Annotated in this window: 53 protein-coding genes and 1 riboswitch (2 of these 54 running past the window's edge); of the genes, 23 read left to right on the top strand and 30 right to left on the bottom strand. The window is 65.1% G+C overall.

Annotated features, from left to right (window positions below; all coding sequences use genetic code 11):
• The 3 genes in view from J2X54_RS21845 to J2X54_RS21835 are tightly spaced (each overlapping or abutting the next) and all read left to right on the top strand, a layout consistent with a single transcriptional unit that may run on beyond the window.
• Positions 1-204, top strand: the 3' end of a protein-coding gene (locus tag J2X54_RS21845; RefSeq protein ID WP_404990950.1) for an NAD(P)/FAD-dependent oxidoreductase. It extends 906 nt beyond the left edge of the window; only the last 204 of its 1,110 coding nucleotides appear in the window; the start codon falls outside the window, past its left edge; the stop codon is at positions 202-204.
• A complete protein-coding gene (locus J2X54_RS21840) occupies positions 201-473 on the top strand; it encodes a (2Fe-2S)-binding protein (protein ID WP_310183619.1) in 273 nt (90 codons plus the stop codon). Before J2X54_RS21845 ends, J2X54_RS21840 begins: the two co-directional genes overlap by 4 nt.
• A complete protein-coding gene (locus tag J2X54_RS21835; protein WP_310183616.1) occupies positions 470-1,738 on the top strand; it encodes an FAD/NAD(P)-binding oxidoreductase in 1,269 nt (422 codons plus the stop codon). Before J2X54_RS21840 ends, J2X54_RS21835 begins: the two co-directional genes overlap by 4 nt.
• Here the strand turns inward: J2X54_RS21835 and J2X54_RS21830 are convergent.
• A complete protein-coding gene (locus J2X54_RS21830) occupies positions 1,722-2,009 on the bottom strand; it encodes a hypothetical protein (RefSeq protein WP_070249354.1) in 288 nt (95 codons plus the stop codon). The genes J2X54_RS21835 and J2X54_RS21830 overlap by 17 nt on opposite strands.
• On the bottom strand, positions 2,006-2,491 hold the full coding sequence (rfaE2, locus tag J2X54_RS21825; protein WP_070249367.1) for a D-glycero-beta-D-manno-heptose 1-phosphate adenylyltransferase: 486 nt from the start codon (positions 2,489-2,491) through the stop codon (positions 2,006-2,008). Before rfaE2 ends, J2X54_RS21830 begins: the two co-directional genes overlap by 4 nt.
• Before the next feature lie 79 nt (positions 2,492-2,570).
• On the opposite strand from rfaE2, the gene J2X54_RS21820 reads away from it, so the two are divergent.
• The 3 genes from J2X54_RS21820 to J2X54_RS21810 all read left to right on the top strand — a co-directional run bounded on the left by J2X54_RS21820 (position 2,571) and on the right by J2X54_RS21810 (position 4,844).
• Positions 2,571-3,506 (top strand): LysR substrate-binding domain-containing protein, encoded by a 936-nt coding sequence (locus tag J2X54_RS21820; RefSeq protein WP_310183613.1) that lies wholly within the window; start codon positions 2,571-2,573, stop codon positions 3,504-3,506.
• A 59-nt stretch (positions 3,507-3,565) separates the two neighbouring features.
• Positions 3,566-4,420, top strand: a complete 855-nt coding sequence (gene ubiA / locus J2X54_RS21815; protein WP_070249352.1) for a 4-hydroxybenzoate octaprenyltransferase — start codon at positions 3,566-3,568, stop codon at positions 4,418-4,420.
• 73 nt (positions 4,421-4,493) lie between these two features.
• Positions 4,494-4,844 carry a YqjD family protein gene (locus tag J2X54_RS21810; RefSeq protein ID WP_070249351.1) on the top strand — a complete coding sequence of 117 codons (351 nt, stop codon included), beginning with the start codon at positions 4,494-4,496 and terminating at the stop codon, positions 4,842-4,844.
• A gap of 134 nt (positions 4,845-4,978) precedes the next feature.
• Here J2X54_RS21810 and J2X54_RS21805 read toward each other — a convergent pair whose 3' ends face one another.
• The 5 genes from J2X54_RS21805 to J2X54_RS21785 form a co-directional block, all read right to left on the bottom strand.
• Positions 4,979-5,170, bottom strand: coding sequence for a hypothetical protein (locus J2X54_RS21805; protein ID WP_404990949.1), 192 nt, complete (start codon positions 5,168-5,170; stop codon positions 4,979-4,981).
• A gap of 2 nt (positions 5,171-5,172) precedes the next feature.
• Complete coding sequence (locus tag J2X54_RS21800; RefSeq protein ID WP_310183608.1) at positions 5,173-5,601, bottom strand: hypothetical protein; 429 nt, start codon at positions 5,599-5,601, stop codon at positions 5,173-5,175.
• Positions 5,601-6,794: an RNA ligase RtcB family protein gene (locus J2X54_RS21795; protein ID WP_310183605.1), complete on the bottom strand. Its 1,194-nt coding sequence runs from the start codon at positions 6,792-6,794 to the stop codon at positions 5,601-5,603. Before J2X54_RS21795 ends, J2X54_RS21800 begins: the two co-directional genes overlap by 1 nt.
• A 223-nt stretch (positions 6,795-7,017) precedes the next feature.
• Positions 7,018-7,842 carry a pyrroline-5-carboxylate reductase gene (proC, locus tag J2X54_RS21790; RefSeq protein WP_310183602.1) on the bottom strand — a complete coding sequence of 275 codons (825 nt, stop codon included), beginning with the start codon at positions 7,840-7,842 and terminating at the stop codon, positions 7,018-7,020.
• Position 7,843: 1 nt separating this feature from the next.
• Positions 7,844-8,548, bottom strand: a complete 705-nt coding sequence (locus J2X54_RS21785; protein WP_310183599.1) for a YggS family pyridoxal phosphate-dependent enzyme — start codon at positions 8,546-8,548, stop codon at positions 7,844-7,846.
• 51 nt (positions 8,549-8,599) lie between these two features.
• On the opposite strand from J2X54_RS21785, the gene J2X54_RS21780 reads away from it, so the two are divergent.
• The 4 genes from J2X54_RS21780 to J2X54_RS21765 all read left to right on the top strand — a co-directional run bounded on the left by J2X54_RS21780 (position 8,600) and on the right by J2X54_RS21765 (position 13,960).
• Positions 8,600-9,643 carry a type IV pilus twitching motility protein PilT gene (locus J2X54_RS21780; protein ID WP_070249348.1) on the top strand — a complete coding sequence of 348 codons (1,044 nt, stop codon included), beginning with the start codon at positions 8,600-8,602 and terminating at the stop codon, positions 9,641-9,643.
• Between the two features lie 2 nt (positions 9,644-9,645).
• Positions 9,646-10,782 (top strand): PilT/PilU family type 4a pilus ATPase, encoded by a 1,137-nt coding sequence (locus J2X54_RS21775; protein ID WP_310183594.1) that lies wholly within the window; start codon positions 9,646-9,648, stop codon positions 10,780-10,782.
• 10 nt (positions 10,783-10,792) lie between these two features.
• Positions 10,793-11,278, top strand: a complete 486-nt coding sequence (locus tag J2X54_RS21770) for a glutathione peroxidase (protein WP_070249346.1) — start codon at positions 10,793-10,795, stop codon at positions 11,276-11,278.
• A gap of 198 nt (positions 11,279-11,476) precedes the next feature.
• Positions 11,477-13,960, top strand: a complete 2,484-nt coding sequence (locus tag J2X54_RS21765; protein ID WP_310183590.1) for an EAL domain-containing protein — start codon at positions 11,477-11,479, stop codon at positions 13,958-13,960.
• A gap of 123 nt (positions 13,961-14,083) precedes the next feature.
• Here the strand turns inward: J2X54_RS21765 and glcF are convergent, their stop codons facing one another.
• Genes glcF through J2X54_RS21750 form a run of 3 tightly spaced genes read right to left on the bottom strand, consistent with a single transcriptional unit; the run spans position 14,084 to position 17,920 of the window.
• Positions 14,084-15,319 carry a glycolate oxidase subunit GlcF gene (gene glcF, locus J2X54_RS21760; protein WP_310183588.1) on the bottom strand — a complete coding sequence of 412 codons (1,236 nt, stop codon included), beginning with the start codon at positions 15,317-15,319 and terminating at the stop codon, positions 14,084-14,086.
• Positions 15,320-15,321: 2 nt separating this feature from the next.
• The gene (gene glcE, locus J2X54_RS21755) at positions 15,322-16,407 is read right to left on the bottom strand and encodes a glycolate oxidase subunit GlcE (RefSeq protein ID WP_404990948.1); all 1,086 of its coding nucleotides are present in this window, start codon (positions 16,405-16,407) and stop codon (positions 15,322-15,324) included.
• A gap of 10 nt (positions 16,408-16,417) precedes the next feature.
• Entirely contained in the window at positions 16,418-17,920 is a 1,503-nt protein-coding gene (locus J2X54_RS21750; protein WP_310183584.1) for an FAD-linked oxidase C-terminal domain-containing protein, read from the bottom strand.
• A gap of 94 nt (positions 17,921-18,014) precedes the next feature.
• On the opposite strand from J2X54_RS21750, the gene J2X54_RS21745 reads away from it, so the two are divergent.
• Positions 18,015-18,569, top strand: a complete 555-nt coding sequence (locus tag J2X54_RS21745; protein WP_152881952.1) for a cob(I)yrinic acid a,c-diamide adenosyltransferase — start codon at positions 18,015-18,017, stop codon at positions 18,567-18,569.
• Here the strand turns inward: J2X54_RS21745 and J2X54_RS21740 are convergent.
• Positions 18,566-19,480, bottom strand: a complete 915-nt coding sequence (locus tag J2X54_RS21740) for a LysR family transcriptional regulator (protein WP_310183581.1) — start codon at positions 19,478-19,480, stop codon at positions 18,566-18,568. The genes J2X54_RS21745 and J2X54_RS21740 overlap by 4 nt on opposite strands.
• A 106-nt stretch (positions 19,481-19,586) precedes the next feature.
• Between J2X54_RS21740 and J2X54_RS21735 the strand changes: the two genes are divergently transcribed.
• Entirely contained in the window at positions 19,587-20,837 is a 1,251-nt protein-coding gene (locus J2X54_RS21735) for an SGNH/GDSL hydrolase family protein (protein WP_310183579.1), read from the top strand.
• 87 nt (positions 20,838-20,924) lie between these two features.
• Here J2X54_RS21735 and dxs read toward each other — a convergent pair whose 3' ends face one another.
• Genes dxs through J2X54_RS21720 form a run of 3 tightly spaced genes read right to left on the bottom strand, consistent with a single transcriptional unit; the run spans position 20,925 to position 23,974 of the window.
• Complete coding sequence (dxs, locus tag J2X54_RS21730; RefSeq protein ID WP_070249338.1) at positions 20,925-22,814, bottom strand: 1-deoxy-D-xylulose-5-phosphate synthase; 1,890 nt, start codon at positions 22,812-22,814, stop codon at positions 20,925-20,927.
• The gene (locus J2X54_RS21725) at positions 22,815-23,711 is read right to left on the bottom strand and encodes a farnesyl diphosphate synthase (RefSeq protein ID WP_310183576.1); all 897 of its coding nucleotides are present in this window, start codon (positions 23,709-23,711) and stop codon (positions 22,815-22,817) included. It abuts the gene before it with no gap.
• On the bottom strand, positions 23,708-23,974 hold the full coding sequence (locus tag J2X54_RS21720; protein WP_070249336.1) for an exodeoxyribonuclease VII small subunit: 267 nt from the start codon (positions 23,972-23,974) through the stop codon (positions 23,708-23,710). Before J2X54_RS21720 ends, J2X54_RS21725 begins: the two co-directional genes overlap by 4 nt.
• 334 nt (positions 23,975-24,308) lie before the next feature.
• Here J2X54_RS21720 and J2X54_RS21715 point away from each other — a divergent pair, with 334 nt between their 5' ends.
• Genes J2X54_RS21715 through J2X54_RS21705 form a run of 3 tightly spaced genes read left to right on the top strand, consistent with a single transcriptional unit; the run spans position 24,309 to position 27,220 of the window.
• Entirely contained in the window at positions 24,309-25,409 is a 1,101-nt protein-coding gene (locus tag J2X54_RS21715; protein ID WP_070249335.1) for an aromatic ring-hydroxylating dioxygenase subunit alpha, read from the top strand.
• 16 nt (positions 25,410-25,425) lie between these two features.
• A complete protein-coding gene (locus tag J2X54_RS21710; RefSeq protein WP_070249334.1) occupies positions 25,426-26,349 on the top strand; it encodes a DMT family transporter in 924 nt (307 codons plus the stop codon).
• Positions 26,350-26,365: 16 nt separating this feature from the next.
• Positions 26,366-27,220 carry a sulfurtransferase gene (locus J2X54_RS21705; RefSeq protein WP_310183572.1) on the top strand — a complete coding sequence of 285 codons (855 nt, stop codon included), beginning with the start codon at positions 26,366-26,368 and terminating at the stop codon, positions 27,218-27,220.
• Here J2X54_RS21705 and J2X54_RS25775 read toward each other — a convergent pair.
• From J2X54_RS25775 to polA, 5 genes are all read right to left on the bottom strand, one after another.
• On the bottom strand, positions 27,217-27,525 hold the full coding sequence (locus J2X54_RS25775) for a type II toxin-antitoxin system RelE/ParE family toxin (RefSeq protein ID WP_404990945.1): 309 nt from the start codon (positions 27,523-27,525) through the stop codon (positions 27,217-27,219). The genes J2X54_RS21705 and J2X54_RS25775 overlap by 4 nt on opposite strands.
• A complete protein-coding gene (locus J2X54_RS21700) occupies positions 27,497-27,817 on the bottom strand; it encodes a hypothetical protein (protein WP_229255388.1) in 321 nt (106 codons plus the stop codon). Before J2X54_RS21700 ends, J2X54_RS25775 begins: the two co-directional genes overlap by 29 nt.
• 52 nt (positions 27,818-27,869) lie before the next feature.
• Positions 27,870-28,571 (bottom strand): ZIP family metal transporter, encoded by a 702-nt coding sequence (locus tag J2X54_RS21695; protein ID WP_371851796.1) that lies wholly within the window; start codon positions 28,569-28,571, stop codon positions 27,870-27,872.
• 202 nt (positions 28,572-28,773) lie between these two features.
• The gene (locus J2X54_RS21690) at positions 28,774-29,658 is read right to left on the bottom strand and encodes a dienelactone hydrolase family protein (RefSeq protein WP_310183569.1); all 885 of its coding nucleotides are present in this window, start codon (positions 29,656-29,658) and stop codon (positions 28,774-28,776) included.
• Between the two features lie 109 nt (positions 29,659-29,767).
• On the bottom strand, positions 29,768-32,527 hold the full coding sequence (gene polA / locus J2X54_RS21685) for a DNA polymerase I (RefSeq protein ID WP_310183567.1): 2,760 nt from the start codon (positions 32,525-32,527) through the stop codon (positions 29,768-29,770).
• 271 nt (positions 32,528-32,798) lie between these two features.
• Between polA and J2X54_RS21680 the strand changes: the two genes are divergently transcribed.
• The 3 genes from J2X54_RS21680 to J2X54_RS21670 all read left to right on the top strand — a co-directional run bounded on the left by J2X54_RS21680 (position 32,799) and on the right by J2X54_RS21670 (position 35,072).
• Positions 32,799-33,212: a hypothetical protein gene (locus J2X54_RS21680; RefSeq protein WP_070249330.1), complete on the top strand. Its 414-nt coding sequence runs from the start codon at positions 32,799-32,801 to the stop codon at positions 33,210-33,212.
• Positions 33,213-33,315: 103 nt separating this feature from the next.
• Positions 33,316-34,284 (top strand): homoserine kinase, encoded by a 969-nt coding sequence (locus J2X54_RS21675; protein ID WP_310183564.1) that lies wholly within the window; start codon positions 33,316-33,318, stop codon positions 34,282-34,284.
• Positions 34,284-35,072: a BPSS1780 family membrane protein gene (locus tag J2X54_RS21670; RefSeq protein ID WP_310183562.1), complete on the top strand. Its 789-nt coding sequence runs from the start codon at positions 34,284-34,286 to the stop codon at positions 35,070-35,072. Before J2X54_RS21675 ends, J2X54_RS21670 begins: the two co-directional genes overlap by 1 nt.
• Positions 35,073-35,105: 33 nt before the next feature.
• Here J2X54_RS21670 and J2X54_RS21665 read toward each other — a convergent pair whose 3' ends face one another.
• The 10 genes from J2X54_RS21665 to thiC form a co-directional block, all read right to left on the bottom strand.
• Positions 35,106-37,400, bottom strand: a complete 2,295-nt coding sequence (locus tag J2X54_RS21665) for a UvrD-helicase domain-containing protein (protein ID WP_310183560.1) — start codon at positions 37,398-37,400, stop codon at positions 35,106-35,108.
• A gap of 123 nt (positions 37,401-37,523) precedes the next feature.
• Positions 37,524-39,599: a M56 family metallopeptidase gene (locus tag J2X54_RS21660; RefSeq protein WP_310183559.1), complete on the bottom strand. Its 2,076-nt coding sequence runs from the start codon at positions 39,597-39,599 to the stop codon at positions 37,524-37,526.
• 90 nt (positions 39,600-39,689) lie between these two features.
• The gene (locus tag J2X54_RS21655; protein WP_310183557.1) at positions 39,690-40,796 is read right to left on the bottom strand and encodes an S-(hydroxymethyl)glutathione dehydrogenase/class III alcohol dehydrogenase; all 1,107 of its coding nucleotides are present in this window, start codon (positions 40,794-40,796) and stop codon (positions 39,690-39,692) included.
• A gap of 77 nt (positions 40,797-40,873) precedes the next feature.
• The gene (locus J2X54_RS21650; protein ID WP_310183555.1) at positions 40,874-41,329 is read right to left on the bottom strand and encodes a response regulator; all 456 of its coding nucleotides are present in this window, start codon (positions 41,327-41,329) and stop codon (positions 40,874-40,876) included.
• Positions 41,330-41,563: 234 nt separating this feature from the next.
• The gene (locus tag J2X54_RS21645) at positions 41,564-42,193 is read right to left on the bottom strand and encodes an ANTAR domain-containing response regulator (RefSeq protein ID WP_208600054.1); all 630 of its coding nucleotides are present in this window, start codon (positions 42,191-42,193) and stop codon (positions 41,564-41,566) included.
• Positions 42,194-42,275: 82 nt separating this feature from the next.
• Positions 42,276-42,908 (bottom strand): thiamine phosphate synthase, encoded by a 633-nt coding sequence (thiE, locus tag J2X54_RS21640; protein ID WP_310183552.1) that lies wholly within the window; start codon positions 42,906-42,908, stop codon positions 42,276-42,278.
• A 21-nt stretch (positions 42,909-42,929) separates the two neighbouring features.
• Positions 42,930-43,739, bottom strand: a complete 810-nt coding sequence (locus tag J2X54_RS21635) for a hydroxymethylpyrimidine/phosphomethylpyrimidine kinase (RefSeq protein ID WP_310183549.1) — start codon at positions 43,737-43,739, stop codon at positions 42,930-42,932.
• Positions 43,736-44,521 (bottom strand): thiazole synthase, encoded by a 786-nt coding sequence (locus J2X54_RS21630; protein WP_310183869.1) that lies wholly within the window; start codon positions 44,519-44,521, stop codon positions 43,736-43,738. Before J2X54_RS21630 ends, J2X54_RS21635 begins: the two co-directional genes overlap by 4 nt.
• Positions 44,522-44,633: 112 nt before the next feature.
• Positions 44,634-44,837 carry a sulfur carrier protein ThiS gene (gene thiS / locus J2X54_RS21625; protein WP_070249322.1) on the bottom strand — a complete coding sequence of 68 codons (204 nt, stop codon included), beginning with the start codon at positions 44,835-44,837 and terminating at the stop codon, positions 44,634-44,636.
• Between the two features lie 10 nt (positions 44,838-44,847).
• Complete coding sequence (thiC, locus tag J2X54_RS21620) at positions 44,848-46,764, bottom strand: phosphomethylpyrimidine synthase ThiC (protein ID WP_310183546.1); 1,917 nt, start codon at positions 46,762-46,764, stop codon at positions 44,848-44,850.
• A gap of 69 nt (positions 46,765-46,833) precedes the next feature.
• Positions 46,834-46,942, bottom strand: a riboswitch (TPP riboswitch).
• Positions 46,943-47,074: 132 nt separating this feature from the next.
• On the opposite strand from thiC, the gene J2X54_RS21615 reads away from it, so the two are divergent.
• From J2X54_RS21615 to J2X54_RS21595, 5 genes are all read left to right on the top strand, one after another.
• Positions 47,075-50,098 (top strand): diguanylate cyclase domain-containing protein, encoded by a 3,024-nt coding sequence (locus J2X54_RS21615; protein ID WP_310183544.1) that lies wholly within the window; start codon positions 47,075-47,077, stop codon positions 50,096-50,098.
• A gap of 74 nt (positions 50,099-50,172) precedes the next feature.
• Positions 50,173-51,093, top strand: coding sequence for a hypothetical protein (locus tag J2X54_RS21610; protein ID WP_310183541.1), 921 nt, complete (start codon positions 50,173-50,175; stop codon positions 51,091-51,093).
• Positions 51,094-51,173: 80 nt separating this feature from the next.
• On the top strand, positions 51,174-53,966 hold the full coding sequence (locus J2X54_RS21605) for a valine--tRNA ligase (protein WP_310183539.1): 2,793 nt from the start codon (positions 51,174-51,176) through the stop codon (positions 53,964-53,966).
• Between the two features lie 108 nt (positions 53,967-54,074).
• Entirely contained in the window at positions 54,075-55,631 is a 1,557-nt protein-coding gene (locus tag J2X54_RS21600) for a class I SAM-dependent methyltransferase (RefSeq protein WP_310183537.1), read from the top strand.
• Complete coding sequence (locus J2X54_RS21595; protein ID WP_167359074.1) at positions 55,628-55,786, top strand: hypothetical protein; 159 nt, start codon at positions 55,628-55,630, stop codon at positions 55,784-55,786. The genes J2X54_RS21600 and J2X54_RS21595 overlap by 4 nt, the downstream gene beginning before the upstream one ends.
• 50 nt (positions 55,787-55,836) lie before the next feature.
• On the opposite strand, the gene J2X54_RS21590 is transcribed toward J2X54_RS21595, so the two are convergent.
• Positions 55,837-55,844, bottom strand: the end of a protein-coding gene (locus tag J2X54_RS21590; RefSeq protein WP_310183533.1) for a threo-3-hydroxy-L-aspartate ammonia-lyase. It continues 961 nt past the right edge of the window; the window shows 8 of its 969 coding nt (coding positions 962-969); its start codon lies off the right edge, out of view — the gene reads right to left on this strand; it ends in the stop codon at positions 55,837-55,839.

The raw sequence follows: 55,844 nt of genomic DNA, 5'->3' as shown, positions 1-55,844 counted from the left end.
TGGACCGGTCTGCGCGCCGCCACCCCGGACGGCCTGCCGCTGATCGGCCCCTCCAGTGCGCGGCGCGGCCTGTGGCTGGCCACCGGCCACGAAGGTCTGGGCATCACCACCGCGCTGGCCACGGCGCAGCTGCTGGCCGCGCAAATGCAGGGCGAAAGTTCGCGCATTCCTTATCATCCCTATTTACCGCACCGCTTCCAATGACCGCCGCCAGCTCCAGTTTTGCCTTGACGATCAACGCGCGCACCATCGACGTGCCGGCCGGCGTGACCGTGGCCGCCGCCATTGCGCTGGCGTGCGACGGCGTGGCCCTGACCCGGTGCGCGGTGGGCGGCGCCGCGCGCGCGCCCCTGTGCGGCATGGGCGTGTGCCACGAATGCCGCGTGACCATCGACGGCCGCGCCCATCAACTGTCGTGCCAGACGCTATGCGCGCCCGGCATGCGGGTGCAAACCCTGGGGGGTGCGGCATGAAGCATTTCGATGTGCTGGTGGTGGGCGCGGGACCGGCGGGCCTGGCGGCCGCGCAAGCGGCAGCAGCCGGCGGTGGCGCGGTCGCCATCGTCGACGACAACCCGCTGGCCGGCGGCCAGATCTGGCGCGGCGGACCGCAGCACCAGCGCGACAGCCGGGCCCCAACCCTGTGGGCCGCCTTGCAGGCGGCGACCAATGTCAGCTTCCTGGCGCAAACGCGGGTATTGTATTCACCGGCGCCGGGCCAGTTGCAGGTGCAGACGGCTGATACTGCGGACACCCTGCACTTCAACCACCTGGTCATCGCCACCGGCGCGCGCGAGCGGCTGCTGCCATTCCCCGGCTGGACCCTGCCCGGCGTGACCGGCGCCGGCGGTCTGCAGGCGCTGGTCAAGGGCGGCTACCCGGTCGCGGGCAAACGGGTGGTGGTGGCCGGCAGCGGCCCGCTGCTGCTGGCGGTGGCGGCCACGCTCAGGGAACGCGGCGCCGAGATCGTCGCCATCGTCGAGCAGGCGCCCTTGCCGGCACTGGCGCGGTTTGCCGTCGGCCTGGTGGCCACACCATCGAAGACCATGCAGGCGCTGCGCCTGTTTGCGCAGTTGCGCGGCATTGCGTACCTGCGCAACAGCCACGTGGTGGCGGCCCATGGCAATGGCGTGCTCGACTCCGTGAAGGTACAGCGCGGTGGCCGGCAGCAGACGTTTGACTGCGACTACCTGGCCTGCGGCTACGGCCTGCTGCCCAACCTGGAACTGGCGCAGGCGCTCGGCTGCGCCACCGGGGCGGCAAACGGCCAGACCGTGGTGCAGACCGGCAGCTGGCAACAAACCAGTATTCCCGGCGTGTACTGCGCCGGCGAGGGCACGGGGATTGGCGGCGTGGACCTCGCGCTGGTGGAAGGCCGCATCGCAGGCCTGGCTGCCAGTGGCCAGGCCCAGCACATGCAGGCGGCGCTCGACGAGCGCGCACGCTGGAAAAAATTCGCCGCCCGCCTGGCGCGCGCCTTTGCGCTGCGCCCGGAACTGGCCACGCTTGCCGCCGACGACACCATCGTCTGCCGCTGCGAGGACGTGGTGCACGCGGAGTTGCGCGGGCACGCCAGCTGGCGCAGCGCCAAGCTGCAGACCCGCTGCGGCATGGGGCCATGCCAGGGCCGCATCTGCGGCGGCGCCACCGAGGTGCTGTATGGCTGGCGACCGGACGCGGTGCGCATGCCGATCGCGCCGGCGCGCATCGATACCCTGATCGCTACTGCCGACGTTTGAACTGGTAGTACAGCGCCAGCGCGCCGGCGCCGGCCGCGCTGACCACGATGGCAGCGCCGGCGAACAGCGCCGCCGGGTTGCGCATGCCCAGCAGGTCGGCCGCGAATGCCAGCGACACGGTGGCCAGCAACTGCGCCGGCATGATGAAGCGCAGCTGGCGGAACGAATAAGGGTCGCCGCGCAGCCACTGCCGGCGCGCCACGTACAGCACCGGTCCCCACTGGACGATGATGAACACCAGCGTGGCCAGGATGATCAGCAGCAGTCTCATTTGGGGTGGAAGGCGCGCACCTTGGTAAGCAGGCGCGTGGTCGAGCGGTCGTGTTCGAAGTCGATCGCCACGGCCTGGCCGCCGTAGGCCAGCACCGCCTGTCCTTCGGGGATCGCATCCATCTGGTAGTCGCCGCCCTTGGCGTAGATGTCGGGGCGCGCCTGCTGCACCACTTCGAGCGCCGTGTCTTCGTCGAAGTCCACGACCAGGCTCACCGATTCGAGCGCGGCCAGCAGCGCCATGCGGTCGGCGCAGCTGTTGAGCGGACGGTCGTCGCCCTTGCCCAGCCGCTTGACCGAAGCGTCGGTATTGGCCGCCACCACCAGCGAGGCGCCCAGCGCGCGCGCCTGCGCCAGGTACGTGACGTGGCCGCGGTGGAGAATGTCGAAAACGCCGTTGGTCAGCACCACCGGCTTGGGCAGCGCCGCCACGCGGGCCGCCAGTTGGTCGCGGGTGCAGATTTTTTGTTCGAAGTCGGGCATGGCAATCATCTCGGCTAGAATGGGAGTTCTTGGGCCGCTATTATTGCATCCCCCTATCGCCTGTGTTCAAATACCTCACATGACACTGACCGAACTGAAATATATCGTCGCCGTTGCAAGAGCGAAACACTTCGGCCACGCAGCGGAAGCCTGCTACGTTGCACAGCCCACGCTGTCGGTCGCCATCAAGAAGCTCGAGGATGAACTGGGCGTGGTGTTGTTCGAACGGGGCGGCGCCGAAATCTCGGTCACGCCGCTGGGCGCGCAAATCATCGCCCAGGCCGAACTGGTGCTCGAACAGACCGCCGCCATCAAGGAGCTGGCCAAGCAGAACAAGGACCCGCTGGCCGGGCCGCTGCGCCTGGGCGTGATCTACACCATCGGCCCCTACCTGCTGCCGCCATTAGTAAAAGGCATGATCGACAAGGTGCCGCAAATGCCCTTGATCCTGCAGGAGAATTTCACCGTGCGCCTGCTCGAGATGCTGCGCCAGGGCGAGCTCGATGCGGCCATCATGGCGCTGCCGCTGCCCGACCACGGCATGACCATGCAGGCGCTGTACGATGAACCGTTCGTGGTCGCCATGCCGGCCCTGCACCCGTGGACCAGGCGCAAGACCATTCCCGCCAACGACCTCAAATCCGAGAACATGCTCTTGCTCGGCAACGGCCACTGCTTCCGCGACCAGGTGCTGGAAGTGTGCCCGGAAATGGCGCGCTTTTCCACGCCGGGCAACGGCATGCAGCGCACGTTCGAGGGCTCGTCGCTGGAGACCATCCGCCACATGGTATCCAGTGGCATCGGCCTGACCGTGCTGCCGCGCGCCTCGGTGCCGGACATGGATGCCAACGACGGCATGCTGCAATACCGGCCCTTCGAGGCGCCGGCGCCGTCGCGCCGCGTGGTCATCGTCTGGCGCAAGAGTTTTACCCGCAAGGCGGCGATTGACGCCGTGTGCGAAGTGGTCGCCGCGTGCAACCTGCCCGGCATCACCACCCTGTGCACGGAAGACTGAGGCGATATTTGCGATAATGGCGGTCTTACCGTTATGTCCCTTCGCCGAGACGCCCTTCGATGAACAAGCTTGCCCTGTATTTCCGCCTGGTCCGCCTGGACAAACCGATCGGCACCCTGCTGCTGCTGTGGCCCACGTTATGCGCGCTGTGGCTCGCCTCGAACGGCCGGCCCAACCTGCTGCTGGTGCTGATCTTCTCGCTCGGCACCCTGCTCATGCGCTCGGCCGGCTGCGCCATGAACGACTATGCCGACCAGGATTTCGATCGTCACGTCAAGCGCACCGTCAATCGTCCCATCACCAGCGGCCGCGTGAGCGGCAAGGAAGCGCTGGCGATTGCCGCTCTGCTGTCACTGGTTTCCTTCTGCCTGATCCTGCCCCTCAATGCGCTGACCAAGCAGCTGTCGGTGGCAGCGCTGATCATCGCCGGCACCTACCCGTACTTCAAGCGCTTCTTCGCCATCCCGCAGGCGTATCTCGGCATCGCCTTCGGCTTCGGCATCCCGATGGCGTTTGCCGCGATCCTGGGCACGGTGCCGACGGTGGCGTGGGTGCTGTTGATCGGTAACGTGTTCTGGGCCGTGGCGTACGACACCGAGTACGCGATGGTGGACCGCGACGACGATTTAAAGATCGGCATCAAGACCTCGGCGATCACGTTCGGCCGCTACGACGTCGCCGCCATCATGGTCTGCTACGCGGTGCACCTGCTGCTGCTGTTGTGGGTGGGCTTGCAGATGGGCATGGGATATTGGTACCTGGGCGGGCTGGTGATTGCTGCCGGCATTGCCGTCTATCACTACACGTTGATACGCCACCGCGAACGTGATTCCTGCTTTTATGCCTTCCGCCACAACAATTGGTTGGGTGCGGCGGTATTTGGCGGTATCGCGTTAGACTACGTCATGCGCTAAGCGTTCGTCGCGGTCAGGCGGGCGCAAGGCACGTATACTTTTTTTCGACCGCAGCGATAACGACGAGGTGAATATGAACCAACCACAAAACGGCAACGGTACGCTCAACGACATCAAGGATGCCAGCAGCGCAGCACGCGACAAGGTCGTCACCGGCGTAAAAACCGCCGCCCACGACGCGCAAGACTATCTGAGCGAAGCTGGCGACAAGGCCAACGAAGCGATTTCGGAAGCGCGCACGCGTTTCGAAGACTCGCTGCGCAACGCCCGCATCGACCTGCGCAAGCTGGAAGACACGGTACTGGCCCACAGCCGCGACGCCGCCCGCCAGGCCGACGTCTACGTCCACGACAATCCGTGGAAAGCCGTCGGCATCGGCGCGGCAATCGGGCTGCTGGCTGGCCTGTTGGTCTCGCGTCGCTAAGCTAAAGGGGACCTCAAAAAACCGTAGCGAGCGGTTCGTTATCGTCGCGAGTAGCGGAAGCGTACGGCTGTACGCTGAGCAACGGAGCGGCGATAGCGGATCGCGCAGTAGGTTTTTCAAGGTTCCCTACAGTACTAACGCTCAATAAAGCCGGTCCCCTCGAAGCTGCGCACCGCATTGCCCCTTTCGGCACTGTGGTGCTGCAAGTGACGGGCGGACTGGCTTGTTGCATTGGCGTCCTCCATCAGCCCCGCCAGCTTGCTGGCCAATAGCTGCGCCGCCAGCTTCCTGTTGGCGTGCTGGCTGCGCTGCGATTGCACCTTCACCGTCAAACCGCTGGCCACGTGCGTGGGCGGATGGCGCTGTCGGTCTTGTTGACGTGCTGGCCGCCCGGCCCCGAAGCACGGGTGGCTTCGTAGCGGATTTCGCCCCCATCCTCAGGCTGGTCCAGCGGCGCCCACGCCCCGCCGTGCAGGAACCAGTTCTTGCGTCGGCATTGCGGCCGGTAAGGGCTCGGCTGCACCCACAGCAGGCTGCCGCGCCAGCGCCGCGCCAGCAGCAGTTCCCGCCCGTCGTCGCCGTCGAGCTGCAGCAGGATCGAGCGCAGCGTGCCCGGCACCGGGCCGTCCGCCTGCTCGATCACGCCGGCCGTCACGCCCATTTTCGCTGCCTCGGCCAGCACCCGGTGCAGGGCCTTGGCCACGCCCAGGCAGCACTCGGCCGGTCCGGTATTCGCACTCAGTTGAAGCCAGATCATCAGCAGCACTCCCCACGAGTTTTATAGGTGAGCAGCGGCTTGCTGCGATAGACCTCGCGCACCAGCCCCGCGCCGAGCAGGCTGCCGAGCACCGACTCGACATTCTTGTATGCCTGCGGCGCCTCTTCGTAGATCAGCGCCTTGTCGTTGCAGATCACGCGGCCGCCCAGCGCCGTGCGACTGAGCTGGGCGGGCGTGGCCAGCCTGACTAGGCGCCCCTTGCATTCGCCGCGCTGCCACTTGCGTCCCGCCCCGTGCGCCAGCGAGTGCAAACTGAGCGCGCCGTTCTCTGTCACCGGCGCCAGCAGGTAGCTGTAGTCGTCGCGCGAGCCTGGCAGCATCACCAGGCCCTGGTCGGACGGCGTGGCGCCCTTGCGGTGCAGCCAGCCGTCACAGCCGTCGATGTGCGCCGACGTGACGGTGTTGTGGTTCACGTCCAGCACCGGCGCCGCATCGCAGCGCAACCGATGCACGATGCGGGCGGCGATCACCGCGCGGTTCAGTTCCGCGTAGCGCACGGCGGCGTCGTGCCGGCGCAGGTAATCGAGCGCTGCCACGCTGCCGGCAGGCAGGCCGTCGTGCGAGCACGCGTCGATGTGCGCGGCCAGGATGGCCTGTCCCAGTCCGCGCGAGCCGCTGTGCACCAGCAGTTGCAGGTGTTTGGACGACACCACGGTAGTTGCCAGCGTATCGGCGCAGGCCACGCGGTCGATCACCTGCAGTTCGGCGAAATGGTTGCCGCGCCCGATGGTGCCCAGCGATCGCAAATGGGCCGTATCGAGGCCGGCATCGGCCAGCGCGCCGGTGACAGCTGCCAGGTGCACGGCCAGTTGCGGATCGCGCGCGTGCAGCAGCTGCCACTCGTGGTCGTCGAGCGGTTCGTCGAGGTTGCCGATTTGCTTGTCCAGCTTGTCGAGCCGCACCTTGCCGGCCAACAGGTCGGTTTGCCACAGGCCCATGCCGCAGCCGATGTCGTTGCCCACCAGGGCCGGGTACAGCACGCCTTCGCAGAAAAACACCGCGCCGACCGGGTAGCCGCGTCCCGGGTGCAGGTCGGGCAAGCCGACCACGCGCCGCATGCCGGGCAGGCCGGCAGTGGTGTGCGCCTGTTGTATGGCAGCGCCCTCGAGCCACAGGCGCTCGGACGCGATGATCGATAAACGATCGGATAACACTTGAATAAAATTGCCCATGAAGGAGCCTATCCTGAAAAATAACCGAGGATTGGGCGTGGCGATACAGCGGCAATACAGAAGTAATATTGCCGGTATGGTCGGTGAACTTATGGAGGAACGCGCGCCAGGGTTGGCACAGCGGATCAGTCCAGCAAGTAAGCAGCCAGGCCCAGGAAAGGAGTGGTGGCGACGACGTGATGCATGGTGATCTCCTTTCAGAATGGGTGGATGGAAGTGGAGGTCAGCTGGCGGCGCCCAGTTCGTCACCGAGTTCCTTGCCGCGCGCAGCAGCTGCCTTGGCGCCCTTGACGATGGCCGCTTTGACGCCGCTGTCTTCCATGCTGGTCAACGCCGCATACGTGGTGCCGCCCTTGGAGGTGACGCGTTCGCGCAGCAGCGCGACCGGTTCGCTCGACTGCGTGGCCAGTTGCGCCGCACCGGCAAACGTGGCCAGCGCCAGCTGGGTGCCCTGCTGGTCGGACAGGCCCAGTTCCGCCGCCGCCTGCTGCATCGCTTCGATGAAGTAGAACACGTAGGCCGGGCCGCTGCCCGAGATGGCGGTCACGGCGTCGATCTGCGCTTCGTCGTCCAGCCACACGGTGGGGCCGACTGCGCGCAGGATGTCGTCAGCGGCCTGCTTCTGCTGCGCCGAGACACCATCGGTGGCGGCCATGCCGGTGATGCCCATGCCGATCAGGGCGGGGGTGTTGGGCATGCAGCGCACGATGGCGCCGTAGCCGCCCAGCCAGCGCGACAGATCGGCGCTGCGGATGCCGGCAGCGATCGAGACGATCAGCGGCTGGCGCGCGGCGTCGATCAGCGGCAGCAGCTGCGCGGCGACCTCGCGCATGCTTTGCGGTTTGACGGCCAGCACGATCACGTCGGCGGCACATACGGCAGCATCGGATGCGCTGGCGGTAGTGACGCCGTACTGGGTGCGCAGGCGTTCCAGTGCATCGGCATTGGGATCCACCACGTGGATGTTGGCGCCGGCGGTCAGTTTGCCGGCCAGGCCGGCGATCAATGCGGAGGCCATGTTGCCGCCGCCGATAAATGCGATTTTCATGTCAAGCCTTTGGATAAGTTCGGGAACCAAAAATGGCGGATCCAACGCGCACGATGGTGGCGCCTTCGACGACGGCTGCGCGCAGGTCGGACGACATGCCCATCGACAGCGTGTCGAGCGCCAGGCCTTCGGCGCGCAGCTGGTCGTACAGCGCGCGCAGTTGCGCGAACGCGGCGCGTTGTTGTTCGAATTGCTCGGCCGGCTCGGGGATCGCCATCAGGCCGCGCAGCGTGAGGTTGGGCAGCGCTGCGACCTTATGGGCCAGCGCGGCCAGTTCGTGCGGGGCCACGCCACTCTTGCTGGCCTCCCCGCTGATGTTCACCTGCAGGCAGATCTGCAGCGGTGCCAGGCCGGCCGGGCGCTGTTCGGACAGGCGCTGGGCGATCTTTTCGCGCTCCACCGTGTGCACCCAGTCGAAGTGTTCGGCAATCGGCCGGGTCTTGTTGCTCTGGATCGGGCCGATGAAATGCCACTCCAGCGCCGGCGCGCCCAGGTCTTTCAATGCACGGATCTTGTCCACGCCCTCTTGCAGGTAGTTTTCGCCGAAGGCGCGCTGGCCGGCCGCCACCGCCTCGTGCACGGCTTGCGGCCCGAAAGTCTTGGACACGGCCAGCAGCTGCACGGTGTCCGGGGCGCGGCCCGCTTCTGTGGCGGCAGCGGCGATAGACGCGGTGACAGCTTGCAAGTTCTGGGGGATCGGGGACATAATCATTGGGGCTCTTCAGGCAATCGTTAAAGTCAGGCACAGGGATTATAAATGGACATTTCCGAACTTCTCGCATTCTCCGTCAAGAACAAGGCCTCGGATCTGCACCTCTCGGCCGGGCTGCCGCCGATGCTGCGTGTGCACGGCGACGTGCGGCGCCTGAACGTCGATGCGCTCGAGCACAAGGAAGTGCACCGCATGATCTATGACATCATGAACGACGGCCAGCGCAAGGTCTACGAAGAACGCCTGGAGATCGATTTTTCGTTCGAGATTCCCGGCCTGTCGCGCTTCCGCGTCAATGCCTTCAACCAGGATCGCGGCGCGTCTGCGGTGTTTCGCACCATCCCGTCGAAAATCCTCACGCTCGAAGACCTGAACGCGCCAAAGATATTCGGCGACTTCGCCCTGAAACCGCGCGGCCTGGTGCTGGTGACCGGCCCCACCGGCTCGGGCAAATCGACCACGCTGGCGGCCATGGTCAACCACCTCAACGAAACCGAGCATGGCCATATCCTCACCATCGAAGACCCGATCGAGTTCGTCCACGAGTCGAAAAAATGCCTGATCAACCAGCGCGAAGTCGGGCCGCACACGCATTCGTTCAGTAACGCGCTGCGCTCGGCCCTGCGCGAAGACCCGGACTGCATCCTGGTCGGCGAATTGCGCGACCTGGAAACCATCCGCCTGGCGCTGTCGGCCGCAGAAACCGGCCACCTGGTGTTCGGCACGCTGCACACGTCGTCGGCTGCCAAGACCATCGACCGTATCGTCGATGTGTTCCCGGCCGAGGAAAAGGAGATGGTGCGGGCCATGCTGTCGGAGTCGCTGCAGGCGGTAATCTCGCAGACCCTGCTCAAGACCAAGGACGGCAGCGGCCGCGTGGCTGCGCACGAAATCATGGTGGGCACGCCGGCCATCCGCAACCTGATCCGCGAAGCGAAGATCGCGCAGATGTATTCGTCGATCCAGACCGGCAGCAACTTCGGCATGCAGACGCTGGACCAGAACCTGACCGACCTGGTGCGGCGCAACGTGATCTCGTCGGCCACTGCGCGCAGCGCGGCCAAGACGCCTGAAAACTTCCCGGGCTGACCATGGAAGCCAACACCGCCTCCACATTCATGTTCGACCTGCTGCGCAATATGCTGGCGAGGAAAGGGTCGGACCTGTTCATCACCGCCGGTTTTCCACCGGCGATGAAAATCGACGGCAAGATGACGCCGGTGGCGCCACAAGCGCTCACGCCCGCCCACACGCTCGACCTGGCGCGGTCGATCATGAACGACAAGCAGGCTGCCGGTTTCGAGCAGACCAAGGAAGCCAACTTTGCCATCAGTCCGCCCGACCTGGGACGGTTCCGCGTCTCGGCTTTCGTGCAAATGGGCTCGGTGGGCATGGTGCTGCGCACGATCACCAGTGAAATTCCGGTGCTGGAAAACCTCGGCCTGCCCGAGGTGCTCAAGGAAGTGGTGATGGCCAAGCGCGGCCTGGTGATCATGGTGGGCGCCACGGGCTCCGGCAAATCGACCACGCTGGCCGCCATGGTCGGCTACCGCAACGAGAACAGCTACGGCCACATCATCACCATCGAAGACCCGGTGGAATTCGTCCACCCGCATCGCAACTGCATCGTCACCCAGCGCGAAGTGGGCGTGGATACCGAGGACTGGGAAACGGCGCTCAAGAACACACTGCGCCAGGCGCCGGACGTGATCCAGATCGGCGAAATCCGCGACCGCGAAACCATGGACCACGCAATCGCCTTTGCAGAAACGGGTCACCTGTGCCTGGCCACGCTGCACGCCAACAGCGCCAACCAGGCGCTCGACCGCATCATCAACTTCTTCCCCGAGGAGCGCCGCCAGCAGCTGTTGATGGACCTGTCGCTCAACCTCAAGGGCCTGGTCTCGCAGCGGCTGGTGCCGCGCAAGGGTGCGCCGGGGCGCGCGGTGGCCATCGAAATCCTGCTCAACACTCCCCTGATCTCGGACCTGATCTTCAAGGGCCAGGTGCACGACATCAAGGAGCTGATGAAAAAGTCGCGCGAACTGGGCATGCAGACCTTCGACCAGTCGCTGTTCGACCTGCACGAAGCGGGCCACATCACGTACGAGGACGCGCTGCGCAACGCCGATTCGGTGAACGACCTGCGCCTGGCTATCAAGCTCGACAGCAAAACCACGCCCGAGCAGGCGCCGCCTGCCGGCGCCAGACAACTAGGCATCCTGTGAGTACCAACTTATGAGCTCCATCTACGATTTCACCGCCAACGACCTGGCCGGCGTGCCGGTGGACCTGCGCCAGTACCAGGGCCAGGTGCTCCTGATCGTCAACACCGCCAGCGCCTGCGGCTTCACGCCGCAGTACCAGGGCCTCGAAGCCGTGTACCAGCAGTTTCGCGCACGTGGCGTAACGGTGCTGGGCTTTCCGTGCAATCAGTTCGGCGCGCAGGAGCCGGGCAGCGCCAGCGAGATCGGCGCCTTCTGCGAAAAAAACTACGGCGTCACGTTTCCGCTGTTCGCCAAGGTCGACGTCAACGGCGACCAGGCCCACCCGCTGTTCGCCAGGCTGAAACACGAGGCGCCCGGCATCCTCGGCACCGAGCGCATCAAGTGGAACTTCACCAAGTTCCTGGTGCGCAAGGACGGCACCGTGTTTGCCCGCTATGCGCCCACCACCAAGCCGGAAAGCATCGTCGCCGACATCGAAAAGCTGCTGGCGGAGTAACACCGGCGGCCACGCTGTAACCATTTGTACACTGCGATAAGTAAATTTGTGAGGGACGGTTTCCGCAAACCGTGCTTTCGATTAACTTTTCAGTAATAATGGGTTTCGGTCACTTTTAATACATCATCGTTGCCTATGCCCCTGCTTGGAAAACTCCTGGCGCCATGGTTGCGGATGGGCGTGTATGCGCGCTTGTTCATGCCCATTTTCGTCATCATCACGGTGGTGCTGGTCGTGCGGTATTCGATGCTGTTCGAGTCGGAGACCGTGAGCGCCAATGCGCGCTACCAGCGCAGCGCCAGCGAACTGGCAACGTACCTGCACAACACCCTGCTGCCGGTGGTGCAGGCGTCGGACCGGTCCGCGATCGATCGCGCCCTGCACGACGCGCTGCTGCTCAATGCCGACCTGGCGGCGCTGTCGCTCGACTACCCCGGCGGCCACCTCGACGTTCGCCGCGCACCAGCATTGCCGCCGCCCTACCCGCACTGGTTCGAGGAGTTCGAGGCGCTGCAACCGATACATCACCCGGTGCACCTCGGCGCCGCCAGCCTGCAACTGGCCTTCGAGCCGACGCTGCCGCTGGCCGGCGTATGGCATACGCTGCGCCAGCAGGCGGTAATCTCGGTCACCAACATCATCATCATCTACACCCTGCTTGGCTTCATCATCTTCGCCAACAAGCGCATGCTGCGCCAGCTCAATGCCGCCACCAACCGCTTTCATGGCGGCGACTACGCCACCCGCATGAAGGTGTCCGGCACGCTGGAAGCGCGCGTGCTGGCCGAAACTTTCAACAACATGGCGCAGCGGGTGCAGGCCCTGGTGGACAAGCTGCAGCACAGCGAGCAAAGCCTGAGCCGGCAGCTGGACCGCACTATGCGCGCGCAGGAACAGCTGCAGGCGCAAAAAGAACGCATCGAAGTGACGCTGGCCTCGATCGGCGACGCCGTCATCACCACCGACCTCACGGGCCGCATCGAGACCATCAACGAAGTGGCGCAGCAGCTGACCGGCTGGCCCGAATCGCGCGCGCGCGGGAAGGAGCTGCACCAGGTGTTCGTGCTGGCCAATAACTTCGGCCAGCATTCGCTGCTCAAGTCGATGGCGGCGATTTACTCCGGCGGCGAAGTGGTCAAGGTGGGCAACCAGAGCCTGCGCCACCGCTCGGGCCGCGCCATGACGGTGGAGTACACCGCAAACGCCATCCGCGCCGCCCACGGCCGGGTGGAGGGCTCGGTGCTGGTGTTCCGCGACGTGACGGAACGGCGCCAGTTGATGCAGCAAATCTCGTGGCAGAGCAACCACGACATCCTCACCGGCCTGCCCAACCGCACCGCGCTGGCGGCGCGTTTCGAGAACGAAGTCATGCGCGCGCGCGAGCACAACTACCTGCTGGCGGTGTGCCTGTTCGACCTCGATCATTTTCAGCAGGTAAACGACCTGCTCGGCCAGGGCACTGGCGACGAAATCCTCAAGCAGGCAGCCAGCCGCCTGCACGATTTTGCGGGCCAGCGCCATTACGTGGCGCGACTGGGCGGCGACGAATTCGTGCTGCTGCTGCCCGAGCTGCGCGGTCGCGGCGACGTCGAGCAAGCCATGGACCAGCTGCTGATAGCGCTATCGCGCGATTACACCTGTGACGGCAAGCCGGTGGCCATGTCGGCCAGCGTGGGCATTGCGGTCTACACCGGCAACGAAGCCAGCGCCGACAGCCTGCTGCGCCACGCCGACCAGGCGCTGTACCAGGCCAAGATCACGGGCCGCAACCGCTACCACTTCTTCGACGCCGATCTCGACGAACAGGTCCGCACCCACCACAACCGCCGCACCGAGGTGCGCGCGGCGCTGCGCGCGGACCAGTTCCGGCTGTACTACCAGCCCAAGCTGGACATGCGGCGCGGCCGCATCATCGGCATGGAAGCGCTGCTGCGCTGGGAGCATCCGCAGCGCGGCATCGTGGCGCCGCTGGAGTTCCTGCCCATCGTCGAGCACAGCGACGTGATTATCGACATCGGCGAGTGGGTGCTGCGCGAGGCGCTGCGCCAGTTGCAGCAATGGCGCCATACCGATCCGGCGTGGGTCGTCAGCGTCAACATCGCCGCGCGCCATTTCCAGCGCGCCGATTTCGTCGAACGGATCACCGCCATCCTGTCCGAGTACCCGGACGTGCCGCCGAATATGCTGGAACTGGAAATCCTGGAGTCGTCGGCGCTGTCCGACATCAACCACGTACGCGCGATCATGCAGGATTGCCAGGCACTGGGCATCGGCTTCGCGCTCGACGATTTCGGCACCGGCTACTCGTCGATGTCGTATCTGAAACGGCTGCCGGCCGACATCTTGAAAATCGACCAGAGCTTCGTGCGCAACATGCTGGAAGACCGCGACGACCTGCACCTGGTGAGCGCGGTGATCGGCCTGGCCAGATCGTTCGGCCGCGCGGTGATCGCCGAAGGCGTGGAGACGGTGGCACACGGCGCCATGCTGATGCGCCTGGGCTGCGACCTGGTACAAGGCTATGGCATCGCCCGGCCGATGCCGGCGGACGAAGTGCTGGAGTGGGTGGCAGCCTTCGGCGCCCGCGCGCCGTTGTGGCAGGCAGCGGCGCGGCTGGCGCCGATCGTCAGTTTGCATGAGACCGAGGAATCGCCAGCCACGTCGCTATTACCGCTGGCCTGACTCCCGTCATTCCCGCGCAGGCGGGAATCCATAGAACGGCTGAGGCTGCGCTGCGCCCAGCAAAACAAGGGCGGCTCGAGGGGGTTATGGATCCCCGCGTGCGCGAGGATGACGAATTCGGGCCTAACGATGCTGTTCGCCCAGCATCCGGTCCACCAGCTCGATCCAGTGCACCACCGGCGTCTGCGTGCCCGACTGCAGATGCGCCGTGCAGCCGACATTGGCCGAGACGATGGTGGTGGCGCCAGTTTCCGCCAGCGCCTCGAGCTTGCGGTCGCGCAGTTGCAGCGACAACTCTGGCTGCAAGAGCGAATAGGTGCCGGCCGAGCCGCAGCACAAATGGCTGTCCGCGCACAGGACCACGTCCACGCCCACCGCGCGCAACACACTTTCCACCTTGCCGCGTATTTGCTGGCCGTGCTGCAGCGTGCACGGCGGATGCCAGGCTACCCGCTCCGTCGAGCGCGTACACAGGCGCTGCAATGCATCCTCGAACTGCGGCAGTACCTCGGACAGGTCGCGCGTGAGCGCGGCGATACGCGCCGCCTTGGCCGCATAGTCCACGTCGTGCGCCAGCAGGTGGCCGTATTCCTTGACGGTGGCGCCGCAGCCCGACGCCGTCATGACGATCGCCTCAACTTCTTGCCGTTCCACGTACGGCCACCACGCATCGATATTGCGGCGCATGTCATTCAGCGCCGCCTGCTGGTCATTCAGGTGATGGCGCAGCGCGCCGCAGCAGCCGGCCTCGGGCGCGACGATCAGCTGCACGCCCAGCGCATCGAGCACGCGCGCGGCGGCCAGGTGGATATTGGGCGCCATGGCCGGCTGGGTGCAGCCGGCCAGCGCCAGCATCTTGCGCGCGTGTGGTCGCGCCGGCAGCTTGCCGGCGGCCTGCCGCGCCGGCATCTTGTCCTGCAGAGCCGGTGACAGCACGGGCCGGAACAACTGGCCCGCACGCAGCGCCGCCTTGAAGACGCCCTGGTTCGGCAAGGCTTGCTTCAACAACCAGCGCTTGAAACGTTCGGTGGCCGGACGCTGCACGCGCTGCTCGACCACCTGGCGGCCGATGTCGAGCAGGCGCCCGTACCGCACCCCGGAGGGACAGGTGGTTTCGCAGTTGCGGCAGGTCAGGCAGCGGTCCAGGTGCAGCTGGGTTTTAGCGGTGACGGGCGCGCCTTCGAGCACCTGCTTGATCAGGTAGATGCGCCCGCGCGGGCCATCGAGCTCATCGCCCAGCAGCTGGTACGTGGGACAGGTGGCGGTGCAAAAGCCGCAGTGCACGCAGGCGCGCAGGATCGCTTCGGCTTCCTCGCCTTCGCGCGTGTGCTTGATAAAATCGGCGAGGTTGGTTTGCATGGTCAGTACAGGCGTCCAGGGTTGAAGATGCCGGCCGGGTCGAACGAGGCCTTGAGACGCTGGTGGATGGCGGCCACCGCCGGCGCCAGCGGGTGGAACACGCCGGCCGCCTTGTCCTGCGCGCGGTACAGGGTGGCGTGGCCGCCCGCTGCCGCCACGGTGCGACGGATCGCAGCGGCATTAGCGACATTAGCGGCATTAGCGTCAGCATCGAGCCTGAGCCAGCGCTGCGCCCCGCCCCACTCGATCAGCTGGCGGCCGCCAACGATGATGGCGCTGGCGGCCGAGGGCACGGACAGGCGCCACAAGGTATTTTGGCCCTCGAAGAATGGGTCGGTCTGGTCGCGCAGCGCGGTCCAGCAGGCTGCCGCCTCGATATCGCCGAGCGGCTGCCCACCGAGCGCGCGCCGGGCAGCTTCCACCGCCGCCTGCGCGCCCGACAGCCGCACCGTCAGCACGCCATCGTGCCAGCAACTGGCCGACAGCGGCAGCGGCTGGCCGGCCCATTGATTGAGTTTTGCCAGCGCCTCGATCTCGGTCATGCCGAAGCGCAGGCTCGCTTCGCACACGGGCTTGGGCAGCACCTTGAGCGACACCTCCAGGATCAGGCCGAGGGTGCCCAGCGAGCCAGCCAGCAGGCGCGAGACGTCGTAGCCGGCGACGTTCTTCATCACCTGGCCGCCGAAGCGCAGCGCCTCGCCGCTGCCATCGATGAGCACCGCGCCCAGCACGAAGTCGCGCACGGCGCCGGCGGTGGCGCGGCGCGGGCCGGACAAGGCGGCAGCCACCACGCCGCCGATGGTGGAACCGGCGCCGAAGCGCGGCGGCTCGAACGCCAGCATCTGGTTGTGGGACTCGAGCAGCGCTTCGATCTCGGCCAGCGGCGTGCCGCAGCGCGCGGTGATCACCAGTTCGGTCGGCTCGTACGCCACCACGCCGGTGTGGGCGCGCGTATCGAGCACTTCGCCGGCAGGTTCGCCGCCATACCAGTCCTTGGTGCCGCCGCCGCGCAGGCGCAGCGGCTGGCCCGTTTGGGTAGCTTCCCGGATGCGGGTGCAAAACGCGCTGGCGATATCGGCCGGTAGCATCGTCGTCATGTCAAAAACGCGGCAGATGGGCAAACGGCAGCAGGCCACCACGCACGCGCATCCTGCCGAATTCCGCGCAGCGGTTCAGGGTGGGAATCGCCTTGTCCGGGTTAAGCAGCCCGGCCGGATCGAAGGCGCGCTTGACCGCGAAAAACGCCTCGAGTTCGGCCGGCGCGAACTGCGCGCACATCGAATCGATCTTCTCGATGCCCACGCCATGCTCACCGGTGATGGTGCCGCCCACTTCAACGCACAGCGCCAGGATCTCGGCGCCGAAGGCCTCCGCGCGCGCAAATTCGTCGGCGATGTTGGCGTTGAAAAGGATCAGCGGATGCAGGTTGCCGTCGCCGGCGTGGAACACGTTGGCGCAGCGCAGCCCATATTTGGTTTCCATCTCGGCGATCCCGGCCAGCACCTCGCCCAGCCGTTTGCGCGGAATGGTGCCGTCCATGCAGTAGTAGTCAGGCGAGATGCGGCCGGCCGCCGGAAACGCGTTCTTGCGGCCCGACCAGAAGCGCAAGCGCTCGGCCTCCGACTGCGAAACAGCAATCGCCACCGCGCCGGCCGCGCCCAGCACCGCCGACATGCGGGCGATGTCCTCTTCCACTTCCTCGGCGGTGCCATCGGCTTCGCACAGCAGGATGGCGGCGGCGTCGGTGTCGTAGCCGGCGTGGACGAACGGTTCGACCATGCGCGACGAGGTCTGGTCCATCATCTCGAGGCCGGCGGGAATGATGCCAGCGGCAATCAGCGCGGCCACCGCGTGGCAGCCGTCGGACACTTGCGCGAACGAGGCCATGATCACGCGCGCCACGGCCGGCTTGGGGATCAGTTTGACGGTGACCTCGGTGACGATGCCCAGCATACCCTCAGAGCCGATGAACACGGACAGCAGATCGAGGCCGGGCGCATCGAGCGCCGCGCCACCGAGTTCGACGATCTCGCCGGTGATGGTGGCCATGCGCACGCGCAGCACGTTGTGGATGGTGAGGCCGTATTTGAGGCAGTGCACGCCGCCCGAGTTTTCCGCCACGTTGCCGCCGATGGTGCAGGCGATTTGCGACGACGGATCGGGCGCGTAGTACAGGCCATGGGGCGCAGCCGCCTCCGAAATGGCGGCATTGCGCACGCCGGGCTGCACGACCGCCGTGCGCGAGTAGGCGTCGAGCCGCACGATGCGGTTGAGGCGCGCAGTGGACAGCACCACGCCGTCGGCAATCGGCATGGCGCCGCCGGACAGGCCGGTACCGGCGCCGCGCGGCACGATCGGCACCCCGAGCTCGCGGCACACGCGCAGCACGGCCAGCACCTGCGCCTCGCTGTCGGGCAGCGTGACGATCATCGGCAGCTGGCGGTAGGCGGCCAGGCCGTCGCATTCGTAGGGGCGGGTGTCTTCGGGCGCGGACAGTATGGCGCGCGCGGGCAGCACCCGCAGCAGGGCCTCGGCCACTTGCGCACGCAGTTGGTCGTGGGCTGTAACATCGTCAAGCCGGGTAGAAACCGCAACAGTCATGGACGGGCCCTGGTAGCACTACAGGCCTCGATTGTAAGCATAAAAGCGGAACTGTTGTATTCTTCCGTGACTCTTACCATCAACCGGAACAACCATGGGCAACCGACTCTCGAAAATCGCTACCCGCACCGGCGACGGCGGCACCACCGGCCTCGGCGACGGCAGCCGCACCGACAAGGACAGCGTGCGCATCCACAGCATCGGCGAAGTCGACGAACTCAATTCGCATCTCGGCCTGCTGCTGTGCGAAGACATGCCCGCCGACCTGCGCGATGAGCTGGTGACGATCCAGCACGACCTGTTCGACCTGGGCGGCGAATTGTGCATCCCCGGCTACCAGATGATCACCGAAGCGCACGTGGAGCGGCTCGACACGCTGCTGGCCAAGTACAACGCCACCCTGCCCGCGCTCACCGAATTCATCCTGCCGGCCGGCTCGCGCGCCGCGTCGCAAGCCCACGTCTGCCGCACCGTCTGCCGCCGCGCCGAACGCGCCATCGTCACCCTGGGCAAAACCGAAACCATCCACGAGCACCCGCGCCAGTACGTCAACCGGCTGTCGGACCTGCTGTTCGTGCTGTCGCGCGTGCTCAACCGCTACGCGGGCGGCAGCGACGTGCTGTGGCAACATGAACGCAAGCGCGGCTAAGTCTCGCCCTTCAATCCGAAACCAGGCAACGCTGCAATCCGCGCTACCAGGAAATCCAGCAGCAACCGCGCCCGCACCGGCTGATACCGGCGCGTGGGCGACAGCAGGTGCAGCGGTTGCGGTGCGCCTTCCCAGGGCGCCAGCACCCGCACCAGCGCGCCGGTGTCGAGCAGGTCCTGCACCAGCCACAGGGGGCACATGCCGATGCCGCCACCGGCGACCAGGCTGTCGCGGATCGCCAGTGCGTGGTTGACGCGGAACCGGCCGTGCGTGACCACCGACACCGCCTGCTGTTCCCGATACAACGTGAGCGCGTCGCCATCGGCCAGCCAGGCGAAGCGGATGTAGTCGTGCGTGGCCAGGTCCTGCGGCTGCTGCGGCCTGCCGCGCCGCTCCAGGTATGACGGCGCGGCCACCAGGTGGCGCGGCGAAACGCCCGCCGCGCGCGCCACTGCATCGGGCGGCAGGCCGGTCCCCTGGCGCACGGCGATGTCCACGCCGTCGCGCACCAGGTCCACCAAGCGGTCGTCCAGTATCAGTTCGATCTCCACCTGCGGATGCACGGCCATGAAGTCCGCCAGCAGGGCGTTCAGCCGAAATTGGCCGAACGCGGCCGGCGCGTTGATGCGGACGAGGCCTGTCGGGGTTTCGGTCTGGCCTCGCGCCTCGGCCACCGCTTCGTGGTACTGCGCCAGCATGCCCAGCGCGCGCTGGTAAAACTGGCTGCCTTGCGGCGTGGGGCGCAGGCTGGTGGTGCTGCGCTCGAGCAGGCGTACGCCCAGTTCGCGCTCGAGCGCCGCCATCAGCTTGCTCACGGTGGGCTGCGTGGTGCCCTCCTCGCGCGCCACGGCCGACAGGCTGCCCAGTTCCACGGCGCGCACGAAGCAGCGCAGCAAGCGGATGGTGTCCATGCAATGCCCTCATTCCATTTTTGAATTAAGTATAGTCGAATTCGCCGTCTTCACATCGATATGTGAATAACCTACCGTTGTGGCTTCACGATCTATGGAGCACATCATGACAAGACGCACGATCGCATTGCTGGCTACCCTGGCCGGCGCATTGGCCACCCCTCTTGCAGCACTGGCTGCCCCGCCACCTTCCACCAGCACCTGGACCGCGAGCTGGTACGCCAGCCCCCACGCGACCTGGGACGCGGACTTCCCGCTACCTACCGGCGTGCCGGCGGTGCTGGCGCAGCAAACCGTGCGCGAAACCGCGCGCCTGAGCATAGGCGGCAAACGGGTCAGGATCGTGCTGTCGAACCGCTACGGCACGCAGCCGGTGCCCATTGGTGCGGCGCGGCTGGCTCGGGTAACGCGCGCTGCTCCTGCTGCCGCCATCGCGCTCACCTTCGGCGGCCAGACGGCAGCAATCATCGCGCCGGGCGCACCACTGGTCAGCGACCCGGTGGAACTGCCGGTGGCGCCGCTCGACAAACTCGAGGTGAGCGTCTACCTGCCGCAAGCCACGCCGCTCACCACCTTCCACTGGGGCGCGCAGCAGACCGGCTCGATCGAAGCAGGCGATACGACCGCAGCAAGGCCGCGCCAGCCGCAGGCGCTGCATGGCCGTGCACTGCTAGCCGGCATCCTGGTGGAGTCGGACACCAGGCGTGACGTCATCGTCGCCCTGGGCGACTCCATCACTGACGGCAATGGCTCCACTCCCGACCAGGACCGGCGCTGGCCTGACGTGCTGGCGGCCACCATGGCGCAACAGGGCATCGCGGTGGTCAATGCCGGCATCTCCGGCGCGCGGCTGCTGGGCGACAGGATGGGCGTCAACGCCGCCGCCCGCTTCGGACCCGACGTGCTCGACCGGCCGGGCGTGACGACCGTGGTAGTGCTGCTGGGGATCAACGATATTGGCTGGCCCGGCAGCGCCTTTGCGCTGCAAGAACCGCCGATGACGGCGCCGCGCATGATTGCCGCCTACCGCCAGCTGATCGCGCAAGCGCGCCTGCACAAGGTGCGCATCGTCGGCGCCACGCTGCCACCATTCGAAGGCGCGCTGCAGGGTACGCCGTTCGCCGGCTACTACACGCCGGCCAAGGACGGCGTGCGGCGCGCAGTCAATCGCTGGATCAGTGAAAGCGGAGAATTCGACGCCGTGGCCGACATCGATGCAGCGCTGCGCGATCCGCAACACCGCACGCGCCTGCTGGCGCGCTATGACAGCGGCGACCACCTGCACCCGGGCGATGCCGGTTACGAGGCGATTGCGGCGACGGTGGCGGCAACGCTCGGCAAGACCGATGGCCGTTGAGGGCTGGAACCTGAACCCGCACACCAAAAACAAAGGGGCCTGACCCGGTTCGGATCAGACCCCACTGTGTACTGATTGCCAGGTAACTCAGCCGTTGTTGACCACCAGCCGTGGCTCGTCGCCACCGGCGTTGCCCGCATTGCCGAACCGCTGCTTGATCGACGCGGTGATGCCGGCGGCATCCAGGCCTACGCTCGAGAGCAGCTTGACCGGATCGCCATGGTCGATGAACTTGTCGGGCAGGCCGATCATCAACAGCGGCTTGACGATGCCCTCGGCAGCCAGCGCTTCGGCCACCGCAGCGCCGGCGCCGCCCATGATGGCGCCCTCTTCCACCGTCACCAGGTAGTCGTGGCTGGCGGCTAGTTGTTTCACCAGTTCCACGTCCAGCGGTTTGACGAAGCGCATGTTGGCGACCGTGGCGCCCAGCGACGCGCCGGCAGTGACCGACGGCGCCACCATCGAACCGAAAGCCAGGATCGCGATGCTGGCGCCCTGGCGCTTGATCTCGCCCTTGCCCATCGGGATGGTGGTCAGCTCCTGCTGCATCGCCGCGCCGATGCCGGCGCCGCGCGGGTAGCGGATGGCGGCCGGGCCCGGATAGCGGTAGCCGGTGGTGAGCATTTGCCGGCATTCGTTTTCGTCCGATGCGGCCATGATCACCATGTTCGGGATGCAGCGCAAATAGGCCAGGTCGTAGTTGCCGGCGTGGGTGGCGCCGTCGGCGCCGACCAGGCCGGCGCGGTCGAGCGCGAAGGTGACGTCGAGGTTTTGCAGCGCCACGTCGTGCACCAGCTGGTCGTAGCCGCGCTGCAGGAAGGTCGAGTAGATCGCCACGACCGGCTTCATGCCTTCGCAGGCCAGGCCGGCGCCGAAGGTGACCGCGTGCTGCTCGGCGATGCCCACGTCGAAGTAACGGTCCGGGTATTCCTGCTCAAAACGCACCATGCCCGAACCTTCACGCATGGCGGGCGTGATGCCGACCAGCTTGTTGTCGAACGCGGCCATGTCGCACAGCCAGTTGCCGAACACTTCGGTGTACGTCATCTTGGCCGGCGCAGTGGCCGGCTTGATGCCCTCGGCCGGGTTGAACTTGCCGGTGCCATGGTACAGGACCGGCTCGGCCTCGGCCAGCTTGTAGCCCTGGCCCTTCTTGGTCACCACGTGCAGGAATTGCGGACCCTTGAGCTGCTTGATGTTTTGCAGCGTGGGAATCAGCGAATCGAGATCGTGGCCGTCGATCGGGCCGATGTAGTTGAAACCGAATTCCTCGAACATGGTGGCAGGCACCACCATTCCCTTGGCGTGCTCTTCCAGGCGCTTGGCCAGTTCCAGCACCGGGCCGGGCAGCACCGACTTGCCGACATTCTTGGCGGCCGCGTAGAACTGCCCCGACATCAGGCGCGCCAGGTAGCGATTGAGCGCGCCCACCGGCGGCGAAATCGACATGTCGTTATCGTTGAGGATCACCAGCAGGTTGATATCGTCCTGCACACCGGCGTTGTTGAGCGCTTCGAAGGCCATGCCGGCGGTCATCGAACCGTCGCCGATCACGGCGATGGCGTGGCGGCTCTCGCCCTTGATCTTGGCCGCCTGCGCCATGCCCAGCGCCGCCGAGATCGACGTCGACGAGTGAGCGGTGCCGAAGGTGTCGTACTCGCTCTCGTCGCGCTTGGGGAAGCCGGAGATGCCATCGAGCTGGCGCAGCGTGTGCATGCGATTGCGGCGGCCGGTGAGGATCTTGTGCGAATAGGTCTGGTGGCCCACGTCCCACACGATGCGGTCTTCCGGCGTGTTGAACACGTAGTGCAGCGCCACCGTCAGTTCGACCGTGCCCAGGTTGGACGACAGATGGCCGCCCGTCTTGGAAACCGAGTCGAGCAGGTAGGCACGCAGCTCGTGCGCCAGCGGCGTCAGTTGGTGGTACGGCAGTGCGCGTACGTCGGCCGGTGAATCTATTTTTTCTAGCAAGTTCATTTATGCCTTCCGCTGCACGATCAAATCCGCGATTTCGCGTAACCGCAGAGCCTTGTCTCCGAACGGCGCGAGCGCTGCGTGCGCTTCGAGCCGCAATGTTTCTGCCAGCGCGCGCGATGGCTCCAGCCCCAAAATCGACACATAGGTCGGCTTGTTGTCGGCCGCGTCCTTGCCGGCGGTCTTGCCCAGCGTGGCCGAATCGGCAGTGGCGTCGAGCACGTCATCGACGACCTGGAACGCCAGGCCGATGGCGCGCGAATATTTATCGAGCGCAGCCATCTCGGCCGCATTCAAGTCCTTGCCGGCCAGCGCACCGAGCACCACGGCCGCGCGCAGCAAGGCGCCGGTTTTGAGCTGGTGCATCTGCTCCAGCTGCGCCAGGCTCAGGCTCAAGCCCACGCTGTCCAGGTCAATGGCCTGGCCGCCGCACATGCCGGCCGAACCGGATGCGTGCGCCAGCACCTTGAACATGGCCGCCAGCCTTGCCGGTGGAATAATGTTGATGTCGGCCTCGGCCAGCACCACGAAGGCCTGCGATTGCAGCGCGTCGCCGACCAGGAGCGCGGTCGCTTCGTCGTAGGCGATGTGCACGGTGGGCTTGCCACGGCGCAGGGCGTCGTCGTCCATGCAGGGCATGTCGTCGTGCACCAGCGAATAGGCGTGGATCATTTCCACCGCTGCTGCCACGCGCGCCACGATGGCGGCATCGGCGTCGAACAGCGCGCCGGCGGCATAAGCCAGCAGCGGGCGCACGCGCTTGCCACCACCGAGCAGCGCGTAGCGCATGGCTTCGTGCAGCTTGGCGGGAGTGGCGGTGGCAGCCGGCAGGAAAGCCGATAAATCGTTTTCCGATCCGGCCTGCACGGTTTTCATCCAGTCGTCAAAAGCGGCGGTCATTGTTCGGCCTCGGCGGTTTGTTCGAATGGCTTGAGCATGTCGCCCTCGAGCACCTTGACCTGCGACTCCACTTTTTCGAGCTGGGCCGCGCACAGCTTGACCAGCTCGGAGCCGCGCGCGTAGGCGGCCACCGACGCTTCGAGCGGCAGCTGGCCGGCTTCCATTTGCGCAACCAGTTGTGCCAGCTCTGCCATCGCTTCTTCAAACGAGACGTTGGCGGCGGCGGCGGTCGTTGCAGCTTCGGCAGATAGTTTCTTAGACATTATTGTTCAGCATGGTCACTCGGTTTTCATGGCAAAAAAGCTTGCCAGGCAGTGTAGCCCGTTATTTTAGAACAAACCACCCACTCCGGTGGAACAATACGGACCGCACCGGGGCGGAGAAAGGATTTTATCGCAATCGCCGGCGAATACGATAAGACCATGCATTTCCTGCAATTCCTTACATTTCGGAACGGTACGCACCCTGCCCTTGCGCGCCGAAAGACGGTATAATTGCCGGTTCTGTCCGAAATACTATTTTCAACTTACTTGAATTCAGGAATTTGCGGATTCTGTCTCTTCTTGGTTTGATGTATTTTAATTAAGGGGGGTTTGGATGTCCGATCTGGGTACCCACGCCAAGCTGGCGCGTTCTAACGCGCAACTTCCGGTTGACGTCTATTTTGACGAAGCGCTGTTGCAGCGCGAAAAGCAGCAATTATTCCAGGGTGGCCCGCGTTACGTCGGCCACGAACTGATGGTGCCCGAGGTCGGCGACTTTGCCACGCTTGCTGCCGAAAACGAAGGCCGCATGCTGGTGCGCAACGCCAATGGGCTCGAGTTGCTGTCCAACGTCTGCCGCCATCGGCAGGCGCTGATGTTCAATGGCCGCGGCAACGCCAACAACATCGTCTGCCCGCTGCACCGCTGGACGTACGACCTCAAGGGTGAGCTGATCGGCGCGCCGCATTTCGCCGAAACGCCATGCCTGAACCTGCCCAAGACGACGCTGCAAAGCTGGAACGGCCTGCAGTTCGAGCAGAACGGCTACAACGTCATGGAAAAACTCAAGAACCTGTCGGTGACCAGGGATCTCGATTTTTCCGGCTATATGTTCGACCGCGTGGAAGTGCAGACGTGCGACTACAACTGGAAGACTTTTATCGAAGTCTACCTGGAGGATTACCACGTCGAGCCATTCCACCCGGGCCTGGGCGGCTTTGTCAGCTGTGACGACCTGCGCTGGGAATTCGGCCAGGACTACAGCGTGCAGACGGTGGGCGTGAACAAGGGCCTGCTCAAGTCCGGCTCGGAAGTCTACAAGCGCTGGCAGGAGCAGGTGCTCAGATTCCGCGGCGGCGAAGCGCCGCCATATGGCGCGATCTGGCTCACGCTGTATCCGAACATCATGGTCGAGTGGTACCCGCACGTGCTGGTGGTGTCCACCTTGTGGCCCGATGGCCCGCAGCGTACCCGCAACGTGGTCGAGTTCTATTATCCAGAAGAAATCGTGCTGTTCGAGCGCGAGTTCATCGAGGCCGAACACGCCGCGTACATGGAAACCGTGTCGGAAGACGACGAGATCGCCCTGCGCATGGACGCCGGCCGCAAGGTCCTGCGCGACCGTGGCGAGACCGACGCCGGCCCCTATCAGTCGCCGATGGAAGATGGCATGCAGCACTTCCACGAATGGTACCGATCTAAAATAGATATTTAAACGTTAAGGAAACTGGATGCAATCGCTTTGGATGTTGTTCGCTAGCTTTATGTTCGCCGTCATGGGGGTGTGCGTCAAGCTGGCTTCCGAAGAATTCTCCACCTCCGAGATCGTGATGTACCGCGGGGTGGTCGGCGTGATCGTGCTGGCCATCATCATCAAGTCGCAGGGCGGCAGTTTCCGCACCACCATGCCGCTGGCCCACCTGTGGCGTTGCATCATCGGCGTGGTGTCCTTGTGGCTGTGGTACTACTCGATCGGCGAACTGCCGCTGGCCACGGCCATGACCCTCAATTACCTGTCGCCGATCTGGATTGCCGTGTGGCTGTTCGCGCTCGGCTGGTGGCACGCCAAGGGGGACATCAAGTGGCCTTTGATGCTGGCCGTGATGATGAGCTTTGTGGGCGTGATCCTGCTGCTGCAGCCGGCCTTCCACGCCAACCAGCTCACCCCTGCCCTGGTGGCCCTGTTCTCCAGCCTGCTCACGGCCATGGCCTATATGCAGGTGCGCAAACTGGGCCTGGCCGGCGAGCCGGAAAGCCGCGTGGTGTTCTATTTTGCCGTCACCAATATCGTCGCCGGCCTGCTCGGCAATATCCTGCTCAGCGGCGACCAGCCGGTCACCTGGCACCCGATCAACAGCTGGCACGGCGGCTTGCTGCTGCTCGGGATCGGCATCTGCGCCACCAGCGCGCAGGTGGCCATGACCCGCGCCTACCGCCTGGGCCAAACGCTGGTGGTGGCCAACCTGCAATACACGGGCATCGTGTTTTCCAGTATCTGGGGCGTGCTGGTCTTCGGCGACGTATTCAGCTGGATGAGCTGGACCGGCATCATCATCATTCTGGCCTCCGGCGTGGCCGCAACGTTCTACAATACCCGCAATACAGAGCGCGGCAAGGCCATCGACAAGGCCGACCCGATTTCCAGCGAAGTGTAGTAAACGGAGTTTTCCCATGTACACCACCTTGATCAGCGCCACCGACCTGGCCGCCCATGTCACCGACAGCCAGTGGGTCATCCTCGACTGCCGCCACGACCTGCTGAACCCGGACGCCGGCAGCAAAGCCTTCGCCGCCGGCCACATCAAGAACGCCCGGTTTGCCAGTATCGATAACGACCTCTCGGGCGCCAAGACCGGCCCGGACGGTATTTTCCGTGGCCGCCACCCGCTGCCCGAGCGCGCCGCCCTGATCGAGACGCTGCGCAGCTGGGGCATCAGCGACGACACGCAAGTGGTCGGCTACGACGCCCACGGCGGCATGTACGCCGCGCGCCTGTGGTGGCTGCTGCGCTGGATCGGCCACCCGGCCGTGGCCGTGCTCGATGGCGGCCTGGCGGCCTGGCAGGCAGCTGGCGAACCCCTGGTGTTGCCGGTGGCGCCAAGCGCGCGCGGTACGATCACGGAACGGCCAAGCCTGACCCAGGCGGTGTCGGTGAACGAGATGGTGACCAACCTGGCGACCCAGACCAGGACCGTGGTCGATGCCCGCGCGGCCGACCGCTATCGCGGCGAGAACGAAATCGTCGACCCGGTAGGCGGCCACATTCCCGGCGCGCGCAACCGCTTCTTCAAGGATAACCTGGCGGCGGACGGCCGCTTCAAGGATGCAGCGCAATTAAAAGCGGAATGGACGCCGCTGTTTGCCAGCGCGCCGCAGGCCATCATGCAATGTGGCTCCGGGGTGACCGCCTGCCATAACCTGCTGGCGCTGGAAGTGGCGGGCTTGCCCGGTGCGGCGCTGTATCCGGGCTCTTGGAGCGAGTGGTGTGCCGATGCGGCGCGGCCAGTGGCGACCGGGGCTGGTTAAAGCTTGCGAACTTGCGCGTGCCTTGCCCACCGGGTAATGACAACTTGGTTCCCTGCAAACCGATATTCGATGACATGCCCCGTCTTGGGGATCGGGAAGCGGCGGGTGGATTTAGTTCGGGCAGGCGTTCCAATGTTTGGCTGCAGAGATATGACATCCAAGGCCGCCGTTAGCCGCTTTTTCACCATTGCAGCAGCGAATGGGTCTTGCAGAAAAATGTGATCGAGTGTTTTTCTCATCGCAGCCTCTGCCGGCGAAGACCAACGGATCGTCCATTTAGCCGACGTACCGCTTGGGTTCGACATGATCAAACATCCGCTGCAGACCCGCCATCACATCTTCATTGGGAATTGTTTTTCCTTCAGCGATTTCCTTGTCCGCCTGGAGATCGGCACGAATTCCTTCTTCTACATCATCGAACCCGTATAACCAAACGTCCGGCCAGAGCTGCTCGGGCGTTGTGTTCTCCAATTGGGCCAGACGTAGAAGTCGTTCGCGATCCGCAGCCGTTAGGGCTGCCAGTGCATCTGCCTGCTTTCTCTGTTGGATGTTCATCATTGCCAGCGCCGCTGCCTGTTGTAGAGAGGGGAAGTCCATTCCGCCATCTTACCCTTCCCGCCCCAGACTGCAAGCAAGCTGGGCTTTATGGCTAGCGGTGGCCGGTGAAGAACACCACGATGGCCACGCCGGTGGCGATCAACAGCACTTGCGGCACCGATTCGCGCAGCGTGGCGCGGCGTTGCATCTGGGGCATCAGGTCACTCACCGCGATGTAGATGAAGCCGGATGAGGCAAACACCAGCACGTACGGGATCAGGCTGCTGGCGCGGTCGAGGAAGTAGTAGCCGAGCAGGCCGCCGGCGATCGACAGCAGGCTGCACAGCAGGTTGTACACGTAGGCGCGGGTGCGTGAAAAGCCGGCGTTGAGCAGCACGATGAAGTCGCCGATTTCCTGCGGGATTTCGTGGGCGATGATGGCCAGGCCCGTCACCAGGCCCAGTTGCGGGTCGGCCAGGAAGGCCGCAGCAATCAGGATGCCGTCGGTAAAATTGTGCATGCCGTCGCCGACCAGGATCATCCAGCCGGCCTTGCCTGCTTCGGACTTGTCGTGGCCGTGGTGGTGGTGGTGACCGTCGTGCTCGTGGTGGTGTGAATGGCGCATGATGGCCAGTTTTTCCAGCACGAAGAATGCCAGCAGACCGCCCAGCAGGGTCGCGAACAGGCTGCGTGGACTGGCGGTGGAATCGAACGCTTCCGGCAAGGCGTGCAACAGCGAGGTGGCCAGCATCAGGCCGACCGACAGGCTGACCATGCGCTCGACCACCTTCGACAGCAGCGTAAACGAGAACACGGCAGCGGCCGATATGCTGACGACGCCGGCGAGCGTGGTCGCCAGGATGATGGAAATGAGAACGGGATCGATGGTATAGCCTCTTGTGCCTGGCCCATCCACAGAGGGGGCCGGGGCGTTATTTTACCGCCCGGCACGCATTTCTGCTCATTTTTGGCTAAAAACAGCCTTCATGGCCCATCGGTCCCTCTTTAGTCAGGCTTTACGCGACGCCATTTTGCTTGAACCACGCCAGCGTGCGGCCCCAGCCGTCCTTGGCATCCGCTTCCACGTAACTCGGACGGTAGTCGGCGTTAAACGCGTGGCCTGAATTCGGATAGACCACGAAGGTGGACTTGTTCGGTCCCTTGGCCAGCGCAGCCTTCATCGCTTCGATCGATTCCTGCGGGATGCCGGTATCCTTCAGGCCGTACAGGCCCAGCACCGGCACGGTCAGAGATGGCGCGATATCGACCGGATGCCTGGGCGTGTTGACGCTGGTGGTGCCCACCAGGCGGCCGTACCACGCCACGCCCGCCTTGATGGCCGGATTGTGGGCCGCGTACAGCCAGGTCACGCGGCCACCCCAGCAAAAACCGGTGATGGCGATCTTGTCGGGGTTGCCGTTATTGGCCTTGGCCCAGGCCACCAGCGCGTCGAGGTCGGTCATTACCTGCGCGTCCGGGGTCCTGGAGATGATGTCGCGCTGCAACTCGGCAATCGAGGCGGCTTTTTGCGGGTCGCCCTGGCGCACGAACAGGTCGGGCGCCAGCGCCAGGTAGCCGAGCTTGGCAAAACGGCGCGCCACGTCGGCAATGTGTTCGTGCACGCCAAAGATTTCGGAAATCACCAGCACCACCGGCAGGTTGGTCTTGCCTTCCGGTTGCGCACGATAGACCGGCACCGCCTGGCCGGCCACGTCGAGCATGATGGTGCCGGCGGTGAGTCCGGCGGTATCGGTCTTGATGACGTTTTGCGCAACCACCGGCATGGCGGCCACGGCAAAGCCCGTACCGAGCGCAACCTTGATGAAGTCACGCCGGTCGAGGCCGTCGGATAACGGGGTTTTGGTCAACAAACTCTCTGCGTCGCGTTGCAAGTCATCCATGCGTTTTCTCCATTAGTGAAACACCTGAAAATCATTTGAAAATGCGCTATCTGTAGAGTCGTCATCCCCGCGTACGCGAGGATGACGGAGCGGGCGCCGACGATGCTGTTTAGTGCGCCTCTTCCCAGTTCTTGCCCACGCCTACCTCGGCCAGCAGCGGCACTTTCAATTGCGCCACGCCGGCCATCAGTTCCGGCAGCTTGCGCTTGACCAGGTCCAGTTCGGCATCCGGCACTTCCAGCACCAGTTCGTCGTGCACTTGCATGATCATGCGGGTTTGCAGCTTGTCTGCCTCGAGCCAGTTCTGCACCGCCACCATCGCCAGCTTGATCAGGTCGGCAGCCGTGCCCTGCATCGGCGCGTTGATCGCGGCGCGTTCGGCGCCCTGGCGGCGCGGGCCGTTCGGGGAGTTGATTTCGGGCAGCCACAGGCGGCGGCCGAACACGGTTTCCACGTAGCCGCGCGCTTTGGCCTGCAGGCGGGTGTCGTCCATGTACTGCTTGACGCCCGAGAAGCGCGCGAAGTAGCGGTCGATATAGTTTTGTGCGGCGGCGCGCTCGATGTTGAGGTTGGCGGCCAGGCCGAACGCGCTCATGCCGTAGATCAGGCCAAAGTTGATCACCTTGGCATAGCGGCGCTGCTCGCTGGTCACTTCTGCCGGCGTCACGCCGAAGATTTCGGCAGCGGTGGCGCGGTGGATATCTTCGCCTTCGGCAAAGGCACGCAGCATCGCTTCGTCACCCGAGATATGGGCCATGATGCGCAGCTCGATCTGCGAATAGTCGGCCGACACCAGCTGGCTGCCCGGCGGCGCGATGAACGCTTCGCGGATGCGGCGCCCTTCCTTGGTACGCACCGGAATGTTTTGCAGGTTCGGGTCGTTCGAGGCCAGCCGGCCCGTCACCGCCACCGCCTGCGCGTAGTTGGTGTGCACGCGGCCAGTGTCCTGGTTGATCATCTTGGGCAGCTTGTCGGTGTAGGTGGACTTGAGCTTGGACAGGCTGCGGTACTCGAGCAGCACTTTCGGCAGCGGGTAGTCCTCGGCCAGCTTTTGCAGCACTTCCTCGTCGGTCGATGGCGCACCGCTCGGGGTCTTTTTCACCACCGGCAATTGCAGCTTCTGGAAGAAGATTTCGCCGATCTGCTTGGGCGAACCGAGGTTGAATGGCTGGCCGGCCAGCTCGTGCGCCTGCGCTTCGAGTTCGACGATGCGCGCGCCGAGTTCGGCCGACTGGATGTCGAGCAGCGCGGCGTCGATATGCACGCCGTTGCGCTCGATCTTTTGCAGCACCACGGCGGTCGGCAGTTCGATCTGGCGGTAGATGTAGTTGAGCTTCTCGTCGCCTTCCACTTCAGCCTGCATCACGCCGTGCAGGCGCAGGGTGATGTCGGCGTCTTCGGCCGCGTAATCGGTGGCGCGTTGCAGTTCCACCTTGTCGAAGGTGATCATGTTGACGCCCTTGCCGCACACGTCAACGAACGGAATCGTGGTGTGGTTCAGGTGGCGCAGCGCCAGGTCGTCCATGCCGTGGGTGCGGTGCGATTCGAATACGTACGATTGCAGCAGGGTGTCGTGGTGTATGCCGCGCAGCGTTACGCCGTGGTTGGCGAAGATGTGGCTGTCGTACTTGAGATTCTGGCCCACCTTGAGCTTGCTGTCGTCTTCCAGCCAGGGTTTCAGTTTCTCCAGCACGTGCTCGCGCGACAGTTGCTCGGGCACGCCGGCATAAGCGTGCGCGACCGGGATGTAGCAGGCCACGCCCGGCTCGGTGGACAGTGAAATGCCCACCAGTTGCGCGGTCATCGGTTCGAGCGACGTGGTTTCGGTATCGACCGCCGTCAATGGCGCCGCGTCAATCAGCGCAATCCACTTGTCGAGCTGGGCGTCGGTCAGCACCATCTCGTAGTTGACGTTGACCTTGGGCGCTTCGCCGAACATGTCCTGCGTGGCCGAGACCGCGCCGCCGGCCGGCACCGACTTGGCCGCAGTGACCGATGCAGCCGGGGTGACCGCGCTGAGGTCGCGCAGCAGGGTCTTGAAGCCGTACTTGGTGAAGAACGTCACCAGCGTGGCGCCCTCTTCCGGGCGCGCCACCAGCGATTCGGTGATCGACATCATGTGTTCGGCCAGGTCGCAGTCGGTTTTCACCGTGATCAGCTCGCGGCTGCGCGGCAGCCAGGCCAGCGCGGTGCGCAGGTTTTCGCCAACCGCGCCGCCGATCTTGTCGGCATTGCTCATCACGCCGTCGAGCGTGTCGTAGGCGGTAAGCCATTTCAGCGCAGTCTTCGGGCCGCACTTGGACACGCCCGGCACGTTGTCGACCGTGTCGCCAATCAGGGTCAGGTAGTCGATGATGCGGTCCGGCGGCACGCCGAACTTGGCCAGCACGCCGGCCTCGTCCATCTTCTCGTTGTTCATGGTGTTGATCAGCATGACGTTCGGGTTGACCAGTTGCGCCAGGTCCTTGTCGCCGGTGGACACCACCACTTTCATGCCGGCCTTGACCGCGTCCACGCACAGCGTGCCGATCACGTCGTCCGCTTCCACGCCATCGACCATCAGGATCGGCCAGCCCATGGCCTTGACCGCCTCGTGGATCGGTTCGATCTGCAGGCGCAGGTCGTCCGGCATCGGCGCACGGGTGGCCTTGTATTCGGGATACATGTCGTCGCGGAAGGTTTTACCTTTGGCATCGAACACGCAGGCGATATAGGCTGCCGGGTAGTCGGCGCGCAGGCGGCGCAACATATTGACCATGCCGTGCATGGCGCCGGTGGGATAGCCGTCCGGGCTGCGCAGGTCGGGCAGCGCATGGAACGCGCGATAAAGGTAACTGGAACCGTCGACTAACAGCAGGGTATTTTGCATAAGAAACTGATCTATGTGAGGGGCGTGCAGGTCGTTGCAGCAATAACAGCAGCAGCGAGCGCAGAGTGAATGGCGCATTATCGCAGGTTTTAGGCAGCGCCTCGACCGCCGCACGGACTTTACGGATGTGAAATCATTTCTTAAGGAAACCTTACTGAGGGGGTGGAAATGGGCTTTTTAGAGCAGGTAATCGTGCACGTTTGTTACAATGGATCATACTTAAAATTATCACGCATTCCCCACCCGGTCAGACTACCCAAGGCGATCCATCATGAAGCGCATATCCTCCCTCCTGCCTGTTCTGCTCCTCGCCATCGGCGCCCACGCCGTGGCGCAAACCCCGCCCAGCGACAAGCCGCCCAAGATGGAAAAGCTGGAGGAAGTCACCGATGATGGCGTCAACGTCCGGTCCAACCAGGCCCCGGCGGGCACCCAGATCAAGGACAACCGCGACAACAACGGCAACCTGATCAACACCACCGTCACTGCCGGTGGCAGTACCTACACCGTGCGCCCGGCCCACCCGGCCGGTGCGCCAGCGGTAGGCGAAGGCCCGGGCCCCACCCTGCGCGGCGCCCAATGGAATGTGCTCGAATTTGGCGGCCCCAAGAAGAAACCGGTCGAAGACGACAGCGCGGACGATGCTGCCGCGCCACCACCGCCAGCGGCGCCAGCCGTCAAGTAAGTACCTGATATGTCCCTGGGGCCGTGTTTCGCAACGCGGCCCAGGATTCCGGCGCGCACGCCCCGCAGCGGTGCGCCCGTTCACCGAACCGATCAAGCTTCTCATGGCAGTATTTACTCCGGTCACCCTGGACGACGTCCAGCAGTGGATCACGCAATTCCCCCTAGGCAAGCCAATCGCCCTGAAAGGCATTGCTTCAGGTATTGAAAACAGCAATTTCTTCCTCGACATCGAACAAGGTGCACAGGTACAACAGTATGTACTCACTATCTTCGAAAACCTGTCGTTCGAACAGCTGCCGTTCTACCTGCAACTGATGCGCCACCTGGCCGACCGCCAGGTCCTGGTGCCGGCGCCGATTGCCAACAATCAAGGCGAACTGATCGTCGCCCTGCACGGCAAGCCGGCCGCCATCGTCACCAAGCTCGAAGGCAGCTCGCAAATGGCGCCGCAACCGGTGCATTGCGCCGAAGTGGGCGCCATGCTGGCGCGCATGCACCTGGCTGGCCGCGACTACCCGCTGCAACAGCCGAACCTGCGCGGCCTGGACTGGTGGAATGCCACCACGCCCAAGGTGTTGCCGCACCTGTCCGACAGCAACGCCCACCTGTTGCGGGCCGAGATGCATTTCCAGGAAGCATTTGCCGGCTGCGACACGTACAAGCAGTTGCAGACCGGTCCCGTGCATGCCGACCTGTTCCGCAACAACGTGATGTTCGACGGCGAGCGCCTGACCGGCTTCTTCGACTTTTACTTCGCCGGCTGCGATACCTGGCTGTTCGACGTGGCGGTCACCGTCAATGACTGGTGTATCGACCTGGCCACCGGCGTGCTCGACGTGGCGCGCGTGCGCGCCCTGCTCGACGCTTATCACGGCGTACGGCCGTTCACCGACCCCGAGCAAACCGCCTGGCAACCGATGCTGCGCGCAGGCGCGCTGCGGTTCTGGCTCTCGCGCCTGTATGATTACTACCAGCCGCGCGAAGCAGAAATGCTCACGCCACACGATCCCACCCACTTTGAGCGCATCTTGCGCGAACGAATCGCCACGCTGGCGCCGAAGCTTTTTTGATGACTACTTACACCGCCCGCACCGGCTTGCACTGGGTTAAACAGGGCCTGCTGCTGTTCCGCAAGCAACCTGGCGGCCTGATGGCGCTGTTCTTCTGCTGCATGTTCCTGTCGATGTTCATCATGGTCATCCCGGTCGGACAACTGGCAGTGTTCCTGCTCACCCCGCTATTTTCGGTGGCCATGCTCGAAGGCTGCCGGCAGGTGGACGAAGGCAAGCGCGCGCTGCCCAACTTGTTGTTCAGTGGCTTTCGCAAACCGGCACGCGGGCCGCTGCTCACGCTGGGCGCACTGAACCTGGTGATACTGCTGTTAGCCGCCGTCCTGGTTTACAGCATGTCGGGCGACGTGCTGGCCCGCATCGCCGAGCGTCCTGAAAAAGTCGATCCGGCGCTGCTGCAAACGATGTTCGTGCCGATGCTGATCGCCTCGGCCATGTACACCATCACCTGGATCCTGACCTGCTTTGCCGCGCCGCTGGTATTCTGGCAAAAGATCACGGTGGGCAAGGCGCTGTTCTTCAGCGTGGTATCGGTGGTGCGGGCGTTCAAGCCGATATTCATCGCCACGGCGGCGCTGCACGTGCTGTATTTCGTCAGCTCAAACATCGTGGGACTGGTGTTCGGCGCATCGCAGATGGCCATGGCGGGAATTTTCACGCTGCTGCTGTTGTTGATCGTGCTGGCGCACTGCACCTTGTACGTGGCCTACCGCGAGATATTCCGCCAGCCGCAAGCAGCGACGCCGGTCGATCTGGAAAAGCACGATACCCCGGATCCGATGGCTTAAAAGAAAGGGGCGCAGACTGCGCCCCTTTTTACATCATCGCGCCAACCGTTCGAGCTTGGCAATACTCAGGTCCAGCACCTTCATCCCGGCGCTGCCGAAATTGATCTGCGCACGCGCATTGGCGCCGCTGCCTTCGATGTTGACGATCACGCCCTCGCCGAACTTGGCGTGTTCGACCGACTCGCCGATGCGCCAGCCCGACGACTTTTGCTGCATCTTCTGGGCGATCGCATTGTCCGAGCCGAGCAGGGGCGCTTCGTCCCACGCGGTTTTCTTGTTGGCAAACCAGTGCGGCTGCGCCTTGGCCGACAGCCACTTCAGCGCATCCTCCGGCAACTCGTCGAAAAAGCGCGACTTCATGTTGTAGCGCGTCTGGCCGTGCAACATGCGCGTTTGCGCAAAGCACAGGTACAGGCGCTGGCGCGCACGCGTGATGGCCACGTACATCAGGCGCCGTTCTTCTTCCACGCCGCCCTCCTCGCGCGAGCTGCTCTCGTGCGGGAACAGGCCCTCTTCCAGCCCGGTGATGAAGACGTTGTTAAATTCGAGCCCCTTGGCCGAGTGCACCGTCATCATCTGCACCGCCTGCTGGCCGGCCGTGGCCTGGTTGTCGCCGGCTTCGAGCGACGCGTGCGACAGGAACGCCGACAACGGCGACATCACGGTGGCCAGCGGCGCGTCGGCATCCAATATCTCGACGCCATCCTGGTTGACGATGGCCGCACCTGCCTGCGCCTGCGACTGCGGGCCCAGGTGCGCCGGGGCGCCGTGGCCGTAGCCCTCTTCCGCCACGAACTGGGTGGCGGCGCTGACCATTTGCTCCAGGTTTTCGATGCGGTCGGCGCCTTCTTTTTCGGTCTGGTAGTGGGTGAGCAGGCCGCTCGCTTCCAGGACCAGGCGCACCAGTTCGGGTAACGCCATCTGCTGGCTCTCGAAGCGCGCGCTTTCGATCAGTTTCACAAAGCCGGCCAGCGACGTGCCGCCCTTGCCGGTCATGTACGGCACCGCTGCGTACAGCGACACGCCGTACTGGGCTGAGGCACCCTGCAAGTTCTCGATGGTACGGGCGCCGATGCCGCGCGTGGGGAAATTAACGACGCGCATGAAGGCCGAATCGTTGTGCGGATTGTCCATCAGCTGCAAATACGAAATCAGGTGCTTGACCTCGGCGCGCTGGAAGTAGCGCAGGCCGCCGTACACATGGTATGGAATGCCGGCCGAGAACAAGGCATGCTCGATCACGCGCGACTGCGCATTGGACCGGTACAGCACGGCGATCTCGCTGCGCGAGGCGCCATCGGCGATCAGGTTCTTGGTTTCCTCGATGATCCACTGCGCTTCGCCGAGGTCGGACGTGGCTTCGTACACGCGCACCTGCTCGCCGTGGCCGGCGTCGGTGCGCAGGTTCTTGCCCAGGCGCTTGCTGTTGTTGGCGATGAGCACGTTGGCGGCATCGAGGATGTGGCCATGCGAGCGGTAGTTCTGCTCGAGCTTGATCAGGTTCTTGACGTGGAACTCGCGCTCGAACGCGATCATATTGCCCACGTTGGCGCCGCGGAACGCGTAAATGCTCTGGTCGTCGTCGCCGACTGCAAACAGGGCGCCGCCGCCACCTTCGCCGTGGCCGGCCAGCAGCTTGAGCCACTTGTACTGCAAGTCATTGGTATCCTGGAACTCGTCGACCAGGATATGCTGGAAGCGCTGCTGGTAGTGCTGGCGCAGCGGCTGGTTGCGGCTCAGCAGCTCATAGGTGCGCAGCAGCAGTTCGGCAAAGTCCACCACGCCTTCGCGCTGGCACTGGTCGTCGTACATTTGGTAGAGCTCGACCTTCTTGCGCTCGTCGGCGTTGTACGGCTCGATCTTGTCGGCGCGCAGGCCCTGGTCCTTGGCGCCGTTGATGAAGTACATCACCTCTTTCGGCGGGAACTTTTCGTCATCGACATTGTTGGCCTTGAGCAGGCGCTTGATGGCGGACAGCTGGTCTTGCGAGTCGAGAATCTGGAACGTCTGCGGCAGCGCGGCGTCGCGGTAGTGCGTGCGCAGCAGCCGGTTGCACAGGCCGTGGAAAGTGCCGATCCACATGCCACGCGTATTAATCGGCATCATCGCCGACAAGCGCGTCATCATCTCCTTGGCCGCCTTGTTGGTAAAGGTAACAGCCAGGATGCCCGACGGCGACACTTGCCCGGTCTGGATCAGCCAGGCAATGCGGGTGGTCAGCACGCGGGTTTTGCCGGAGCCGGCGCCGGCCAGGATCAGGGCGCTCTGGGCCGGCAGGGTGACGGCGGCCAGTTGTTCGTCGTTCAGGTTATGGAGAAGATTTTGCATCCCGTGATTATACCGGGATGCATCGCGAACCACCGCCAGCCAAGGCGGCCGGAATGGTTGCCATTTGCGCCAGCGGACGACCGCGTTGGCTGCGGGTCACCGCTCTTCCGTGCGACGCTGCGATCAGGCCGACGGCGTGGCGGCCACCGCCTTGCCGCTGCCGAGCGCCTGCTGGAATAGCGCTTGCGTAGCTTGCTCGGCCTGGCGCTGGGCTCGCGCGCGCTGCCGGCCCAGGTCGCCCATTGTGCGGCCCATCTCGCCCATCGGCTTGCTCAGTTCGGCCATGCGGCGGCCCAGCGCCTGTCCCATGTCCTGCCCTGCCTTGGCCGACTGCGCCGCGATGCCGAGTTGCTGGGCGTCCATCTCGCGCGTGAGTGGCGCCAACTGCGCCTGCAACTGGGTGCGGCGCGCGTCGAGCACGGCGCGCTTGTCGGTGTCCGAGGCAGGCAGGGCGGCGCTCTCCAGCGCCACCTGCTCGAGGCGGCGCGCGATAGTTTCATGGCGGGCGGCAACGCGGCCGATCTCGCGGCCGCGCTGTTCGACGTCGCGCAGTGCGCCGTTGGCTTCCAGGTTGACGCGCATTTTCTCGGCTGCCGCTTCCATGAGCTTGCCCTGGGCCTCCATCTTGTCGCCCTGCGCCTTCATTTGCGCGTCGATTTTCTGCACCGGCGCCCAGGCGGCAAACGCTTGCGCAACCAGCGCGGGGTCTTCGATCACGTAGCTCTTGTCGCGTTCGGCGAACCAGATGAATTCGCCCTTGATGGTCTTGCGCAGGTCGGCCACCTTGAGCATGTCGTCGGTGTTGCCCATGATCGTCATGCGGCTGCGGTCGAGCGGCACCAGCGCATACGCGCTGTCGCGCTTGCCCTTGAGGATGGTCACGCCATCGATGTTGATACGGGAATGCATGGCGTCGCCAGCCATCGGGGCAGCCGGCGCTGCCGGTGCTGCCGGTGCGGCAACGGCAGTCATCGGTGCTGCTGGCGCTGCCGCCGCTGCAACCGCAGTCATCGGAGCGGCTGGTGCGGCTGGTGCTGCCGGAGCAGCCGGAGCAGCTGGCGCAGCGGCGACAGCTTCAGGTGCATCAGGCAGATCGGTGGCGGCATCCGCCACAGCGGCCATGGCCGACGCAGCCAGCGCCACCGCGCCAACTGCCTGTGGCGCGGCCGCTGGCTTGGGCGCGGCCTGCACATAGAACACGGCGCTGGCCGCGCACAGGCCCAGCAGCGGCACCACCATTTTCCAGCTGACCGGTTCGACATCGGGACGCAGCAAGCGTTTAATACGAGACATAAGATTTCCTCCATGCGCCGCGTGGGCAAGTTGTACGGTATCGAACTGGAATTGATCCAGCTCGGACAAGGCCTTTGCCAGCATCTGCGGTTGACCGAGCAGGGACACTGCAAGGTCATCGGCGATTTGTTCCCGCTCTAGGCGGATGCGGCGCGACAAGGCCCAAACACTTGGGTGATAGAACAGCACGATTTCCACCGCGCTTTGAATGAGGTTGACCAGGTAATCGCGGCGCTTGATGTGCGCCAGCTCGTGCGCCAGCAGCGCTTCGAGCAACTCTGGCGGCATGCCGGTGATCAGCGACGCCGGTACCAGCACGATGGGCCGCCAGCAGCCGGCCGTGATCGGACTGTCGAGGCCTTCGGCCACGCCGAGCCGCACGTGCAGGTCGAGGCCGGCGCGGCGCGCCAGCGTCGAGAGGCGGCGCTGCCAGTAATGGTTGACGGTGTAGCGGTCGCTGCGGGTGCGCTCGGCCACCCACTGGAGGCCGATGGCCAGGCGCAGCGACATCAGCGCGGCGCCGGCCAGCCACAGCCCGACCACCCACGGCAACTGGCCACGCAACACGGCTTCCCAGCCGACCAGCACGGGCTGATCCAGCAGAGGCGCTGAAACAATACCGGCATCGGCGCCGGAAATAAAGGAAGGAATCAGGGAGACCGCGCCAAGGCTGGCGCCGGAGGAAACACCGCTGTCAGCGGCGTGCAACCGGGTGATGACGCTGGCGACCGGCAATGCCGCGCACAGCAGCAAGCCGGCGCAGGCCACCGCGTAGCGGGTGTGCGGCCGGGCGCGGCGCAGCACGTGCATGGCCAACGCCACGGCCCAGCCGATCAGCAGGCCCTGCCAGATAAAATGCAACAGCGCCCAGCCGACGGCAGGCACCAGAGTTTGCAATACGTCCATGCCGCACTCCCCTTGTGATGGAATGTAGAATAAATTATCTAGATCACGAAGTCTAGAACTTTTTTTCTACATCCACCGGGGGAGCAAAGATTAATAAAGTACCACGGAGCGGATCGACTCTCCCGACTTCATCAAATCAAAACCTTCGTTGATGCGCTCGAGCGGCAGGCGGTGCGTGATCAGGTCGTCGATATTGAGTTTGCCGTCCATGTACCAGTCGACGATCTTCGGCACGTCGGTGCGGCCACGGGCGCCGCCGAAGGCGGAACCCTTCCACTCGCGCCCCGTCACCAGCTGGAACGGACGGGTGGAAATTTCCTGGCCCGCCGCCGCCACGCCGATGATGAACGATTGACCCCAACCTTTATGGGTGCACTCGAGCGCTTCGCGCATCAGTTGCGTGTTGCCCACGCACTCGAAGCTGTAATCGGCGCCGCCGTCGGTCAGTTGAACGATGTGATCGACCACGTTCGGCGTGTCTTTCGGGTTGATGAAATGGGTCATGCCGAACTTGCGCGCCATGTCCTGGCGGGCCGGGTTGATGTCGACCCCGATGATCTTGTCGGCGCCCACCATCTTGGCGGCCTGGATCACGTTCAGGCCGATGCCGCCCAGGCCGAACACCACCACGTTGGCGCCCGCTTCCACCTTGGCCGAGAACACCACGGCGCCCACGCCGGTGGTCACGCCGCAACCGATGTAGCAAACCTTGTCGAACGGCGCGTCTTCGCGGATTTTCGCCAGGGCGATTTCCGGCACCACGATGTAATTCGAGAACGTGGACGTGCCCATGTAGTGGAACAACGGCTTGCCGTCGAGCGAGAAGCGGCTGGTCGCGTCCGGCATCAGGCCGCGGCCCTGGGTCGAGCGGATCGCCTGGCACAGGTTGGTCTTGCGCGACAGGCAGAATTTGCACTGGCGGCATTCCGGGGTATACAACGGGATGACGTGGTCGTCTTTTTTCAGGGTGGTCACGCCGGGGCCGACATCGACCACGATGCCCGCGCCTTCATGGCCGAGAATCGCCGGGAAGATGCCTTCCGGGTCGGCGCCGGACAGCGTGTAGTAGTCGGTATGGCAGATGCCGGTGGCCTTGAGTTCGATCAGCACCTCGCCGGCGCGCGGGCCTTGCAGGTCCACTTCCTCGATCGTCAACGGCTGGCCCGCGCTCCATGCTACGGCTGCTTTGGTTTTCATTGTTGGTCCTCTGGCGGTTATCTGAATGCGCCATGATAACAAGCCAGGACCAATCTGTGGTTTTCCGTGCCTCAGCCTTACTGCGGTTCGACCGGCATCGTGCTACCCAGCTCCAGCAAATCGGACACCGTGCGCCACAGCTGGCGCGGCGAGGTCCACGGCTTGGGCAGGAAGGCGCCGCCGGGAATGTTGGCCTCGGGATGGCGCGCCGAGTACACCAGCACGCGGGCGTCCGGCTGCAAGTGGTGCAGGTTGTCGAGCAGCAGGCTGGCGTCGCCGTCGCGCAGTTCGGGGTCGATCACCACCAGCGCAAACTGTTCGCGCAGCAGCAATTCCTGGGCGGCAGCCATGCTGCCAACGTGGGTGACGCGGGTTTCCGGCACCAGCAGCGCAGTGAGCACCAGCGCGGTGTCGGCGTCGCTGTCGATGTGCAGCACGCGCGGCGCGGTCACATAAATCGAAAAGCCGATGGCGGTGCTGTGGTCGTGGTCGAGGGATGAACGTGGGGTCGTGCTGGTAGTATCGAAAGGCATGGCGGTCTCCGCAAAAAATCACAGCCGTCAGCAGGACTGACAGGAACGATCGGCGGAGTTGGGCCGAAAACTGGGGGACGGGCGCAGGGAAAAGGCAGCCCGGACGGCGGCAGGCGGAGCGCGATCACGCGGCCTGCTGCATCGTGCAACGGTATTGTTCGCCGTCGACAGTTAACAGTGTACAACAAAAATGCCACAGAGCAAGCAACTCGACGGCATTCCTGCTTGTTTTTCTTACTTTTTTAACCGCTGGCTGAATGCAGCATGCAAGCCATTGAGGGTTTCTTCGGCCGCCAGCAACTGGTCGGCCACCTCGTTGACCTTGCGCCGGTTGGACCGTGCATGGTCGCGCAGCACCTCGAACGCAGTGTTGCGGTCGGTCTGGAATTTGCACATCAGCAGGCCCACGGCCAGGCTGGTTTCGCGGCCGGCTGCCAGCGCCGCGTTCAGATTCAACTCGGTGCGGCGCAGCTGGCGGATCTCGTCGGCACGTGCCAGGCCGGCAGCAAACGCCGGCATCAGCTGCTTCTCGTCCACCGGCTTGACCAGGAAACCGACCGCGCCGTACGACGCGGCCTGCTTGCCGGCGTCGGCGTCGCCGCGACCGGACAGGAACATGAACGGCACCGAACTGGTGGCGTGCAGTTGCTTGGCCAGTTCCAGGCCGGTCATGCCCGGCATGTGGATGTCGAGCAGCGCCATGTCGGGCTCGCGCTGGGCGATCAGTTGCAGCGCCTGCTCTGCCGACGAGGCCTTGAGGATGTCGTAACCGGCATGGCCGAGCACTTCGCCCAGGAAATCGAGCAATAACGGGTCGTCATCGACGATCAGGATGGGACGCTTCGGGGGCAGGGAATGGGGCATGTGGCGGCAACCTTGGGCTATTGCTAACGATCTCATTATAAGGCCGAAAAGCTTCCTGTATTCAAGGTTTTACTGCGAAGAACTACTGCGCCGTACGCTCGAAAAACAACGCTGCAAACGCATGCACCGCCTGCGCCACGCTTTCAGCTTGATAGACACTGGTGATCGCGGCCACCATGTCGGCGCCGCGCGCGGCCAGCGGCGCCGCATTTTCCGGCGTCATGCCGCCTATCACAACGGTCGGCACGCGGATCACGGCGCGGGCCTGGTCCAGCAGTGCCGGCGCAGTGACGAAATCGTATTGCTTGACCAGCGACGGGTAAAAGCCGCCGAACGCCACGTAGCTGGCGCCATCATCCTGCGCCGCCACGGCCAGCGCCAGGTCGCCGTAGCACGACGCACCGACGATCTTGTCCGGTCCCAGTTGCGACCGCACGGCAGCCACGCCGGCATCGGTGCCGCCCACGTGCACGCCGTCGGCATCGATCTGCTGGCACAGGTCAACGAAGTCGTTGACGATGAACGGCACCCCATACCGGCGGCACAGCGCCAGCAGCGCGGTGGCCTGCTCCAGTCGTTGCGCGGGCCCCGCGTCCTTGTGGCGGTATTGCACAAGTGCGATGTTGTCACTGCCGGCTTGCAGCGCCTGTTCGGTGATGGCCAGCAGGCGGTCGGTGTCGTCCCAGTTGGGGGTGACCAGGTAGAGTCCTTGCATTGCGGTGATTCCTTTCATGGTTTAGCGCAGCGGCATGCGCTGGCCGGCGGCCACCGCGTAAGCGTCGCGCAGCGCGATAAAGCAATAATGCTGGGCCTGTTCAAGCGCTGTGATCACCGGCAGCCCCAGCGCCAGTTGGCCGGCAATGGCGGCGGCCAGGGTGCAGCCGCTGCCATGAAACTGGCCCGGCAGGCGCGGCCACTGCCAATGGTGATCCACTTCGCCGTAACAGCGGTTGAGCAGGCACGCGCCATCGTCGTGACCACCGGTGACCAGCACGTTGCGGCAGCCCTGCGCGCCCAGGATGGCAGCCTGGGTGGCGCCATCGTCCACCCGGGTCAGCCGATACGCTTCCGGGCCGTTGGGCGTGAGCACCGTCGTTAGCGGTAGCAGCGGCGCCAATGCGGCCACCGCATCGCCCGCAGTGAGCACGTCGCCGTGGCCGCTGGCGAGTACCGGATCGAGCACCACCGGCAGGTGCGGTTGCGTGCGGCGCAATTCACTTATCACCTCGGCAATCGCCAGCGCGTTGGCGGCGCTGCCGGGGATGCCGATCTTCACTGCACTGATCGCCATCTTGGCGGTGAGCGCCTGCGCCTGGCGCAGCACCAGGTCGGCATCCACCGGTTCGACCGTATAGACGCGGTCGTTGTCCTGCACCGTGAGCGCGGTGCACACGGTGAGCGCGTGCGCACCCTGCGCCGCCACCGCCTGCGCATCGGCCACCAGGCCGGCGCCACCGGACGGATCGAGCCCGGCGAACACCAGCACGCACGGGCGCTGCAGCGGCGTTGCGGCCGCAGTCATGCCGACGGTGACGCCGGCGCTCATGCCAGCCGGCCCGCCATCGGCGACGACGGCGAGGCCGCGAACTTGCGCGCGATGCGCCCGGCCAGGAATGCTTCGCGCCCGGCCTGCACGCCGAGCTTCATGGCGCGCGCCATGCGCACCGGGTCGCGCGCGCCGGCAATCGCCGTATTCATCAGCACGCCATCGCAGCCGAGCTCCATCGCAATCGCCGCATCCGACGCGGTGCCCACGCCGGCATCGACCAGCACCGGCACCCTGGCCTGCTCGATAATCAGCGACAAGTTCCACGGGTTGAGGATGCCCATGCCCGAGCCGATCAGCGACGCCAGCGGCATCACCGCCACGCAGCCGATGTCTTCCAGAATTTTGGCCTGGATCGGATCGTCGCTGCAATAGACCATCACGTCGAAGCCGTCCTTGACCAGCGCTTCGGCAGCGACCAGGGTTTCCGGCATGTGCGGGAACAGCGTCTTTTCGTCACCGAGCACTTCGAGCTTGACCAGCTTGTGGCCGTTCAGCAGTTCACGCGCCATTTGCAGCGTGTAGACAGCATCCTTGGCCGTGTAGCAGCCGGCCGTGTTCGGCAGTATCGTGTACTGCGACGGCGGCAGCACGTCGAGCAGGCTGGGCGCCTTCGGGTCCTGGCCGATATTGACGCGGCGAATCGCCACGGTGATGATTTCCGCGCCGGCCGCGTCGGTCGCTGCGCGGGTCTGTTGCAGGTCCCGGTATTTGCCGCTGCCCACCAGCAGGCGCGATTGGTAGGTCTTGCCGGCGATGGTGAGAGCGTCTTGCTGGTTCATTTGCTGGTTCATTTGTTGGTTCATTTGCTTGTCCTTTCAGTTCCACCCCTAACCACATGGGGTCGGACCCCTTGGGGTCCGACCCCGGCATGGTGTGCGGGGTTCAAAAAAATCAGCCGCCGCCGATGGCGCGCACGATGTCCACTTTGTCCTGCGGCTGCAGCTCGCGCTGCGGCCACTGCTGGCGCGGCACCACCGCGCGGTTGACCGCCAGCGCCAGCGCCTGGCCGCTCAGGGACAAGCCGTCGACCAGCTGATCTAGCGTCTGGCGCGCCGGCACCGCGTGCGGCGCGCCGTTCAATTCAATCTCGATCATCGAGGCTCCCTCACAACTTGCGATACAGCTCGGCGCCGTTCTTGATGAATTCCACCGCCTTGACCTGCATGCCCTGCTGCAAAGCCGCACCGTCGCTCATGCCGTTGGCAGCCGCGTACTCGCGCACTTCCTGGGTGATCTTCATCGAACAGAAATGCGGACCGCACATCGAGCAGAAATGCGCGACCTTGGCAGAATCCTTCGGCAGCGTCTCGTCGTGGAATTCGCGCGCCTTGTCCGGGTCCAGTCCCAGGTTGAACTGGTCGTCCCAGCGGAATTCGAAACGCGCTTTCGACAGCGCGTTGTCGCGGATCTGGGCGCCCGGGTGGCCCTTGGCCAGGTCGGCCGCGTGCGCGGCAATCTTGTACGTGATGATGCCGTCCTTGACGTCGTTTTTATCGGGCAGTCCAAGGTGCTCCTTCGGCGTCACGTAGCACAGCATGGCGGTGCCATACCAGCCGATTTGCGCGGCGCCGATGCCGGACGTGATGTGGTCGTAGCCGGGAGCGATGTCGGTGGTGAGCGGTCCCAGCGTGTAGAACGGCGCCTCGTGGCACTGCTCGAGTTGCAGGTCCATGTTCTCCTTGATCAGCTGCATCGGCACGTGGCCAGGGCCTTCGATCATCACTTGCACATCGTGCTTCCAGGCGATTTGCGTCAGTTCGCCGAGGGTTTTCAGTTCGCCCAGTTGCGCCTCGTCATTGGCGTCGTAGATCGAACCGGGGCGCAGGCCGTCACCGAGCGAGAACGAGACGTCGTACGCCTTCATGATCTGGCAGATCTCTTCGAAGTGCGTGTACAGGAACGATTCCTGGTGGTGCGCCAGGCACCACTTGGCCATGATCGAGCCGCCGCGCGAGACGATGCCGGTCAGGCGCTTGGCTGTGAGCGGCACATAGCGCAGCAGCACGCCGGCGTGGATGGTGAAGTAATCGACGCCCTGCTCGGCCTGCTCGATCAGGGTGTCGCGGAAGATTTCCCAGGTCAGGTCTTCGGCCTTGCCATTGACCTTTTCCAGCGCCTGGTAGATCGGCACCGTGCCGATCGGCACCGGGCTGTTACGGATGATCCATTCGCGCGTTTCGTGGATGTGCTTGCCGGTGGACAGGTCCATCACGTTGTCGCCGCCCCAGCGGATGGCCCAGGTCATCTTTTCCACTTCCTCGCCGATCGACGAGGTGACCGCCGAGTTGCCGATATTGGCGTTGATCTTTACCAGGAAATTGCGGCCGATGATCATCGGCTCCACTTCCGGGTGGTTGATGTTGGCGGGGATGATGGCGCGGCCGCGGGCAATCTCGTCGCGCACGAATTCGGGCGTGATCTCTTGCGGGATGCTGGCGCCGAACGACTGGCCCCGGTGCTGGCGGCCCATCAGGTCGGCCAGGCGCTGGCCCATCGGGCCGGAATCCTTGAGCTCGGCCAGGTATTCGCGGCGGCGCAGGTTTTCCCGGATCGCCACGTACTCCATCTCGGGCGTGATGATGCCCTGGCGCGCGTAGTGCATTTGGGTGACGTTGCGCCCTTCCCTGGCGCGGCGCGGCAGCCGGTGCAGATTGAAGCGCAGCTCGGCCAGCGCCGGGTCGGCCAGGCGCGCCTGGCCGTACTCGGACGTGGGGCCGCTCAGCTCCTCGGTGTCGCCGCGCTCGAGTATCCACGGCAGGCGCGGGGTGGCGGCCAGGCCGGAGCGGATATCGATCACGGCTTCGGGGTCGGTGTACGGACCGGAAGTGTCGTACACGTACACCGGCGGGTTGGTTTCGAAGCCGAACGAGGCGGGCGTGTCGGCCTGGGTGATGCGGCGCATCGGCACGCGCAGGTCGGGGCGGCTGCCCTGGATATAGACTTTGCTGGAATTGGGCAGCGGGTGGATTGCTGCCTGGTCCACCGTGGCGGTGGCGGAGAGGAATTTCTGGTTGGCGTTCATGTGGCTCCTTGGTTGGCGACAGGAGCCAGCTAAGGAGGTAGGACGACACCCGTTCCACAAATACAGTGGCGGCGTTGTCCTGAGCTTCCCTTCGCTGGCATTATCCAGATCAGGTTCGGAGGGTATTTCTCACCCGCGCCACAGCTGTATGCCGTGCGCAGGACCCCTAGCGTATGCCGCCCGGTGGTGTTCAGCGGGCAGCGCGACGATTATAACCGCGCCTTGCCGATTGCGCGACCCGCATGTTGGTGCGCCCTGCCCGTAGCGTAAATGCCACATCTGGTGGCGGCCGCTGCGGTATAGTGATCTCATGCCAAAATGCAATATTCACCGCTGTCTGTTTTTGCTGGCGCTGCTGCTGGCATGCGTTGCGCCCACGTACGCCACCGAACGTTGGAGCCGCCTGGCCCACACCGCGTTCAAGCACCACCAGCAACCCGACATGACCGGCGGAAATTCTTTTGCCCAGGACCGGCAAGGGTTCGTCTGGATCGGCACCCAGACCGGGCTGGTGCGCTGGGATGGCAGCCGCTACCTGCGCTACATGGGCGACACCACCCGCACCGACGCCCTGCCCGACAGCTACATTCTCAGCGTACACATCGACTGGCGCGGCCACCTGTGGGTCGGCATGAATTCCGGCGGCGTGGCGCGCTACGACGCCGCCCACGACAACTTCGTGCGCTATCGCGCGGTACCCGGTGGCTTGGCCAGCGGTGATGTGGGTGCCATTACCGACGACGGCGCCGACGGCATACTGGTAGGCCACGGCGCCGGCATCGACCGCATCGATGCCGCCGGCGCGGTCAGCCGCATGGTCTATGCCGCCGGGGCGGCGCTGCCGGCCGGCGGCGTCAGCTTCCTGCTGCGCGCCACCGATGGCCGGCTGTGGATCGGCACCGAGCGCGGCCTGTTCCTGATGGACCAGGACCGCCGGGTGCGGCCGGTCGCCCTGGTCGATGGCGCCGCCCTGCCCATCGGCGCATTGTTCCAGGACAGCACCGGCCGCATCTGGGTGGGCACCCGCGCCAACGGCGCCTTCCTGGTCGATGCGGCCACCCTGAAGGCCACGGCGGTACGCGAAAGCGGGCCGGTATCGACCTTGCAGCAGGAGCGCGTGGTGTCGATGATCGAAGCGGCGCCCGATCAGGTCTGGATCGGCACCGACGGCAGCGCAGGTGGCATCGTGGTGCTGGACGTGCTCAGCGGCGAGACGCGCCGTATCCGCCACCGTGCCGACACCCCCGACAGCCTGCTCGACAACAACATCATGACCATGTTCCGCGAACGCGGCGGCATTGTCTTCGTGGCCGGCATGGGCGGCCTCAGCCAGCACGGTCCCGTGTCGGATGCGGTCACCACCGTGCGCTACCTGGACCCCGACGCTGCTGGCGTGCTCAGCGTGCCGTCCATGATGCAGGCGCCCGATGGCAGGCTGTGGCTGTCGATTGCCGGCGGCGGCATCAAGATCGTCGACCCGGCCACCGGCCAGGTTTCCAGCGTGCCCGACCTGCCCAAGGGCCGGGTGCTGGCGATCGTGCCGGGACCCGATGGCGAGATCTACCTGGGCACCCAGAAAGGCCTGTACCGCGCCGATGCCCAGGGCCGCCGCGCGCGCCTGGTGCCGGTGCCCGGGCGCGCGCTCGAGGAAGAGGTATGGGCGCTGGCGGTGCGCGACCGGGTACTGTGGCTGGGCGACCTGGAAGGCGTGCGCGCATTGCAACTGCCGCCTGCAGGCAGTCGCGACACGGCGCGCCTGCTACGCCACGAAACCGACCGCCTGGGCGACCCGCGCGTGACCGCGCTGCTCATCGCCGGCAACGATCTGTGGATCGGCACCCGCACCGGGCTGGCGCGCCTGGGCCGCCTGGATCCCGCCAGCGCCAGCGTGGAACTGGTGCCGACCGAGCTGGCCGCCGCCGACCGCCTGGCGCCCGGTTATGTCTCGTCGCTGCTGCTCGACCGCCAGGGACGGCTGTGGCTGTCGAACTTCGGCATCGGCGTGATCATGCTCGAACGTACCCACGCCGACGGTCAGCGGCACTTCCGCCGCTTCAGCAAGCTGCAGGGCATGCCCGACAACGGCGCCAACATGGTGCTGGAGGATGTCGATGGCGCGATCTGGGCCAGTACCGACACCGGTATGGCGCGGATAGCGCCGGGCACGCTGGCGATACAGTCGTTCGGTCCCGGCGACGGCGTGCAAGTGCCGTTGTACTGGACCAATTCCGGCGCGCGCACCGCGGCCGACGAACTGGTGTTCGGCGGCCTGTCCGGCCTGACCGTGCTGCGCACCCGCGCCCTGGCGCCATGGCGCTACGCGGCGCCGGTCGCGGTCACGCGCATCGTGCTGGGCGACCAGGAAATCCCCGGCGGCAGCTACAACATCGCCGGCCGCCGTGCCGCGCCGATCACCATCACGCCGGAGGGCCGCGAGCGCGGCTTCTCGCTCGAGTTCGCCGCGCTCGACTATTCCGCGCCCGAGCGCAACCGCTATGCCTACCAGCTCAAGGGGTTCGATCGCGACTGGATCGCCACCGACACCACCAGCCGCCGCGCCAGCTACACCAACCTGCCGCCGGGCGACTACGTGTTGCTGCTGCGCGGCTCCAACCGCAACGGCGAATGGTCGGCGCCGCTGGAAGTGCCGGTGCGCGTGCTGACCGCCTGGCACCAGCAGCCGTGGGCGCGGCTGGCAGCGGTGTTGCTGGCGGCGCTGCTGCTGGCCGGCCTGATGCACGCCCGCACCCGCTACCTGCGGCGGCGCCAGCACGAACTGGAGGCCATGGTGGAAGCGCGCACCGCCGAACTGCGCGTTACCCAGGCCCAGCTGGAAACCCTGGCCTACAGCGATCCGCTCACCGGCCTGGCCAACCGGCGCCTGTTCAGCGACGAGCTGCGTCACCTGGTGGCGCAGGCCGAGCGCGGTGGATCGGGGTTCACGCTGCTGCTGATCGACCTCGACCACTTCAAGCCGATCAACGACACCCACGGCCACGACGCCGGCGACGCCCTGCTGGTGGCCGCCGCCGGCCGCCTGCTGGCGGCGGTGCGCGAAGCGGACCGGGTATTCCGCCTGGGCGGTGACGAATTTGCCGTGCTGGTGGGCGGAACCACCGACCGCGCCACGCTCGAACCGGTCTGCGCGCGCATCCTCCACAACCTGGCCGAGCCGCTATTGCTGCCGCAGGGGGACACCATCAAGATCAGCGTCAGCGTGGGGGCGGCGGTGCACCAGAGCGGCCACAGCCACGAACAGCTCTACAAGCTGGCCGACGTGGCGCTGTACCGCGCCAAGGGTGCGGGTCGCAATACCTGGCAGCTGGCCGAATAGTGACAAGATCCGACAAGATCCGGTGTTGTCTAAATGGAATATCTTTCATATAATGTTGCGTTTGGGTATATACCATGCAACGCTCCCGCGCTTACCTGTCTGCCAACCTGCTTGCTGCCTTGCTCTCGACCGCCTGCCTGACCGCCCACGCCGGCAAACTGCAGGTGGTGGACGAATCGTACTCGAGCGACTTTGCCCTCTACCTCGAAGAAACCCTGCCGGCGCCGCTGCAGGCGGCCCTGGTTCAGCGCGGCCTGGCGGTATGGGGGCGCACCGAAGCGTATGAACTGGGCGGCCATGGCTATTGCATCGGCAGCGTGGGCATCACCACCGCCACCACCGACGGCCGCCAGCCGCGCGCGCCGTTGGAACACATCACCCGCTTCGTCCAGGAAGTGGCCGATGACCAGTGGCAGGAGACGGTATGCCGGGCCACTGCCATGCGCGCCGCAGTCGAGGCCATTGGCGAAGCCGAGCTGGCGCAGCTGGTCGACAACCTCGATCAAACGCTGCCCGGCGGCGGCACCCGGGCGGTGGAACCAGCCGATCCCAAGGTAATCGAAATATCGGGATCGGGCGTGGGCGCCAAGGCCAGGGCCGCGCTGTCCGACGCGCTGTCCGCTTACCAGATCGGCAAGCTGTTCGACTATCGCCAGATCACCACCTACGTCGATACGGAAATCTTCGAGCTGGACAACGGCGACAGCGCCTGCTACGCCCGCGTGGGCCTGACCGCGCGCGCGCCGCAGGGCCGCCAGTCGCGCCTGCCGGCCTACAGCACCGACACCATGTTCGTCGCCGCGCCCGGCGACGATGAAGCTTGCCAGCGCGACGCCGTACTCGACGCGGTGGGCAAACACTTCAGCCAGCCGTGGACCACCGACGGCATCTTTGCCGGCCTGGAGAAAACCCGCGAGGACGGCCTGGCCTTGCCCGACCTGGCCAAGGTGGCCAAACAGCACGCGGCGCAGGCCGAGCCGGCAGCGGCGAAATAGCAGGCGCAGGGCGGCGCGGCCGGCCCATGCCGCGCCGCGTCATCTATAATGGCTGTTTTCGCAAATTACTCTGCCCAATCATGGAATTAGCCAAGTCTTTCGAGCCTGCCGACATTGAACAATTCTGGCGCACCGAGTGGGAATCGCGCGGTTATTACACCGCCACCCTCGACGCCGGCAAACCTTCTTTCAGCATCCAGCTGCCGCCGCCGAACGTCACCGGCACCCTGCACATGGGCCACGCGTTCAACCAGACCATCATGGATGGCCTGACGCGCTACCACCGCATGCTCGGCCATAACACGGCCTGGATCCCGGGCACCGACCACGCCGGCATCGCCACCCAGATCGTGGTGGAGCGCCAGCTCGACGCGCAGAAGATTTCGCGCCACGACCTCGGCCGCGACGAATTCATCAAGCGCGTGTGGGAGTGGAAGGAAAAATCGGGCTCCACCATCACCGGCCAGATGCGCCGCCTGGGCGCCTCCCCCGACTGGCAGCGCGAATACTTCACCATGGACGAAACCCGTTCGAAGGTCGTCACCGACGTCTTCGTGCGCCTGCACGAACAGGGCCTGATCTACCGTGGCAAGCGCCTGGTCAACTGGGACCCGGTGCTGGGCACGGCCGTCTCCGATCTCGAGGTGGAATCCAAGGAAGAAGAAGGCTCGATGTGGTACATCAAGTACCCGCTGGCCGACGGTTCGGGCACCATCACGGTGGCCACCACCCGTCCTGAAACCATGCTCGGCGACGTCGCCGTGGCGGTCGATCCGACCGACGAGCGCTACGCTGCGCTGGTGGGCAAGATGCTGACCCTGCCACTGGTGGGCCGCGCCATCCCGATCATCGCCGACGAATACGTCGATAAAGCTTTTGGCACCGGCTGCGTCAAGATCACGCCTGCCCACGACCAGAACGACTACGCGGTCGGCCAGCGCCACAACCTGCCGATGCTGTCGATCTTCACGCTCGAAGCGAAGATCAACGACGAGGCACCGGAACAATATCGCGGCATGGACCGTTTCGTCGCGCGCAAGCAGATCGTCGCCGACCTCGAAGCGGCCGGCCTGCTCGAAGACGTCAAAAAGCACACGCTGATGGTGCCGCGCGGCGACCGTACCGGCGTGGTGATCGAGCCGATGCTGACCGACCAGTGGTTCGTCGCCATGAGCAAGCCGGCGCCGGAAGGCACTTTCTTCCCCGGCAAGTCGATTGCCGAGACCGCCCTGGAAAAAGTGGCCAGCGGCGACATCAAGTTCGTGCCCGAGAACTGGAGCAACACCTACAACCAGTGGCTCAACAACATCCAGGACTGGTGCATCTCGCGCCAGTTGTGGTGGGGCCATCAAATCCCGGCCTGGTACGACGACGCGGGCAACATCTTCGTCGCCAAGACCGAGGCCGAAGCGCTGGCCAAGCAGCAGGCCGCTGGCAGCACCGGTCCGCTGCGCCGCGACGCCGACGTGCTCGACACCTGGTTCTCGTCGGCGCTGGTGCCGTTCTCCACCCTGGGCTGGCCCGACGAAACGCCGGACCTGAAAGCGTTCCTGCCGTCGTCGGTGCTGGTCACCGGTTTCGACATCATCTTCTTCTGGGTGGCGCGCATGGTGATGTTCACCCTGCACTTCACCGGCAAGGTGCCGTTCGAAACCGTGTACGTGCATGGCCTGGTGCGCGATTCGACCGGCCAGAAAATGTCCAAGTCGAAGGGCAATACGCTCGACCCGATCGACCTGATCGACGGCATCGGCATCGATGCCCTGGTGGCCAAGCGCACCACCGGCCTGATGGATCCGCGCACCGCGCCAAAAATCGAGAAAGCCACGCGCAAGGAATTCCCCGAAGGCATCGCTGCCTACGGCACCGACGCGGTGCGCTTCACCATGGCGTCGTACGCCTCGCTGGGCCGCAACATCAACTTCGACCTGGGCCGCGCCGAAGGCTACCGCAACTTCTGCAACAAGCTGTGGAACGCCACCCGCTTCGTGCTGATGAACACGGAAGAAAAGGATTGCAGCGCCAGCGATGCCGACCTGTCCAACGCCGACAAGTGGATCATCTCGCTGCTGCAAAAGGCCGAGCTGGACGTGGCCAAGGGCTTCGAAGACTACCGCTTCGACAACATCGCTTCCACCATCTACAAGTTCGTCTGGGACGAGTACTGCGACTGGTACCTGGAGGTGGCCAAGGTGCAGGTACAGCACGGCACCGAAGGCCAGCAGCGCGCCACCCGCCACACGCTGTTGCGCGTGCTGGAAGTGGTGCTGCGCCTGGCCCATCCGGTGATTCCGTTCGTCACCGAAGCGCTGTGGCAGGCGGTCGCGCCGCTGGCCGGCAAGTCGGGCGACTCCATCATGATGCAGCCGTACCCGATCGCCGACACCGCCAATATCGACGAAGCGGCCGAAGCGTGGATGCTGCAACTGAAAACGCTGATCGACGCTACCCGCAACCTGCGCGGCGAAATGCAGCTGGCGCCATCGCTGCGCGTGCCGCTGATCGTCGAGCCGGCCAGTGCTGCCGACAAGGCGGCGCTGGCCCTGTGCGCGCCGTACATCCAGGCGCTGGGCAAGCTGGCCGAAGTGCAGATCGTCGACGCCCTGCCCGATTCGCCGGCAGCGGTGGCGATTGTCGGCACGACCAAGCTGATGCTCAAGGTCGAGATCGACGTGAAGGCCGAGCGCGAGCGCCTGTCCAAGGAAATCACCCGTGTCGAAGGCGAGATCGCCAAGGCCAACGGCAAGCTGTCGAACCAGAGTTTCGTCGCCCGCGCGCCGGTGGAAGTGGTGGCGCAAGAGAAGGAACGGGTGGCCAACTTCTCGGCCACGCTGGACAAGATGCGCGAGCAGTTGGCCAAGCTGCCGGCCTGATAGCTTATCTCCGAGCCCTGCAGGGCCGCCTCCGGGCGGCCTTTTTTCCGCCCACGCGATCAGGCTTCCCTGCTAGAATGAGCCGATATCTCTTTGACAAGGCTCGCAATGACGCAGGGGACTGGTGGCTACGTGGCGGGCATCGACTACACCCACGGCTACTATCGCGAGCTCGGCCCGCTGCATGCGGCGATGGCGCTGGCCCATGCCGGCGTGCCTATGCCGTCCGTGGCCACCGCCTGCGAGCTGGGCTTCGGCCAGGGGCTCTCCACCAATATTCATGCTGCCGCCAGCACTGTGGCCTGGCACGGCACCGATTTCAATCCCGCCCAGGCCGGCTATGCCGCGCAACTGGCGCAGGCCGCCGGCAGCAACGCCCAGTTGGCGGACCAGTCGTTTGCCGAGTATTGCGTCCGCACCGACCTGCCCGACTTCGACTTCATCGCCGTGCATGGCGTGTGGAGCTGGGTCTCGCCTGCCAACCGCGCCCTGCTGCTCGACTTCGTGCACCGCAAGCTCAAACCGGGCGGAGTGTTGTACATGAGCTACAACTGCCAGCCGGGTTGGGCGCCGATGGTGCCGCTGCGCAACCTGCTGAGCGGCTACATCGACCGCACGACCGCGCCCGGCGCCGGCCTCGAGCGCCGTATCGACGCCGCGCTCGACTTTGCCGACAAGCTGCTGGCCACTCGTCCCGCCTACCTGGCGGCGTATCCGCACGTGGCAGACATGCTGGCAGGCCTGCGCAACCACGACCACCGCTACCTGGCCCACGAATTTTTCAACGCCGACTGGCAGCCGGTCGACTTCGCCGAACAAGCCGCCACCCTGGCCGCAGCCGGCCTGGCGTATGCCTGCCCGGCCCACCACCTGGACCAGCTCGACCCGCTGAACCTCACCGCACCGCAACGCGCGCTGCTGGCGCAGTTGCCGGACCCGGTGCAGCGCCAGGGCGTGCGCGACGTGATGCTCAACCAGAGTTTTCGGCGCGACTACTGGATCAACACCGCAGCCGGCGAGTGCCAGCTGAGCCCGGCGCAACACGAAGCGGTGATGCGCAGCCAGCGCGTGGTGCTGGTGATGCCGCGCGCCGACGTCGACCTCACCGTACGCACCGGCGCGTTCGAGATCGCCCTCAAGCAGGACATGTATGCGCCCCTGCTCGACGCCCTGCAAGACCACCAGGCGCGCACCGTGGCCGAGCTGGAACGGCTGGTGCCGATGCGCGGCGGCCTGCGCCAGCTGTTCGAAGCGGTGTTCATCCTGTGCGGCATGGGCGTGCTGGCGCCAGCCCAGGCGCCGGACGCGGCAGCCAGTGCCAGCGCCGCCAGCCGGCGCCTGAACCTGGCGTTGTTCGAGCGCGCACGCGGCTGCGGCGAGATCCAGCACATGGCGTCGGCGCTGGTGGGCGGAGGCCTGGCGATGCCGCGCATCCCGCAGTTGTTCCTGCTGGCGCAGGCGCATGGCCTGCATGGCGCCAGCGCCTGGAGCGACTTCGCCGGACCGCTGCTGGCGGCGCAGAACGTGCCATTGCACAAGGATGGCAAGCCGCTGGCCACAGCCGGCGAATACCAGGCCGAAGTGCTGCGCAAGGCCGGCATTTTCGAACGCCATTATTTACCGATGTACCAGGCGCTGGGCATTACCGACACCGACACACCATGAACCACTGGATCAGCGGCAGCGCCGCACCAGGCCGTTCCAGCGCGCTGCGCATTGCCCTGGCGTTCGCCAGCGCAGGTCTGGCCCCACCAGCGGCGGACATGGTGTGTCACCTCGGTGGTGGAGATGCCCAGGGCGCCGGGCCGGCTGGTCGCTAACTTCCGCTTGAAGCTCACGAGCATCTGACGCCACCGCCAGGGGGCATGGCTCACCCGG

The sequence above is a fragment of the Duganella sp. 3397 genome, from assembly GCF_031456625.1.
Taxonomy (GTDB): domain Bacteria; phylum Pseudomonadota; class Gammaproteobacteria; order Burkholderiales; family Burkholderiaceae_D; genus Rugamonas; species Rugamonas phyllosphaerae.
This window is presented reverse-complemented; position numbering and strand designations above follow the sequence as displayed.

What these genes read in the sequence shown, in the direction of transcription:
- J2X54_RS21840 (WP_310183619.1), top strand. Translation starts at nt 201, where the DNA reads ATGACCGCCGCCAGCTCCAGTTTTGCCTTGACGATCAACGCGCGCACC.
- J2X54_RS21835 (WP_310183616.1), top strand. Translation starts at nt 470, where the DNA reads ATGAAGCATTTCGATGTGCTGGTGGTGGGCGCGGGACCGGCGGGCCTG.
- J2X54_RS21830 (WP_070249354.1), bottom strand. Translation starts at nt 2,009, where the DNA reads ATGAGACTGCTGCTGATCATCCTGGCCACGCTGGTGTTCATCATCGTC.
- rfaE2 (WP_070249367.1), bottom strand. Translation starts at nt 2,491, where the DNA reads ATGCCCGACTTCGAACAAAAAATCTGCACCCGCGACCAACTGGCGGCC.
- J2X54_RS21820 (WP_310183613.1), top strand. Translation starts at nt 2,571, where the DNA reads ATGACACTGACCGAACTGAAATATATCGTCGCCGTTGCAAGAGCGAAA.
- ubiA (WP_070249352.1), top strand. Translation starts at nt 3,566, where the DNA reads ATGAACAAGCTTGCCCTGTATTTCCGCCTGGTCCGCCTGGACAAACCG.
- J2X54_RS21810 (WP_070249351.1), top strand. Translation starts at nt 4,494, where the DNA reads ATGAACCAACCACAAAACGGCAACGGTACGCTCAACGACATCAAGGAT.
- J2X54_RS21800 (WP_310183608.1), bottom strand. Translation starts at nt 5,601, where the DNA reads ATGATCTGGCTTCAACTGAGTGCGAATACCGGACCGGCCGAGTGCTGC.
- J2X54_RS21795 (WP_310183605.1), bottom strand. Translation starts at nt 6,794, where the DNA reads ATGGGCAATTTTATTCAAGTGTTATCCGATCGTTTATCGATCATCGCG.
- proC (WP_310183602.1), bottom strand. Translation starts at nt 7,842, where the DNA reads ATGAAAATCGCATTTATCGGCGGCGGCAACATGGCCTCCGCATTGATC.
- J2X54_RS21785 (WP_310183599.1), bottom strand. Translation starts at nt 8,548, where the DNA reads ATGTCCCCGATCCCCCAGAACTTGCAAGCTGTCACCGCGTCTATCGCC.
- J2X54_RS21780 (WP_070249348.1), top strand. Translation starts at nt 8,600, where the DNA reads ATGGACATTTCCGAACTTCTCGCATTCTCCGTCAAGAACAAGGCCTCG.
- J2X54_RS21775 (WP_310183594.1), top strand. Translation starts at nt 9,646, where the DNA reads ATGGAAGCCAACACCGCCTCCACATTCATGTTCGACCTGCTGCGCAAT.
- J2X54_RS21770 (WP_070249346.1), top strand. Translation starts at nt 10,793, where the DNA reads ATGAGCTCCATCTACGATTTCACCGCCAACGACCTGGCCGGCGTGCCG.
- J2X54_RS21765 (WP_310183590.1), top strand. Translation starts at nt 11,477, where the DNA reads ATGCCCATTTTCGTCATCATCACGGTGGTGCTGGTCGTGCGGTATTCG.
- glcF (WP_310183588.1), bottom strand. Translation starts at nt 15,319, where the DNA reads ATGCAAACCAACCTCGCCGATTTTATCAAGCACACGCGCGAAGGCGAG.
- glcE (WP_404990948.1), bottom strand. Translation starts at nt 16,407, where the DNA reads ATGCTACCGGCCGATATCGCCAGCGCGTTTTGCACCCGCATCCGGGAA.
- J2X54_RS21750 (WP_310183584.1), bottom strand. Translation starts at nt 17,920, where the DNA reads ATGACTGTTGCGGTTTCTACCCGGCTTGACGATGTTACAGCCCACGAC.
- J2X54_RS21745 (WP_152881952.1), top strand. Translation starts at nt 18,015, where the DNA reads ATGGGCAACCGACTCTCGAAAATCGCTACCCGCACCGGCGACGGCGGC.
- J2X54_RS21740 (WP_310183581.1), bottom strand. Translation starts at nt 19,480, where the DNA reads ATGGACACCATCCGCTTGCTGCGCTGCTTCGTGCGCGCCGTGGAACTG.
- J2X54_RS21735 (WP_310183579.1), top strand. Translation starts at nt 19,587, where the DNA reads ATGACAAGACGCACGATCGCATTGCTGGCTACCCTGGCCGGCGCATTG.
- dxs (WP_070249338.1), bottom strand. Translation starts at nt 22,814, where the DNA reads ATGAACTTGCTAGAAAAAATAGATTCACCGGCCGACGTACGCGCACTG.
- J2X54_RS21725 (WP_310183576.1), bottom strand. Translation starts at nt 23,711, where the DNA reads ATGACCGCCGCTTTTGACGACTGGATGAAAACCGTGCAGGCCGGATCG.
- J2X54_RS21720 (WP_070249336.1), bottom strand. Translation starts at nt 23,974, where the DNA reads ATGTCTAAGAAACTATCTGCCGAAGCTGCAACGACCGCCGCCGCCGCC.
- J2X54_RS21715 (WP_070249335.1), top strand. Translation starts at nt 24,309, where the DNA reads ATGTCCGATCTGGGTACCCACGCCAAGCTGGCGCGTTCTAACGCGCAA.
- J2X54_RS21710 (WP_070249334.1), top strand. Translation starts at nt 25,426, where the DNA reads ATGCAATCGCTTTGGATGTTGTTCGCTAGCTTTATGTTCGCCGTCATG.
- J2X54_RS21705 (WP_310183572.1), top strand. Translation starts at nt 26,366, where the DNA reads ATGTACACCACCTTGATCAGCGCCACCGACCTGGCCGCCCATGTCACC.
- J2X54_RS25775 (WP_404990945.1), bottom strand. Translation starts at nt 27,525, where the DNA reads ATGTCGAACCCAAGCGGTACGTCGGCTAAATGGACGATCCGTTGGTCT.
- J2X54_RS21700 (WP_229255388.1), bottom strand. Translation starts at nt 27,817, where the DNA reads ATGGACTTCCCCTCTCTACAACAGGCAGCGGCGCTGGCAATGATGAAC.
- J2X54_RS21690 (WP_310183569.1), bottom strand. Translation starts at nt 29,658, where the DNA reads ATGGATGACTTGCAACGCGACGCAGAGAGTTTGTTGACCAAAACCCCG.
- polA (WP_310183567.1), bottom strand. Translation starts at nt 32,527, where the DNA reads ATGCAAAATACCCTGCTGTTAGTCGACGGTTCCAGTTACCTTTATCGC.
- J2X54_RS21680 (WP_070249330.1), top strand. Translation starts at nt 32,799, where the DNA reads ATGAAGCGCATATCCTCCCTCCTGCCTGTTCTGCTCCTCGCCATCGGC.
- J2X54_RS21675 (WP_310183564.1), top strand. Translation starts at nt 33,316, where the DNA reads ATGGCAGTATTTACTCCGGTCACCCTGGACGACGTCCAGCAGTGGATC.
- J2X54_RS21670 (WP_310183562.1), top strand. Translation starts at nt 34,284, where the DNA reads ATGACTACTTACACCGCCCGCACCGGCTTGCACTGGGTTAAACAGGGC.
- J2X54_RS21665 (WP_310183560.1), bottom strand. Translation starts at nt 37,400, where the DNA reads ATGCAAAATCTTCTCCATAACCTGAACGACGAACAACTGGCCGCCGTC.
- J2X54_RS21660 (WP_310183559.1), bottom strand. Translation starts at nt 39,599, where the DNA reads ATGGACGTATTGCAAACTCTGGTGCCTGCCGTCGGCTGGGCGCTGTTG.
- J2X54_RS21655 (WP_310183557.1), bottom strand. Translation starts at nt 40,796, where the DNA reads ATGAAAACCAAAGCAGCCGTAGCATGGAGCGCGGGCCAGCCGTTGACG.
- J2X54_RS21650 (WP_310183555.1), bottom strand. Translation starts at nt 41,329, where the DNA reads ATGCCTTTCGATACTACCAGCACGACCCCACGTTCATCCCTCGACCAC.
- J2X54_RS21645 (WP_208600054.1), bottom strand. Translation starts at nt 42,193, where the DNA reads ATGCCCCATTCCCTGCCCCCGAAGCGTCCCATCCTGATCGTCGATGAC.
- thiE (WP_310183552.1), bottom strand. Translation starts at nt 42,908, where the DNA reads ATGCAAGGACTCTACCTGGTCACCCCCAACTGGGACGACACCGACCGC.
- J2X54_RS21635 (WP_310183549.1), bottom strand. Translation starts at nt 43,739, where the DNA reads ATGAGCGCCGGCGTCACCGTCGGCATGACTGCGGCCGCAACGCCGCTG.
- J2X54_RS21630 (WP_310183869.1), bottom strand. Translation starts at nt 44,521, where the DNA reads ATGAACCAGCAAGACGCTCTCACCATCGCCGGCAAGACCTACCAATCG.
- thiS (WP_070249322.1), bottom strand. Translation starts at nt 44,837, where the DNA reads ATGATCGAGATTGAATTGAACGGCGCGCCGCACGCGGTGCCGGCGCGC.
- thiC (WP_310183546.1), bottom strand. Translation starts at nt 46,764, where the DNA reads ATGAACGCCAACCAGAAATTCCTCTCCGCCACCGCCACGGTGGACCAG.
- J2X54_RS21615 (WP_310183544.1), top strand. Translation starts at nt 47,075, where the DNA reads ATGCCAAAATGCAATATTCACCGCTGTCTGTTTTTGCTGGCGCTGCTG.
- J2X54_RS21610 (WP_310183541.1), top strand. Translation starts at nt 50,173, where the DNA reads ATGCAACGCTCCCGCGCTTACCTGTCTGCCAACCTGCTTGCTGCCTTG.
- J2X54_RS21605 (WP_310183539.1), top strand. Translation starts at nt 51,174, where the DNA reads ATGGAATTAGCCAAGTCTTTCGAGCCTGCCGACATTGAACAATTCTGG.
- J2X54_RS21600 (WP_310183537.1), top strand. Translation starts at nt 54,075, where the DNA reads ATGACGCAGGGGACTGGTGGCTACGTGGCGGGCATCGACTACACCCAC.
- J2X54_RS21595 (WP_167359074.1), top strand. Translation starts at nt 55,628, where the DNA reads ATGAACCACTGGATCAGCGGCAGCGCCGCACCAGGCCGTTCCAGCGCG.